This window comes from Tsukamurella sp. PLM1 (assembly GCF_023168325.1).
In the GTDB taxonomy this organism is placed as follows: Bacteria; Actinomycetota; Actinomycetes; order Mycobacteriales; family Mycobacteriaceae; genus Tsukamurella.
This window is the reverse complement of sequence record NZ_AP025688.1, coordinates 1,990,770-2,046,531: the sequence shown is the minus strand read 5'-3', so window position 1 is coordinate 2,046,531 and position 55,762 is coordinate 1,990,770. Positions and strand designations below refer to the sequence as shown.

Annotated in this window: 50 protein-coding genes and 11 pseudogenes (2 of these 61 only partly in view); 32 read left to right on the top strand and 29 right to left on the bottom strand. The window is 71.3% G+C overall.

Annotated features, from left to right (window positions below):
• The 3 genes in view from priA to hisH are tightly spaced (at most 9 nt apart) and all read right to left on the bottom strand, a layout consistent with a single transcriptional unit that may run on beyond the window.
• Positions 1-506, bottom strand: the 5' portion of a protein-coding gene (priA, locus tag MTP03_RS10625) for a bifunctional 1-(5-phosphoribosyl)-5-((5-phosphoribosylamino)methylideneamino)imidazole-4-carboxamide isomerase/phosphoribosylanthranilate isomerase PriA (protein ID WP_248491873.1). Its footprint begins 229 nt before the window's first position; only the first 506 of its 735 coding nucleotides appear in the window; it begins with the start codon at positions 504-506; the stop codon falls past the left edge of the window.
• Between the two features lie 9 nt (positions 507-515).
• Positions 516-761, bottom strand: coding sequence for a hypothetical protein (locus tag MTP03_RS10620; protein WP_248491872.1), 246 nt, complete (start codon positions 759-761; stop codon positions 516-518).
• Positions 758-1,387 carry an imidazole glycerol phosphate synthase subunit HisH gene (hisH, locus tag MTP03_RS10615; RefSeq protein WP_248491871.1) on the bottom strand — a complete coding sequence of 210 codons (630 nt, stop codon included), beginning with the start codon at positions 1,385-1,387 and terminating at the stop codon, positions 758-760. The genes MTP03_RS10620 and hisH overlap by 4 nt, the downstream gene beginning before the upstream one ends.
• On the opposite strand from hisH, the pseudogene MTP03_RS10610 reads away from it, so the two are divergent.
• Both MTP03_RS10610 and MTP03_RS10605 read left to right on the top strand, forming a co-directional pair.
• Positions 1,386-1,763: pseudogene (locus MTP03_RS10610) on the top strand (enterochelin esterase domain-containing protein); the annotation flags it as partial. The gene hisH and the pseudogene MTP03_RS10610 sit on opposite strands and share 2 nt — an antisense overlap.
• Positions 1,764-1,948: 185 nt before the next feature.
• A complete protein-coding gene (locus MTP03_RS10605; RefSeq protein ID WP_248492123.1) occupies positions 1,949-2,503 on the top strand; it encodes an alpha/beta hydrolase-fold protein in 555 nt (184 codons plus the stop codon).
• Positions 2,504-2,513: 10 nt separating this feature from the next.
• Here MTP03_RS10605 and MTP03_RS10600 read toward each other — a convergent pair whose 3' ends face one another.
• Entirely contained in the window at positions 2,514-3,278 is a 765-nt protein-coding gene (locus MTP03_RS10600; protein ID WP_248491870.1) for an IclR family transcriptional regulator, read from the bottom strand.
• Between the two features lie 365 nt (positions 3,279-3,643).
• Between MTP03_RS10600 and MTP03_RS10595 the strand changes: the two genes are divergently transcribed.
• The 7 genes and pseudogenes from MTP03_RS10595 (at position 3,644) to MTP03_RS10565 (ending at position 13,551) form a co-directional block, all read left to right on the top strand.
• Positions 3,644-5,128 (top strand): NCS2 family permease, encoded by a 1,485-nt coding sequence (locus tag MTP03_RS10595; protein ID WP_248491869.1) that lies wholly within the window; start codon positions 3,644-3,646, stop codon positions 5,126-5,128.
• A 210-nt stretch (positions 5,129-5,338) separates the two neighbouring features.
• Positions 5,339-6,847, top strand: coding sequence for a xanthine dehydrogenase small subunit (locus MTP03_RS10590; RefSeq protein WP_248491868.1), 1,509 nt, complete (start codon positions 5,339-5,341; stop codon positions 6,845-6,847).
• Entirely contained in the window at positions 6,844-9,258 is a 2,415-nt protein-coding gene (gene xdhB / locus MTP03_RS10585; RefSeq protein WP_248491867.1) for a xanthine dehydrogenase molybdopterin binding subunit, read from the top strand. Before MTP03_RS10590 ends, xdhB begins: the two co-directional genes overlap by 4 nt.
• Before the next feature lie 5 nt (positions 9,259-9,263).
• A complete protein-coding gene (gene xdhC / locus MTP03_RS10580; protein WP_248491866.1) occupies positions 9,264-10,070 on the top strand; it encodes a xanthine dehydrogenase accessory protein XdhC in 807 nt (268 codons plus the stop codon).
• Complete coding sequence (gene guaD, locus MTP03_RS10575; protein ID WP_248491865.1) at positions 10,067-11,350, top strand: guanine deaminase; 1,284 nt, start codon at positions 10,067-10,069, stop codon at positions 11,348-11,350. Before xdhC ends, guaD begins: the two co-directional genes overlap by 4 nt.
• Before the next feature lie 100 nt (positions 11,351-11,450).
• Positions 11,451-12,722, top strand: a complete 1,272-nt coding sequence (locus MTP03_RS10570) for an aldolase/citrate lyase family protein (RefSeq protein WP_248491864.1) — start codon at positions 11,451-11,453, stop codon at positions 12,720-12,722.
• Positions 12,719-13,551 (top strand): annotated as a pseudogene (locus MTP03_RS10565) (bifunctional allantoicase/(S)-ureidoglycine aminohydrolase). The gene MTP03_RS10570 and the pseudogene MTP03_RS10565 overlap by 4 nt, the downstream one beginning before the upstream one ends.
• Positions 13,552-13,608: 57 nt before the next feature.
• Here the strand turns inward: MTP03_RS10565 and MTP03_RS10560 are convergent.
• Genes MTP03_RS10560 through MTP03_RS10545 form a run of 4 tightly spaced genes read right to left on the bottom strand, consistent with a single transcriptional unit; the run spans position 13,609 to position 18,077 of the window.
• The gene (locus tag MTP03_RS10560; protein WP_248491863.1) at positions 13,609-14,349 is read right to left on the bottom strand and encodes an MTAP family purine nucleoside phosphorylase; all 741 of its coding nucleotides are present in this window, start codon (positions 14,347-14,349) and stop codon (positions 13,609-13,611) included.
• Positions 14,342-15,760 (bottom strand): C4-dicarboxylate transporter DctA, encoded by a 1,419-nt coding sequence (gene dctA / locus MTP03_RS10555; protein ID WP_248491862.1) that lies wholly within the window; start codon positions 15,758-15,760, stop codon positions 14,342-14,344. The genes MTP03_RS10560 and dctA overlap by 8 nt, the downstream gene beginning before the upstream one ends.
• A 45-nt stretch (positions 15,761-15,805) precedes the next feature.
• A complete protein-coding gene (locus tag MTP03_RS10550) occupies positions 15,806-16,528 on the bottom strand; it encodes an aspartate/glutamate racemase family protein (protein ID WP_248491861.1) in 723 nt (240 codons plus the stop codon).
• 10 nt (positions 16,529-16,538) lie between these two features.
• On the bottom strand, positions 16,539-18,077 hold the full coding sequence (locus MTP03_RS10545; protein ID WP_248491860.1) for an NCS1 family nucleobase:cation symporter-1: 1,539 nt from the start codon (positions 18,075-18,077) through the stop codon (positions 16,539-16,541).
• Positions 18,078-18,319: 242 nt separating this feature from the next.
• On the opposite strand from MTP03_RS10545, the gene allB reads away from it, so the two are divergent.
• On the top strand, positions 18,320-19,669 hold the full coding sequence (allB, locus tag MTP03_RS10540; protein WP_248491859.1) for an allantoinase AllB: 1,350 nt from the start codon (positions 18,320-18,322) through the stop codon (positions 19,667-19,669).
• A gap of 42 nt (positions 19,670-19,711) precedes the next feature.
• On the opposite strand, the pseudogene hisB reads toward allB, so the two are convergent.
• From hisB to hisD, 3 pseudogenes are all read right to left on the bottom strand, one after another.
• Positions 19,712-20,314 (bottom strand): annotated as a pseudogene (gene hisB, locus MTP03_RS10535) (imidazoleglycerol-phosphate dehydratase HisB); the annotation flags it as partial.
• Positions 20,311-21,428: pseudogene (locus tag MTP03_RS10530) on the bottom strand (histidinol-phosphate transaminase). The pseudogenes hisB and MTP03_RS10530, both read right to left, overlap by 4 nt.
• Positions 21,425-22,770 (bottom strand): annotated as a pseudogene (gene hisD, locus MTP03_RS10525) (histidinol dehydrogenase). Before hisD ends, MTP03_RS10530 begins: the two co-directional pseudogenes overlap by 4 nt.
• Before the next feature lie 120 nt (positions 22,771-22,890).
• On the opposite strand from hisD, the gene MTP03_RS10520 reads away from it, so the two are divergent.
• Genes MTP03_RS10520 through MTP03_RS10500 form a run of 5 tightly spaced genes read left to right on the top strand, consistent with a single transcriptional unit; the run spans position 22,891 to position 25,544 of the window.
• Positions 22,891-23,604, top strand: coding sequence for a 1-acyl-sn-glycerol-3-phosphate acyltransferase (locus MTP03_RS10520; RefSeq protein WP_248491858.1), 714 nt, complete (start codon positions 22,891-22,893; stop codon positions 23,602-23,604).
• On the top strand, positions 23,570-24,031 hold the full coding sequence (locus MTP03_RS10515) for a helix-turn-helix transcriptional regulator (protein ID WP_248491857.1): 462 nt from the start codon (positions 23,570-23,572) through the stop codon (positions 24,029-24,031). The genes MTP03_RS10520 and MTP03_RS10515 overlap by 35 nt, the downstream gene beginning before the upstream one ends.
• 10 nt (positions 24,032-24,041) lie before the next feature.
• Positions 24,042-24,467 (top strand): VOC family protein, encoded by a 426-nt coding sequence (locus tag MTP03_RS10510; RefSeq protein ID WP_248491856.1) that lies wholly within the window; start codon positions 24,042-24,044, stop codon positions 24,465-24,467.
• 37 nt (positions 24,468-24,504) lie between these two features.
• Entirely contained in the window at positions 24,505-25,188 is a 684-nt protein-coding gene (locus tag MTP03_RS10505; RefSeq protein WP_248491855.1) for a hypothetical protein, read from the top strand.
• An 8-nt stretch (positions 25,189-25,196) separates the two neighbouring features.
• The gene (locus MTP03_RS10500) at positions 25,197-25,544 is read left to right on the top strand and encodes a hypothetical protein (RefSeq protein ID WP_248491854.1); all 348 of its coding nucleotides are present in this window, start codon (positions 25,197-25,199) and stop codon (positions 25,542-25,544) included.
• 8 nt (positions 25,545-25,552) lie between these two features.
• On the opposite strand, the pseudogene MTP03_RS10495 reads toward MTP03_RS10500, so the two are convergent.
• From MTP03_RS10495 to nadA, 4 genes and pseudogenes are all read right to left on the bottom strand, one after another.
• Positions 25,553-26,589, bottom strand: a pseudogene (locus MTP03_RS10495) (NAD(P)-dependent alcohol dehydrogenase).
• Between the two features lie 58 nt (positions 26,590-26,647).
• Positions 26,648-27,511 (bottom strand): carboxylating nicotinate-nucleotide diphosphorylase, encoded by an 864-nt coding sequence (nadC, locus tag MTP03_RS10490; protein WP_248491853.1) that lies wholly within the window; start codon positions 27,509-27,511, stop codon positions 26,648-26,650.
• Positions 27,508-29,054: pseudogene (gene nadB, locus MTP03_RS23115) on the bottom strand (L-aspartate oxidase). The gene nadC and the pseudogene nadB overlap by 4 nt, the downstream one beginning before the upstream one ends.
• Positions 29,023-30,030 carry a quinolinate synthase NadA gene (gene nadA / locus MTP03_RS10475; RefSeq protein ID WP_248491852.1) on the bottom strand — a complete coding sequence of 336 codons (1,008 nt, stop codon included), beginning with the start codon at positions 30,028-30,030 and terminating at the stop codon, positions 29,023-29,025. Before nadA ends, nadB begins: the two are co-directional and overlap by 32 nt.
• Before the next feature lie 116 nt (positions 30,031-30,146).
• Here nadA and MTP03_RS10470 point away from each other — a divergent pair, with 116 nt between their 5' ends.
• A complete protein-coding gene (locus MTP03_RS10470) occupies positions 30,147-30,872 on the top strand; it encodes an NUDIX domain-containing protein (RefSeq protein WP_248491851.1) in 726 nt (241 codons plus the stop codon).
• A gap of 30 nt (positions 30,873-30,902) precedes the next feature.
• Here MTP03_RS10470 and MTP03_RS10465 read toward each other — a convergent pair whose 3' ends face one another.
• Entirely contained in the window at positions 30,903-31,856 is a 954-nt protein-coding gene (locus MTP03_RS10465; protein WP_248492122.1) for an acyl-ACP desaturase, read from the bottom strand.
• 190 nt (positions 31,857-32,046) lie between these two features.
• Between MTP03_RS10465 and MTP03_RS10460 the strand changes: the two genes are divergently transcribed.
• Both MTP03_RS10460 and MTP03_RS10455 read left to right on the top strand, forming a co-directional pair.
• Entirely contained in the window at positions 32,047-33,180 is a 1,134-nt protein-coding gene (locus MTP03_RS10460) for an LLM class flavin-dependent oxidoreductase (RefSeq protein WP_248491850.1), read from the top strand.
• A gap of 1 nt (position 33,181) precedes the next feature.
• Entirely contained in the window at positions 33,182-33,838 is a 657-nt protein-coding gene (locus MTP03_RS10455; protein WP_248491849.1) for an FMN reductase, read from the top strand.
• On the opposite strand, the gene MTP03_RS10450 is transcribed toward MTP03_RS10455, so the two are convergent.
• The 3 genes from MTP03_RS10450 to bioB are packed head-to-tail and all read right to left on the bottom strand — an operon-like array spanning position 33,795 to position 35,644.
• Entirely contained in the window at positions 33,795-34,385 is a 591-nt protein-coding gene (locus tag MTP03_RS10450; protein WP_248491848.1) for a hypothetical protein, read from the bottom strand. The genes MTP03_RS10455 and MTP03_RS10450 overlap by 44 nt on opposite strands.
• 36 nt (positions 34,386-34,421) lie before the next feature.
• Entirely contained in the window at positions 34,422-34,631 is a 210-nt protein-coding gene (locus tag MTP03_RS10445) for a hypothetical protein (protein WP_248491847.1), read from the bottom strand.
• A 5-nt stretch (positions 34,632-34,636) separates the two neighbouring features.
• Positions 34,637-35,644 (bottom strand): biotin synthase BioB, encoded by a 1,008-nt coding sequence (gene bioB, locus MTP03_RS10440; protein WP_248491846.1) that lies wholly within the window; start codon positions 35,642-35,644, stop codon positions 34,637-34,639.
• A gap of 177 nt (positions 35,645-35,821) precedes the next feature.
• On the opposite strand from bioB, the gene MTP03_RS10435 reads away from it, so the two are divergent.
• Together MTP03_RS10435 and MTP03_RS10430 are read left to right on the top strand one after the other, a co-directional pair.
• Positions 35,822-36,277, top strand: a complete 456-nt coding sequence (locus tag MTP03_RS10435) for a hypothetical protein (protein ID WP_248491845.1) — start codon at positions 35,822-35,824, stop codon at positions 36,275-36,277.
• Complete coding sequence (locus MTP03_RS10430) at positions 36,274-36,954, top strand: phosphatase PAP2 family protein (RefSeq protein WP_248491844.1); 681 nt, start codon at positions 36,274-36,276, stop codon at positions 36,952-36,954. Before MTP03_RS10435 ends, MTP03_RS10430 begins: the two co-directional genes overlap by 4 nt.
• On the opposite strand, the pseudogene bioD reads toward MTP03_RS10430, so the two are convergent.
• From bioD to MTP03_RS10410, 4 genes and pseudogenes are all read right to left on the bottom strand, one after another.
• Positions 36,932-37,641, bottom strand: a pseudogene (bioD, locus tag MTP03_RS10425) (dethiobiotin synthase). The gene MTP03_RS10430 and the pseudogene bioD sit on opposite strands and share 23 nt — an antisense overlap.
• On the bottom strand, positions 37,638-38,819 hold the full coding sequence (locus MTP03_RS10420) for an 8-amino-7-oxononanoate synthase (protein ID WP_248491843.1): 1,182 nt from the start codon (positions 38,817-38,819) through the stop codon (positions 37,638-37,640). Before MTP03_RS10420 ends, bioD begins: the two are co-directional and overlap by 4 nt.
• A 4-nt stretch (positions 38,820-38,823) precedes the next feature.
• Positions 38,824-40,095 (bottom strand): adenosylmethionine--8-amino-7-oxononanoate transaminase, encoded by a 1,272-nt coding sequence (locus MTP03_RS10415; RefSeq protein WP_248491842.1) that lies wholly within the window; start codon positions 40,093-40,095, stop codon positions 38,824-38,826.
• 35 nt (positions 40,096-40,130) lie between these two features.
• Positions 40,131-40,514: a hypothetical protein gene (locus MTP03_RS10410; protein ID WP_248491841.1), complete on the bottom strand. Its 384-nt coding sequence runs from the start codon at positions 40,512-40,514 to the stop codon at positions 40,131-40,133.
• 60 nt (positions 40,515-40,574) lie between these two features.
• On the opposite strand from MTP03_RS10410, the pseudogene treY reads away from it, so the two are divergent.
• From treY to MTP03_RS10385, 5 genes and pseudogenes are all read left to right on the top strand, one after another.
• A pseudogene (treY, locus tag MTP03_RS10405) lies at positions 40,575-42,928 on the top strand (malto-oligosyltrehalose synthase).
• A gap of 34 nt (positions 42,929-42,962) precedes the next feature.
• Complete coding sequence (locus MTP03_RS10400; RefSeq protein WP_248491840.1) at positions 42,963-43,640, top strand: hypothetical protein; 678 nt, start codon at positions 42,963-42,965, stop codon at positions 43,638-43,640.
• 31 nt (positions 43,641-43,671) lie between these two features.
• Positions 43,672-45,436: pseudogene (gene treZ / locus MTP03_RS10395) on the top strand (malto-oligosyltrehalose trehalohydrolase).
• A gap of 28 nt (positions 45,437-45,464) precedes the next feature.
• Positions 45,465-46,505, top strand: coding sequence for an LLM class F420-dependent oxidoreductase (locus MTP03_RS10390; protein WP_248491839.1), 1,041 nt, complete (start codon positions 45,465-45,467; stop codon positions 46,503-46,505).
• Between the two features lie 67 nt (positions 46,506-46,572).
• Complete coding sequence (locus tag MTP03_RS10385; RefSeq protein WP_248491838.1) at positions 46,573-47,598, top strand: LLM class flavin-dependent oxidoreductase; 1,026 nt, start codon at positions 46,573-46,575, stop codon at positions 47,596-47,598.
• 784 nt (positions 47,599-48,382) lie between these two features.
• Here MTP03_RS10385 and MTP03_RS10380 read toward each other — a convergent pair.
• A pseudogene (locus tag MTP03_RS10380) lies at positions 48,383-48,688 on the bottom strand (pyridoxamine 5'-phosphate oxidase family protein); the annotation flags it as partial.
• 80 nt (positions 48,689-48,768) lie between these two features.
• Here MTP03_RS10380 and MTP03_RS10375 point away from each other — a divergent pair.
• Positions 48,769-49,269, top strand: coding sequence for a hypothetical protein (locus tag MTP03_RS10375; RefSeq protein ID WP_248491837.1), 501 nt, complete (start codon positions 48,769-48,771; stop codon positions 49,267-49,269).
• A 49-nt stretch (positions 49,270-49,318) separates the two neighbouring features.
• On the opposite strand, the gene MTP03_RS10370 is transcribed toward MTP03_RS10375, so the two are convergent.
• The 5 genes from MTP03_RS10370 to MTP03_RS10350 all read right to left on the bottom strand — a co-directional run bounded on the left by MTP03_RS10370 (position 49,319) and on the right by MTP03_RS10350 (position 51,768).
• Positions 49,319-49,456 carry a hypothetical protein gene (locus MTP03_RS10370; protein ID WP_248491836.1) on the bottom strand — a complete coding sequence of 46 codons (138 nt, stop codon included), beginning with the start codon at positions 49,454-49,456 and terminating at the stop codon, positions 49,319-49,321.
• 114 nt (positions 49,457-49,570) lie between these two features.
• Positions 49,571-49,831 carry a Txe/YoeB family addiction module toxin gene (locus tag MTP03_RS10365; RefSeq protein ID WP_248491835.1) on the bottom strand — a complete coding sequence of 87 codons (261 nt, stop codon included), beginning with the start codon at positions 49,829-49,831 and terminating at the stop codon, positions 49,571-49,573.
• Positions 49,828-49,986: a hypothetical protein gene (locus MTP03_RS10360; protein WP_248491834.1), complete on the bottom strand. Its 159-nt coding sequence runs from the start codon at positions 49,984-49,986 to the stop codon at positions 49,828-49,830. The genes MTP03_RS10365 and MTP03_RS10360 overlap by 4 nt, the downstream gene beginning before the upstream one ends.
• Positions 49,983-51,314: a threonine ammonia-lyase IlvA gene (gene ilvA / locus MTP03_RS10355; protein ID WP_248491833.1), complete on the bottom strand. Its 1,332-nt coding sequence runs from the start codon at positions 51,312-51,314 to the stop codon at positions 49,983-49,985. The genes MTP03_RS10360 and ilvA overlap by 4 nt, the downstream gene beginning before the upstream one ends.
• A 34-nt stretch (positions 51,315-51,348) precedes the next feature.
• A complete protein-coding gene (locus tag MTP03_RS10350; protein WP_248491832.1) occupies positions 51,349-51,768 on the bottom strand; it encodes a hypothetical protein in 420 nt (139 codons plus the stop codon).
• Between the two features lie 6 nt (positions 51,769-51,774).
• Here MTP03_RS10350 and MTP03_RS10345 point away from each other — a divergent pair, with 6 nt between their 5' ends.
• From MTP03_RS10345 to MTP03_RS10320, 6 genes are all read left to right on the top strand, one after another.
• Positions 51,775-52,551 carry a sensor histidine kinase gene (locus tag MTP03_RS10345; RefSeq protein ID WP_248491831.1) on the top strand — a complete coding sequence of 259 codons (777 nt, stop codon included), beginning with the start codon at positions 51,775-51,777 and terminating at the stop codon, positions 52,549-52,551.
• Positions 52,548-52,859 (top strand): ATP-binding protein, encoded by a 312-nt coding sequence (locus MTP03_RS10340; protein ID WP_248491830.1) that lies wholly within the window; start codon positions 52,548-52,550, stop codon positions 52,857-52,859. Before MTP03_RS10345 ends, MTP03_RS10340 begins: the two co-directional genes overlap by 4 nt.
• A 63-nt stretch (positions 52,860-52,922) precedes the next feature.
• Positions 52,923-53,534, top strand: a complete 612-nt coding sequence (locus MTP03_RS10335) for a response regulator transcription factor (RefSeq protein WP_248492121.1) — start codon at positions 52,923-52,925, stop codon at positions 53,532-53,534.
• Between the two features lie 116 nt (positions 53,535-53,650).
• Positions 53,651-54,550 (top strand): amino acid ABC transporter permease, encoded by a 900-nt coding sequence (locus MTP03_RS10330; RefSeq protein ID WP_248492120.1) that lies wholly within the window; start codon positions 53,651-53,653, stop codon positions 54,548-54,550.
• Entirely contained in the window at positions 54,547-55,317 is a 771-nt protein-coding gene (locus MTP03_RS10325) for an amino acid ABC transporter ATP-binding protein (protein WP_248491829.1), read from the top strand. The genes MTP03_RS10330 and MTP03_RS10325 overlap by 4 nt, the downstream gene beginning before the upstream one ends.
• A 150-nt stretch (positions 55,318-55,467) precedes the next feature.
• Positions 55,468-55,762, top strand: the 5' portion of a protein-coding gene (locus MTP03_RS10320; RefSeq protein WP_248491828.1) for an ABC transporter substrate-binding protein. The gene runs 503 nt beyond the window's last position; 295 of the gene's 798 nt are visible here — the first part of the coding sequence; its start codon is at positions 55,468-55,470; its stop codon lies beyond the right edge, outside the window.

Genomic DNA, 55,762 nt, shown 5'->3' with positions numbered 1-55,762 from the left:
GTCACCACATACCGGCTGCAGCCGTCGTCGTTCAGCCGCTCGAGCACCTCCCACAGGTCACCGCCGTCGGTGACCCAGCCGCGGCCCCGCAGGCGCCACTGCCCGTCGATCCGCTTCACGTCGAGGCCGACGGCGATCCTGTCGCCGTACCGCGCGAGCGCACTCGCGCACCACTGCGGATCCTCGATCGCCGCCGTGCCGAGGTTCACGCGCGCGCATCCCGTCGCGAGAGCGGCCTCGAGCGACGCGTCGTCGCGGATGCCGCCCGACAGCTCGACCTTGACGTCCAACTCGCCGATGACCTCTGCCAGGAGCTCGCGGTTGCTGCCCTTGCCGAACGCCGCGTCGAGGTCGACGAGGTGGACCCACTCGGCGCCGTCGTTCTGCCAGGCGAGGGCGGCATCGCGCGGCGACCCGTAGGACGTTTCGCTGCCCGCCTCCCCCTGGACCAGGCGCACGGCCCGGCCATCGGCGACGTCGACTGCGGGAAGAAGTACCAGACTCACGGGACCAGCTTAGTGCCCGGCGTCATCCGGGTTTCCCCGCTCCTGCTCGCGCGCGGCGCGCCCCACGATCCGGGTGGAGACGAACCCCATGGCCGCGACCGCCCCGATCAGCCCGATCGCCACGATCAGCAGCCCGACGGCGGGTCCGGGGCGCAGGACGTTGAGCAGCAGTACCGTGACCGCGAGCACCGCGACGGCCGCCCCGAGCGAGAACAGCGCCAGCCTCCCGAGCGACAGCCCGCGCCGGCCGGTCACAGGCGGCCCACCCAGTTCTTCAGGAGGACCGCGCCCGCGTCGCCGCTCTTCTCGGGGTGGAACTGGGTCGCCCACAGGGGGCCGTTCTCGACCGCGGCCACGAACCGACCTCCGTGATCGGCCCACGTGACTTTCGGGGCGCGGATGTGATCGGCGATGTCGAGCTCCCAGCGCTGCACGGCGTAGGAGTGCACGAAGTAGAAGCGGGTGTCGGAGTCGGTGCCGGCGAACAGCGCCGACCCCTCGGGGACCTCGACGGTGTTCCATCCCATGTGCGGAACCACCTGCGCCTGCAGCCGTTCGACGGTGCCGGGCCACTCCCCGCAGCCGTCTGTCTCGACACCGAACTCGATGCCGCGCTCGAACAGGATCTGCATGCCCACGCAGATGCCGAGGACCGGGCGGCCGCCCGCGAGCCGCTCGCCGATGATCCGATCCCCCTGGACCGCCTTCAGTCCGGCCATGCACGCCTCGTAGGCGCCGACGCCGGGTACCAGCAGCCCGTCCGCCGCGAGCGCGATCTTCGGGTCCGCGGTGACGGTGACCTCCGCCCCGGCCCGTTCCATCGCACGATGCGCGGACCGGATGTTGCCGGAACCGTAATCGAGGATCGCCACCGTCTTCATGCCGTCCAGCCTAATCGGCCATGCTGGTGCGGTGACGAACCACCACGGAGGCTCACCGCCACCTGCGGCGCATCCCACGGATCCGGACCCGGTGCGCGCCCGGTTCTCCTGGACTCCGCCGGCGGGCGCCGATCTCGGCGGCGTCTACCTGTGGGCCAATCGACTGACCGACAAGCGGCACGCCGCCCGGGGCATGATGCACCGCCGGCCCGACGGGTCGTGGTCACTCTCCCTCGACGTCCCGCGGGACGTCATGGCCACCTACCGGATCCTGCCGCTCCCCCACGGCCACCCGGCCCTGCACGACGGTCCGCTGCCGCCGCCGCGGGAACTGTTGCGGCGCGCGTTGATCGACGGGACGAACCCCGCGGCCGCCGCAGGATCACCGTTCGGCTCCGTCCTCGTCGGCCCCGGCGCGCCGGGCGTCGACGCCTGGACCGCGCGCGACCGCGCACCGTCGGAGCACGTGGACCTGACCGGCGACAGGCCGGTGCGCTGCCGTCTCGCCGCGCCTCGTGGAGAGGGTCCTGCGGACCTGCTGGTCGTCTTCGACGCCGATTCGTGGTTCGACCGGTTGCGCCTACCCGACGTCCTCGCCGCCGCGGGCCGACGGTGCGCGGTGCTCGGAATCGACTCCCCGCCGAACCCGGTGCGCGGCTGCGACTCCTGGGAGACCATGACGCCCTGTTCGCGGCGATCCGGGACGCGCTCGTGCGGGCTCGACGCGGGCGCGGCGACACGGGGAGGACGATCGTGGCGGGCCAGAGCCTGGGCGGCGTGGCAGCACTCGCGTTCGCGGCCGCGCATCCAGACGTCGTCGACCAGGTTCTCGCGTACTCGCCGTCGGTGTGGTGGCGCCCCGGCCGCACCGCGCGGCCCTCCGACGTGACCGCCCGCGAGGACTGGATCCACGCCCTCGTGGCCGGCTGCCCCTCCGGCGCGTTCGGGATCCGCCTGGCGTCGGGGCGGTTCGAGGAGGAGCTCACACCGGGGGTGGCGGCGCTCGCCGACACGGCGCGCACCGCGGGCCACGACGTCTCACACACCGTCTACGCCGGGGGCCATGACGAGGTGTGGTGGGCGGCACTGCTTCTCGACCACCTCACCTCGGCGTGATGTCCCGGCGCTACAGCTCGCGCGCGCCGATCAGGGCGTCGGAGATGATTCCGGTGGCGCGCTCCAGCGCGGGGATCGCGCGCTCGACGAAGTCGTCGCCGAGCCGCGAGACCGGGCCGGAGATCCCGACGGCCATCGGCGTCGGGGCGCCGGGGACGGCCATCGCGTAGCCCCGCACGCCCACTTCCTGCTCCTCGTCGTCGATCGAGTAGCCGCGGGCGCGCACCTTCTCCACCTCCGCGAACACCCCCGAGAGGGTGCTGACGCTGTGCGGCGTGGGCGCGGGGATGCCGGCCTGGCCGACGAGCTTGACGATGCGGGCGTCGTCGAGTTCCGCGAGGACCGCCTTGCCGACCCCGCTGTTGTGCAGGTTGACCCGGCGGCCGGCCTCGTTGTTCGTCCGCATGCTGTGTTGCGACGGCACCTGGCCGGTGTAGATCACCATGTCGCCGTCGAGCACCGCGAGGCTCGCGGTCTCCTCGAGCTCGTCGACCAGGGCCTGCAGGACGGGGACGGCGACGGCGCCGAGCTGACGGTTCGCGACCTCGCCGAGCCGGATGAGCCTGGGGCCGAGGGCGTAGCGGCGGTTCGGCAACTGCCGGACGTAGCCGATGCCGACGAGGGTGCGCAGCAGCCGATGAATCGTCGGCGGCGGCAGGGGCGTACCCGCCGACAGTTCGCTCAGCGAACACTCACCGCCGGCGCGCCCCATGAGTTCGAGCAGTTCGAACGCGCGCTCCACCGACTGCACACCAGTGGTCGATTTCCCCGCCATCGTCGCCCCTATCGCCGGATCGATTGTTCGTTCCATACGAGATTACGCACATCGATTCCACACTGTGTTCCGTATTGCGGGAACTGTCGCAAGCACAACTGACGAGGCGACGTGCGCGGCAAGCGTTGCCGCGCGGGCGAAATCGGCGGCGATGCGGTTCAGCGGTCTGCTTGACACCTCTCCGAAGGCGTGTTTCACTCGACGTGACCGGAATCACATTTCCGGAGGGCGGAACGCAATCTGCGCCGCCCGAAGCGATCGCCCTCCGCTTCGTCATCGATCACCCCGGCTTCGCCGCCGCTCCACCCGGGATATCTGACCGGATGCGACTCGCACCTCACGAATCGGACCCGAGAGGACCACTCATGACCAGATCCGCCGCCGACGCCGCCGAGGAGCGCGTCGACCCACCCGAGCCCGCGCAGCGCGGCACGCAGCTGCTGGATCGCTTCTTCGAGATCACCCGGCGCGGCTCCACCGTCCCGCGCGAGATCCGCGGCGGTCTCGTCACGTTCGTGGCGATGGCGTACATCGTCGTGCTGAACCCGCTGATCCTGAGCAGCTCCTCGGACGCGGCGCAGGGCACCCTCGGGTTCATGCAGGTCACAGCCGTGACCGGCCTGACCGCGGGCGTGATCACCATCCTGTTCGGCGTGGTCGCCCGACTGCCGTTCGCGCTGGCCGCGGGGCTCGGCATGAACTCGTTCCTCGCGGTCGCGGTGGTCAAGGACGTCACCTGGCCCGAAGCGATGGGGCTCGTGATCATCAACGGCGTGATCATCGTGGTGCTCGGCGCCACGGGCATCCGCACCGCGATCTTCCGCGCCGTCCCCGCCGAGCTGAAGACCGCGATCACCGTGGGAATCGGCCTGTTCATCGCCTTCATCGGGTTCGTCAACTCGGGCTTCGTCACGCGCACCCCCGCCGGCCCACCGGTCCAGCTGGGCCACGACGGCTCGATCGACGCCCTCCCCACGGCCGTCTTCATCTTCGCCCTCCTGCTCATCGCGGTCCTGGTGTCGCGCCGCGTCCCCGGCGCGATCCTCATCGGCATGATCGTCGCCACGGTGGCCGCGATCGTGGTGCAGCACTTCGCGAAGCTCGGCACCGTCGGCGACCCCACGCACCCCGACCCGAAGGGGTGGAACCTCAGCGCACCCGAGCTCCCCGGGCAGATCGTGGCCCTGCCCGACTTCAGCCTCATCGGCCAGTTCGACCTCTTCGGCGCCTTCGAGCGGGTGGGCGCCCTCGCCGCGACGATGCTGGTGTTCACGCTGGTCTTCACCAATTTCTTCGACGCCATGGGCTCGATGACCGGGCTCGCGCGGCAGGCGGGGCTGGGCCGGCCCGACGGGACGTTCCCCCGCATCCGTTCGGCGTTCGTCATCGAGGGCACGGGCGCGGTCGCCGGCGGCGCGGCGTCGGGCTCATCGAACACGGTGTTCGTCGACTCCGCGTCGGGCATCGCCGAGGGCGCGCGCACCGGCCTCGCCGCCTGCGTGACCGGAGCGTTGTTCCTGGTCTCGATGTTCTTCGCACCGCTGATCGGCGTGATCCCGATGGAGGTCGGCGCGGCCGCGCTGGTCGTGGTCGGCTCGATGATGGTCGCCCAGATCCGCGAGATCGACTTCACGCACTTCTCCGTCGCCCTCCCCGCCTTCCTCACGATCGTGACGATGCCGCTGACCTACTCGATCGCCAACGGCATCGGCGTCGGCTTCATCACGTGGGCGCTGCTGAGCCTGTTGAGCGGCCGCGACGAGAAGGCGCACTGGCTCCTCTGGGCGGTGTCCGCCGGATTCATCCTCTACTTCGTCCGCGGGCCCATCACAGCGCTCCTGGGCGGTTGACCTGCACCGATACGGATCGGACGGCGAGGCGTTCACGCCCTTCGAATCCGTGATGCGGAAACCCGATTCCGAAACGGGCTTCCCAATGTGAGCCCCGTCACGTAATATGAACGCACTGGATCGTGTTCGCATGGAAAACCAGCGATCCAGCTCAGCCTCGCAAACCATGCCTGTCCGAGCCGTGTTCAACGGTTCAGTAGGGATGCAGCGGTGATCGAAACGCTGACCGGATGTCATGTGACAGTCAACGGCGACTCCCGCCCGTTCTCGGGCCCCGCGTGGACGAGCGCACTGGATTGGCTCCGAGACCAAGGATTGACCGGCGCCAAGGAGGGTTGCGCCGAAGGCGAGTGCGGAGCGTGCTCGATCCTCGTCGCCCGCCCCGGCGACCCGGACGATCCGAACGATAAGACCAGGTGGACGGCCATCAACGCCTGCCTCACCCCCGCCGCCGCACTGGCCGGCCAGGAGGTGATCACCTCCGAGGGGCTCGGCGAGCCGGACCGGTTGCACCCCGTGCAGCAGGCCATGGCCCTGCGGGGAGGTTCCCAGTGCGGTTACTGCACACCGGGCTTCATCTGCAGCATGGCCGCCGAGTACTACCGGCCGGACCGCTGCCCCGACTCCACCGTCGCGCCCACGGACTCCACGGCCCCCGACGCCGAAAACGGCGACGACGAGCACGGGCCGAACGGCTTCGACCTGCACTCCCTGTCCGGGAACCTGTGCCGCTGCACCGGCTATCGGCCGATCCGGGACGCGGCGTACGGCCTGCCGTGCGCACCCGCTGCCGACGACCCCCTCGCCGCCCGGCGCGCCGAACCCGCCGCCACCGCGGACGACACCGTCGTCGAGATCAACGGCACCGGAGGTCGATTCGTCCGACCGACGGCCCTGGCCGGCGCCCTGGACATCCTGGCCGACGCCCCTTCCGCGGTCCTCGTCGCCGGTTCCACCGACTTCGGGGTCGACGTCAACCTCAAAGGCCGCCGGGAACCGCTGGTGGTCGCTATCGACCGGCTCCCGGAGCTACGGGAGCTGCGCGTCGACGACGGCGCGGTGGAGATCGGCGCCGCCCTCGCCCTGTCCGAGATCGAACGCCGCCTGGCCGGCCGGATCCCGTTGTTGGCGCAGGTCTTCCCGCAGTTCGCCTCCCGGCTCATCCGCAACGCCGCCACCCTCGGCGGCAACCTGGGCACGGGCTCGCCGATCGGCGACACCCCGCCGGCCCTGCTCGCGCTCGAGGCGCAGCTCGTCCTCGCCTCCAGGGAGGGCGAGCGCACCGTCGAGCTGGCGGACTACTTCACCGGATACCGCCGGACGGTGCGCCGGCCGGACGAGCTCATCAAGGCCGTCCGGATCCCGCTCCCGCTCAGTCCTGTGACCGCGTTCCACAAGATCGCCAAACGACGCTTCGACGACATCTCGAGTGTCGCAGTGGCGTTCGCCCTGACGATCGACGACGAGGGCCTCGTCACCCGCGCCGCGATCGGGCTCGGCGGCGTGGCGGCGACCCCGCTGCGCGCCGTCGCGACCGAGCAGGCGATCCTCGGCCGCCCGTGGTCCGCCGCCACGGTGCGCGCCGCGGCGGAGGTCCTGCGCGCGGAGGGAACGCCGATGGGCGATCACCGCGCCTCGGAGCGGTACCGCACCGCCATGCTGGGACGTTCCCTCGAGAAGCTGTTCGCCAACACCACGACCGGAGCGGAGCCGTCATGAGCCACCTGTCCGAGCGCCCGGCGAATGCCGTAGTCGGGCAGGAGATCCCCCACGAGAGCGCCGTACTGCACGTCACGGGTGCGGCCCTCTACACGGACGACCTGGTCGGGCGCACGCGCGACGCGCTGCACGCGTACCCGGTGCAGTCCGACCGGGCCCACGCGCGCATCGTCGCGCTGGACACCGCTGCGGCGCTCCGCGTCCCGGGCGTCGTCCGCGTGCTGACCGCCGCCGACGTCCCGGGCGTGAACGACGCCGGCGTCAAACACGACGAGCCGCTCTTCCCCGAGGACGAGGTCATGTTCCACGGCCACGCCGTCTGCTGGGTACTCGGCGAGACCCTCGAGGCCGCCCGGCTCGGCGCGGCCGCCGTCCGCGTCGAGCTGGAGCCGCTCCCCTCGCTGATCACGCTGCGCGACGCCATCGCCGCCGAGAGCTTCCACGGAGCCCGCCCGACGGTGCGCCGCGGCGATCCCGACGCGGGCTTCGCGGCGGCCGAGCACGTCTACTCCGGCGAATTCGAATTCGCCGGCCAGGAGCACTTCTACCTCGAGACCCACGCGGCCCTTGCCCAGGTGGACGAGGCCGGGCAGATCTTCGTGCAGTCGAGCACCCAGCACCCGTCGGAGACGCAGGACATCGTGGCCCACGTGCTCGGGCTGCCCAGCAACGCCGTCACCGTCCAGTGCCTCCGTATGGGCGGCGCGTTCGGCGGCAAGGAGATGCAGCCGCACGGCTTCGCGGCCATCGCCGCGCTCGGCGCCGTGCTGACGGGACGGCCCGTCCGCCTGCGGCTGGACCGCACGCAGGACATGACGATGACCGGCAAGCGACACGGTTTCCATGCCACGTGGCGGATCGGGTTCGACGGTGCCGGCCTCATCACCGCGCTCGAGGCCACGCTCACCGCCGACGGTGGCTGGAGCCTCGACCTGTCCGAACCCGTCCAGGCGCGCGCGCTGTGCCACATCGACAACGCGTACTGGATCCCCAACATCGCCGTCCACGGACGGATCGCGAAGTGCCACAAGACCTCGCAGACCGCGTTCCGCGGCTTCGGCGGTCCACAGGGCATGCTGGTGATCGAGGACATCCTCGGCGTCTGCGCCCCGCGACTCGGGCTCTCCGCCCGGGAACTGCGGCGCCGCAACTTCTACGGCGACGGCCAGACCACGCCGTACGGCCAGCCGGTCCGCCACGCCGACCGCGTCCGGACCGCGTGGCAGCAGGTCATCGAGACGGGCGGGATCGAAGCACGCGAGGCGGAGATCGCGGCGTACAACGCCGCTCATCCGCACACCAAGCGCGCGCTGGCGATCACGCCGGTCAAGTTCGGCATCTCGTTCAACCTCACGGCCTTCAACCAGGCCGGCGCCCTCGTCCTGGTCTACAAGGACGGATCGGTGCTCATCAACCACGGCGGCACCGAGATGGGCCAGGGGCTGCACACCAAGATGCTCCAGGTCGCCGCGACCACGCTCGGCGTTCCGCTGCAACGGGTCCGGCTCGCGCCGACGCGGACCGACAAGGTGCCGAACACCTCCGCGACGGCCGCCAGCTCCGGCGCCGACCTCAACGGCGGCGCGGTGAAGAACGCCTGCGAACAGATCCGCGGTCGCCTCGCCGCCGTGTCCGCGACGATGCTCGGCACCAACCCCGCCGACGTCCGGTTCTCCGACGGCCTGGTCAGGGGCCTCGGCGTCGCGTCCGAGGAACTCACCTGGGAGGAGGTCGTGCACGCCGCCTACTTCCAGCGGGTCCAGCTGTCGGCCTCCGGCTACTACCGGACCGAGGGCCTGCACTGGGACGCGAAGTCCATGCAGGGCGAACCCTTCAAGTACTTCGCCTACGGGGTGGCCGCCAGCGAGGTCGAGGTCGACGGGTTCACCGGCGCGTACCGGCTGCGCCGTGTCGACATCGTGCACGACGTGGGTGATTCGTTGTCCCCGCTCATCGACCTCGGCCAGATCGAGGGCGGGTTCGTCCAGGGCGCCGGCTGGCTCACCCTGGAGGACCTGCGCTGGGACGAGAGCGACGGCCCCACGCGCGGACGCCTGCTCACCCAGTCGGCCAGCACCTACAAGCTCCCGAGCTTCTCGGAGATGCCACCCGACTTCCGAGTCGCGCTGCTGGACAAGGCGCACGAGGACGGTGCCGTGTACGGCTCGAAGGCCGTGGGCGAGCCGCCGCTGATGCTCGCGTTCTCCGTGCGCGAGGCCCTGCGCCAGGCTGCGGCTGCGTTCGGGCCGCCCGCTACGAGCGTCGAGCTGGCATCGCCCGCGACGCCGGAGGCGGTGTACTGGGCCATCGAGTCCGCTCGCGCGGGCGGGCCGGAGCGGAACGGGCACCGTCGGGACGCGGAAACGGTCGGGACCGCCCGGACCGCACCGGCTCCCGCGCCCATCGGCTGATCGCCATGACCTGGCTGGCCGATGCCACCCGCCTCCGCGCACAGCGCGTCCCCGCCGTGCTGATCACCCAGATCGGCGTCCGGGGGCACGCACCGCGCGAGGCGGGCGTGAAGATGATCGCCACTGCGGAGGGCGAATTCGGCACGATCGGGGGCGGCAACCTCGAGATGACCGCCGTCGACCGGGCGCGCGAAATGCTTCACGACGGGGTCTCCGTCCCGGAGACCCTGACACTACGACTCAACGACAAGGCCCGGACGCAGCACGGGCGGCAATGCTGCGGAGGTGAGGTGGTGGTGGTGTTCGAGCCGCTTCCGGTGGTGCCCGCGGTCGCGATCTTCGGGATGGGACACGTGGGCCTCGAGCTCGCGCGGATCCTGTCCCGGCAGGACGTCGAGCTGTACCTCACCGATTCCCGGCCGGAGCAGGTCGCCGCCGCCGGGCGGCTGGAGCCGGGCGAGGCCACCGTCCACGTGCATCACTCGATGCTGCCGGAGGACCTGCTGGCCGAGCTACCCCCCGGCAGCCACGTCCTCATCATGACCCACGACCACGCGGAGGACTTCAGCCTCTGCGATCAGGCACTGCGCACGCCCGGGCTGGGCAGCGTCGGACTGATCGGCTCGTCGGCCAAATGGACCCGGTTCCGCGCGATGCTCGCCGAATCCGGGCACGCCGCCGACGCCATCGACAGCATCCAATCCCCCATCGGGATCAGCACCCTCGCCGGCAAGCACCCCGCCACCATCGCGGTGAGCGTCGCCGCCGACCTGCTCGCCCGGTTCCTCGCCGTTCAAGGAGAACGACCATGATCATCTACCGCAGCCGCGTGCTGGACACCCCGGACGACCCGTTCACCGGCGGGTGCCTCCGATCCGACGACGACGCCGGCATCGTGGTGCAGGACGGCGTGATCGTCGACCGCGGCGACTTCCGCGCCGTCGCCGGCCGCCACCCGGCGGCCGAGATCCACGACCTCCGCGACGGCGTCCTGCTCCCCGGCATGGTCGACACCCATGTGCACTACCCGCAGGTCCGGGCGATCGGCGGGCTCGGCATGCCGCTGCTCGACTGGCTGCAGAAGTGCGCGCTGCCCGAGGAGTGCGAACTCGCCGACCCCGAGTACGCCCGGGTCGTGGCGCGGGAGTTCCTCACGGGCCTCACCTCCGCCGGCACCACGAGCGCGTTGGTGTTCGGCTCCCACTTCGCGGACGCCGTCGACATCCTGTTCAGCGAGTCCGACCGGGTGGGCGCCCGGGTGACCGCGGGTCTCGTCACGAGCGACCGCAACCTTCCCGAACCACTGCTGAGCACACCCGAACGCTCGTACGACGAGGGTCGCAAGCTGGCCGAGCGATGGCACGGCCACCGCCGCCTCCGATACGCCGTCACCCCGCGGTTCTCCTACTCGACCACCCCGGAGATGCTCGCCAGCGGAGCCGCGCTCATGCAGGACGTCCCGGGACTGTGGTTCACCTCCCACATCAACGAGAATCCCGCGGAGATCGCCGCGGTGATCGACCAGTTCCCCGGCGCGAGGACGTATCTCGACACCTACCACCGGCACGGCCTCGTGCACGAGCGGTCCGTCCTGGCGCACAACGCCCACCCGACGGATACGGAGCTCGCCCTGCTGGCGAGCACCGGCGCCGCGGTGGCCCACTGCCCCACCTCGAACTCCGCGCTCGCCAGCGGATCGTTCCCGTTGCGCCGGCACCTGGCGCACGGCGTCCGAGTCGCCCTGGGCTCGGACGTGGGTGCGGGCAGCGGCTTCTCGCTGTTCAAGGAGGGCCTGCAGGCGTACTTCATGCAGCAACTGCTCATGTCCGACGGAGTGCCGCTCACCGCGGCACACCTGCTGCACCTGGCCACCCGCGCGGGCGCGCTCGCCCTGGGGCTCGACGAGGTCGGCGATCTGTCCGTCGGGCGGCAGTTCGACGCGATCCTCGTGCGGCCGAGCGCAGGACAGCCGCTCGACGTCTGCCTCCGTCGCGCCGAGTCGGCCGACAACGCCCTCGCCAAGATCTTCTCGCTGGCCACCCCGAGCGATGTCGCGCGGGTCTGGATCGGCGGCGACGAGATCGCCGCCTGACCTCGCGGCGCAGCGGATCGCCGAACCCTTGTGGGCACCGCCGCAGCGGCGTAGACTCCACCATACGGAATTACTCTTCCATTTACCTGCCGGAGGTCCCATGCCCAGCCGCTCGCTCACCGATGCCGCCCTGGCCGCGATCGACAACCGCCTGGCCGAGACCGACCAGCTCCTCGCCCGCGCCTATCCGGGCGACGACGGGCGACGGCAGCCGGTGCACACCGTCTACCTGCCGGCCGATCGGTTCACTCCCGACACCACGCAGGAATGGGGCGAGCGGGCGCTCGCCGCGGCGGACGCCGCCGGCGGCCTGGACGTGGTCGCGCGCACCGTCGGGCTCGACGACCCGAGCCTGCCGGACCTGGTGCGGCGCAAACTGACCGACGAGCCCATCGAGGACCTGCGTCTCGACTTCGAGGACGGGTACGGCGACCGCGGCGACGATGCGGAGGACGCCGATGTCGCCACCGCCGTGGACGCCGTAGCGAAGGCCGTCGCCGGCGGCACCGCGCCGTTCATCGGCATCCGGTTCAAGTGCCTCGAGGCCGCGACTCGGACCCGCGGTCTGCGCACGTACGACCTGTTCGTGAGCGGCCTCGCCGCGGTCGGCCCGCTGCCGGACGGCCTGACGATCACACTGCCGAAGGTCACGACGGTCGGCCAGGTGGCCGCCATGGTCGAGGTGGCCCGCGGCGTGGAATCCGCACTGGGACTGCCGGAACGGCAGCTGACGTTCGAAGTGCAGGTCGAGACGCCGCAGGTGATCCTGGGCGCCGGCGGCACCGCCCCGGTCGCCGCACTGCTCCACGCCGGAGACCGCCGCGTGACGTCGCTGCACTACGGCACCTACGATTACTCGGCGAGCCTCGGCATCGCGGCCCAGTACCAGTCGATGGAGCACCCGGCGGCCGACCACGCGAAGAACGTCATGCAGCTCGCGGTCGCCGGCACCGGCGTGCACCTGTCCGACGGCTCGACCAACATCCTGCCGATCGGCGAGCCCGATCACGTCGCCGACGCGTGGCGCCTGCACGCGCGCCTGGTGCGCCGCCACCTCGAGCGCGGGATCTACCAGGGGTGGGACCTGCATCCCGCCCAGCTCGTCACCCGGTTCCTCGCGACCTACGCCTTCTATCGCGACGGCTTCCCGGCCGCCGCTACGCGACTGCGGAACTACGTGCACCGCATCGATTCCGCGATCCTGGACGAGCCGGCGACGGCCCGGGCACTCGCCTCCTTCATCCACCGCGGCGTGACCTGCGGGGCCGTCACCCCCGCCGAAGTCGCCTCGGCCGCCGAGGTCACCGTCGAGACGGTCCGCGACCTCGCCCTGAACCGACCCACCACCACCCAGCCCGAGGAGAACCGATGAGCACCGTAGCGACGACGACCGCCCCCTTCTACTACTCGCCGCAGGGCGGCCACCCGCCGCAGACGGACCTGCTCACCGATCGTGCCATCGTCACCGAGGCGTACACGGTGATCCCGCGCGGCGTCATGCGCGACATCGTGACCTCGGTGTTCCCCGGCTGGACGAACACCCGCGCATGGGTTCTCAACCGCCCCGTCGCAGGCGGGTCGACGACCTTCGCACAGTCCATCGTCGAGGTCGCGCCCGGCGGCGGGTCGGAGGCCCGGAGCCCCAGGCCGAGGTCCAGAGCTTCCTGCTGCTGACGCAGGGCGCATTGCAGGTGACCATCGCCGGTGAGGCGCACGACCTCACCGAGGGCGGCTACGCCTACATCCCCGCCGGCACCGAGTGGTCGGTCGCGAACACCGCCGACGGAGCCGCCGTCTTCCAGTGGATCCGCAAGCGCTACGAGCCGCTCGCCGGGTACACGCCGAAGCCCGCCGTCGGCAACGAACGCGACATCGAGCCCTCGCCGATGCCGGGCACCGACAACAAGTGGCGCACCACCCGGATCCTCGACCCGCAGGACCTCGCGTACGACATGCATTGCAACATCGTCACGTTCGAGCCCGGTGCGTCCATCCCCTTCGCCGAGACCCACGTGATGGAGCACGGCCTGTACGTACTCGAGGGCAAGGCCGTGTACCGCCTCAACGGCGACTGGGTCGAGGTGCAGGAGGGCGATTACATGTCCCTGCGCGCCTTCTGCCCCCAGGCCTGCTACGCAGGTGGACCGTCGAACTTCCGGTACCTGCTGTACAAGGACGTCAACCGCCAGATCACCCTGTAGCCCACTGAAGACGACGGTGCCCCTCCCGATTCGGGAGGGGCACCGTCGTCTTCGCGTTCAGGAGAGCGCGGCGGCGGCACGGACCAGCGCCTCGCGCAGGCGCAGCGTGTTGGCGTCGAGCGCCGACCGCACCTGCTCCTGGCTCACCGGCCACGGTGTCTCGGCGATCACGTCGTGATCGGTCACGAGCGCGACGCACGCGTACCCCATGCCGAGCTCGCGAGCGAGGACGGACTCCGGGTAGGGCGTGGTGGACACGAGGTCCCAGCCCTGAGCCGCGTACCAGCGCGATTCCGCGGTGGTCGAGAATCGGGGGCCACGGATGGCGACGACGACGCCGCCGTCGCCGACCACCCACCGCTGCTCCCGGAGCGCCGCGACGGCCGCGGCCCGGGTGGCCGCGGAGAACGGCTCGGCGAACGAGACGCGGACGTCCTCGTCGTCGTGGAACGTGTCGTCCACGCGGCCCGTGCGATCGACGAGCTGATCGGGCACCATCACCGTCCCCACCCCGACGGCCGGGTCGAACGCACCGGCCGGGGTGGCTGCGAGCACGTGCCGCACGCCCAGGCTGTGCAACGCCCAGATGTTCGCGCGGTGATTGATCCGGTGCGGCGGGATGGTCCGCTCACGCCCCGAGCGGGTCAGGTACGCCACCCGCTCGCCGTGCGCGGTACCGATCACGATGTCGTCCGACGGTGCGCCGTACGGCGTTTCGACCGGATACGAACGCGCGTCCTCGAGCAGCCCGTAGTAGCCCCAGCTGCCGAGGATCGCCACGGTTGCGGTGTCAGCCATTCTTCGCTCCCTCAGTATCGGTGGAGGTGGTGGAGGAACTGTCGGCGGCCGCGAGCGCCTCGGTGGCGCGCGGCGGGAACTCCGCCGCGCCGTGCCCGGGGTGGGTGCGCACGTCGTCGGGATCGTCGGGAACGAGGGTGCCCTCGAGGACGGCCTTCATCTTCTCCGTGTCGAGCAGGCCCTCCCAGCGGGCGATCACGAAGGTCGCGAGGCAGTTGCCGAGCAGGTTGGTGGCGACGCGCATCGAGTCCATCAAGCGGTCGGCGCCCAGTAGCAGGGCCACCGCGGCCACCGGGAACGCCCCGACCGCGGCAGCGGTAGCGGACAGTGCGACGAAGGCGGAGCCCGGGACGCCGGCCATGCCCTTGGAGCTGAGAATCAGGATTCCCATGATCGCGATCTGCTGGCCCACACTGAGATCCACGCCGACGGCCTGCGCAAGGAACATCATCGACAGGGACAGGTAGATGGCTGCGCCGTCGAGGTTGAACGAGTAGCCGGTCGGGATCACCAGGCCCACCACCGACCGGTCGCAGCCGGCGGCGTCGAGCTTCTTGATCACCGACGGCATGACGGCCTCCGACGACCCTGTGCCGAGCGCGAGCATGAACTCCTCGCGGCAGTACCTGAGGAACTTCCACGTACTCACGCCGGTGATCATGCGGACCGCGACGGCCAGGATGAGGATGAACACCACGGCTGCGCCGTAGCAGGCGAGGACCAGCATGCCGAACGACTTGAGCGAATCCGCCCCGTAGTTGCCCACGGTGAACGCCATCGCGCCGAACGCGCCGATCGGAGCGAGGTACATGATGTAGCTGACGATGCGGAAGATCACGTGCATCGCCTGGTCGATCACTTCGAGCAGGACCGGCTGGACCTTCTCGCTCACCGCGGCGAGCGCCACGCCGAACAGCACCGCGAACAGCAGCACCTGCAGCAGGTTGTTCTTCGCGAACGCGTCGACCACCGACGTCGGAATGATGTTCATGACGAAATCGACGCCGCCGGGCAGGGTCTCGCCGTGGGTCTTCTCATCGAGCGCGCTCGCGTCGAGGGTCGACGGGTCGATGTTCAGGCCCACGCCGGGGCGGACCACGTTGCCCACGACCAGGCCCAGCGCGAGGGCGAAGGTGGTGCACACCGTGAACCACAGCAGTGCCTTCGCTCCGATCTTGCCCAGCGCCGCCATGCTGCCGACCTTGGCGATGCCGGTGACCACCACCAGGAAGATCAGCGGGGAGACCAGCATCTTGATCAGCTTGATGAAACCCTGGCCGAGTGGCGCCAGGTGATCGGAGAATCCCGGGAAGAAGATGCCCGTGGCGATGCCCGCCGCGATGCCGATCAGCACCTGCACGAACAGGGATCTGTACCAGGGCTTCTTCTTCGGCGCTTCAGTCGTGCTCATGATCTGTTCCCTTTCGCCGCGGGGTACTTCGGTGGGTGATGACGATCAGATTGCGAACGGCCAGCCGATGACGACCTTCTGCCGCGGAGTGGCGTAGGTGCGGACCTTCGAGGTCGTCAGTCCCATGCGCACGAGGCCCTCGGCGATCGTCACGGCGGAACGCACCCCGTCGACGATCGGGACACCCGTCGCGGCGGAAACCTTCTCCTCGAGCTCGGCCATACCGCCGCAGCCGAGGCAGATCACCTCGGCGTGATCGCGCTCGACGGCCTCGAGAGCCTGCGCAACGATCGCCTCGACGGCCCGCTGGGGCTCGGATTCCAGTTCGAGCACGCCGAGGCCGGAGGCGCGCACGGAGGCGCACCTGGCGTCGAGCCCCGCCAGCTTGAGCCGGTCCTCGATCAGCGGCACCGTGCGGTCGAGTGTGGTGACCACGGAGTACTTGTGACCGAGATACATCGCCGTGGACGCCGCGGCCTCGGTGATGTCGACGACCGGGACGTCCAGCAACTCCTGCAGCCCCTCCCGGCCGTGCTCGCCGTAGCCGGCCTGGATCACGGCGTCGTACGGTTCCTCGTACCGCGTGATTGCGTCCATGACCGCGATCGCGGCCAGGTACGACTCGAAGTTGCCCTCGCAGGAGTCCGCACCGAATCGCGGTGTGATGCCCACGATCTCCGTCCCGGCCGACGCGGCCGACCGCGCCGACTCCGCGATCGCTTCGGTCATGGAGGCCGTCGTGTTGACGTTGGCGACAAGAATGCGCATGGGGGTTCTCCTAGTGCTTGCTGGGGACGGCGATCGGCTCGCCGGAGACGTCGACGAAAGGGCCCTTGCGGTCGGCGACCGCCAGGTACACGAGCGCGCCGAGGCCGGCGCCGATGAACCACGAGTAGTTCGACACGACATGGAAGGCGGGAACGAACGCCATGAGCAGCGCGGCTCCGGCGGTCGGAACGAGCGCGATGACGGCGCGCGGGTTCACTCCGCTGCGGTAGTAGTACGGCGCGTCGGCCAGATCGCAATACAGATCGGGGACGTTGACGCGCGACCTGCGGATGAGCCAGTAGTCGGCCATGACGATGCCGAACAGCGGGCCGAGGAGCGCGCCCAGGCCGCCGAGGAAGTACGTGATCACGACCGGTGAGTCGTACAGGTTCCACGGCAGGATGATCAGGCCGATGACGCCCGAGATGATGCCCGCGCGCCGGAAGTTCAGATGCTTCGGGAACAGGTTGTTCAAGGCGTAGATCGGTGCCACGAAGTTGGCCATGAGGTTCACAGCGACGGTGAGCACGAGCAGGGCAAGGCACGCGAGCACCAGGAGCAGCGTGTTCGGGACGGTCTTGACGATGTCCGCGGGCGACTCGATGACCTGGCCGTTGATGCGGAACTGCGCGCCGGCCAGCGTGATCACGATGGCACCGAACAGCAGCATGTTCAGCGGGATGCCGAAGAAGTTGCCGCGCACGATCGACCTCTTGGAGGTGGCGTTGCGGGTGAAGTCGCAGAAGTTGAGCACGAACGTGCCGTAGATCGCGACCCACAGGCTGGCGCCGCCGACGATCTGCAGCCACATGTCGATCCCGGTCTTCGAGTCCGGCGTCGTCCACGCGATCGACCAGTCGGCGCGGCCGAGCATCCAGATCGCGAGCGCGGCCATCGTGATCAGAATGACCGGCCCCGCGAACGCCTCGTACTTGCGGATCATCTCCATGCCGTAGCTGACGATCACGAGCTGGATCGCCCAGAGCACCACGAACGAGATCCAGCCCAGAGTCGACAGGCCGAGGAACCGGTTCTCGTCGAGCGTCGCCGCCCCCGGCGCCACGGCGACGATCATGATCCGCAGTACCACCGACGCGAGGTAGGTCTGGATGCCGAACCATGCGATCGCGACCACGCCGCGGATGAGCGCGGGGATCTGCGCCCCGCGAATGCCGAACGAGATGCGGCTCATGACGGGGAACGGCACGCCCGTCTTCTCCCCCATGAACCCGGAGAGATTGAGCAGGAGGAACAGGAACACGCCGCCGAGGCCGAGCGCGAGCAGGATCTGCCATCCGCCGAGGCCCAGCGCGAACAGCCCGATCGCGAAGGCGTAGTTGCCGAGGCTGTGGACGTCGTTCGCCCACAGGGTGAAGATGTTGTATCCACCCCACGTGCGGCCGGTCCGCTTGGTGGGCGCGAGATCCTTGTTGTAGAGGCCCGCGCTGAGCCGGTTCAACGCATCCACGTCCGGGACGTGGGCGAGGGAGTCGGAGTCCCCGAGCCGAATGGGATTCGCGTCGGCGGAGGGAGCAATTTCGTCTGTCATGCTGGCCTTCGTTCATGCAGGCTGACCGCGTCGGAAGTTCCGGTGTGCGGAAAAGCAGTTCCACTTGTAGCGATAAGTAAGACCTATGCAGCGCCCCGTGTCAAGGGTCATGCCGCATGTCGGAATACCATAGTCGTACGGCGGAATCGCAAATCTTGACTAGTGGCGCAGGTCACACCTACTGTGGCCCCAGGATCGAGACGAAATTCCGTCCCTCGGAATTTCAGCGAAGGAGAAGCTGCATGAGCACGGACACCGCCGAGTACGACCTCGTCGTTCGGGGACGCCGCATCGTCACGACCGCCGGCACGGTGGCCCGCGAGGTGGGGATCCGCGACGGCCGCGTGGTCGCCATCGAGCCGCTCGGCAACGGGCTCGCGGGACATGAGGTCATCGAACTCACCGACGACCAGGTGCTGATCCCCGGCCTCGTGGACACCCACGTCCACGTCAACGAGCCGGGCCGTACCGAGTGGGAGGGCTTCGAATCCGCCACCCGCGCGGCGGCCGCCGGCGCTGTCACCACGCTCGTGGACATGCCGCTCAACTCGATCCCGCCCACCGTCGACCGCGAGGCCCTGCGCGTCAAGCGGGAGGTGGCCGGGCCCAAGGCCCACATCGACGTCGGATTCTGGGGCGGCGCCGTCCCCGGCAACAAGGACCAGCTGCGCGGCCTGCACGACGACGGCGTGTTCGGCTTCAAGTGCTTCCTGCTGCACTCGGGCGTCGACGAGTTCCCCGCGCTCTCCGTGGACGAGATGCAGGCGGACATGGCGGAGCTCGCGACGTTCGACTCGCTGATGATCGTCCACGCCGAGGACGCCTGCTCCATCGACCACGCGCCCGAGCCGACCGGCGCCGACTACTCGGGATTCCTCGCCTCGCGTCCCCGCGGCGCGGAGAACAAGGCCATCGCCGATGTGATCGAGCGGGCACGATGGACCGGCGCCCGTGCCCACGTGCTCCACTTGTCGTCGTCGGACGCGTTGCCGATGATCGCGTCGGCGCGGCGCGACGGCGTCAAGCTCACCGTCGAGACCTGCCCGCACTACCTGACCCTGCTGGCCGAGGAGATCCCCGCCGGCGGGACCGCGTACAAGTGCTGCCCGCCGATCCGCGAGGCGTCGAACCGGGAACTGCTGTGGCAGGGCCTGCTGGACGGAACGATCGACTGCATCGTCTCCGATCACTCCCCCTCGACGATCGACCTCAAGGACGTGGAGAACGGCGACTTCGGGGTCGCTTGGGGCGGCGTCGCCTCCCTCCAGCTGGGGCTGCAGCTGATCTGGACCGAAGCCCGCAAGCGTGGGATCTCGCTCGAGCAGGTCCTCGAATGGATGTCGGCGAACCCCGCGAAGTTGGCGGGCATGACCCGCAAGGGGCGGATCGCGTTGGGTTTCGACGCCGACTTCGCGATCTTCGAGCCCGAGGCCGCCCAGGTGGTCGACGTGCACCGCCTGCACCACAAGAACGCCATCTCGCCCTACGACGGCCGCGCTCTCGCGGGCGTCGTCCGCGGCACCTGGCTGCGCGGCGAGAAGGTCGACTTCGAGACGCCCCACGGCCGCCTGCTGCGGCGCGGCGAGGCCTGAGCCGGCCGCCCCGTCGGCCCGGGACGAACGCTTAGAGAGTTCCTTGGTCGACGGGACGCCGGTGACCCGCGGGTCAGGCTCCACCGCGGCGCGCAGGGCGCGGGCGACGGCCTTGAACTCGGCCTCGGTGATGTGGTGCGGGTCGCGGCCGTAGAGCACGCGCACGTGCAGCGCGATCCGGGCGTTCATCGCCAGCGACTCGAAGACGTGCCGGTTGATCACCGTCGAGTACGGGACGCCCGGGTAACCGCCGATGATCGAGTGCACGAGGTGATCGGGCTCGCCGGTGTGCACCGCGTACGGACGGCCGGAGACGTCCACCGCGGCGTGCGCCAGCGTCTCGTCCATCGGGATGAAACTGTCGCCGAACCGGCGGATGCCCTTCTTGTCGCCCAACGCCTGAGCGAACGCCTGGCCGAGCACGATCGCCGTGTCCTCGACCGTGTGATGGGCGTCGATCTCGATGTCGCCCTTGGCGTGCACCGTGAGGTCGAAGCTGCCGTGCTGACCGAACGCCGTCAGCATGTGGTCGAAGAACGGAACGCCCGTCTCGATGTCGGTGCGCCCGGTGCCGTCGAGGTTCAGCTCGACGACGATGGACGACTCCCGGGTGGTGCGCTCGATGCGCGCGATGCGGTCGGTCACTGGGACTCCTTCGGGGCGAGTTGCTCGCTGATCGCGAGGAACGCGTCGTTCTCGTGGTCCAGGCCCACCGTCACACGGAGGAACCCGGGGATATGCATATCGCGCACGAGGACCCCGCCGTCGAGGTACGTGCGCCAGGCGGCCGCCTCGTCGGGGAAGCCGCCGTAGAGGATGAAGTTGGCGTGCGACTCGATCACGTCGTAGCCGAGTTCGCGCAGCCGCACGGAGATCCGGTCGCGCTCGGCCGACAGGTGCGCGACCGAGGCCAGGGTCTCCGCCCGATGGTCGATCGCGGCGATCGCCGCCGCCTGAGTGAACACCGAGAGGTGGTACGGCAGGCGCACCAGCTGGATCGCCCCCACGATCGCCGGCGCGGCGACCAGGTATCCGACGCGCCCACCCGCGAAGGCGAAGGCCTTGCTCATCGTGCGGCTCACGATGAGCTTCTCGCCGAACCGGTCCAGCAGCCGCACCGCCGACGGCCCGGCGCTGAACTCGCCGTACGCCTCGTCGACGATGACGATGCCCGGCGCGGCCCCGATCAGCCGGATCAGGTCGTCCTCGGCGATGAGGTGCCCGGTCGGGTTGTTCGGGTTGGTGAGGAACAGGACGTCGGGGCGCAGCTCGTCGATCGCCCCGACCGCGTAGTCCACGTCGAGGCCGAAGTCGGCCGTCCGCTTCCCCGGATCCAGTGCGTATCCGTGCCGTCCGAGATGATCGGGTGCATCGAGTAGCTGGGCACGAAGCCCATCGCGGTACGCCCCGGCCCGCCGAAGACCTGCAGCACCTGCTGCAGGATCTCGTTGGAGCCGTTGGCCGCCCACACGTTCTGCGGCCCGACGACGGTGCCGGTCCGCTCGGTCACGTACTCCGCCAGCCGGTTCCGCAGCGCGGCGAGGTCGCGATCCGGGTACCGGTTCATCGCGGCCGCCGCCTCACCGACCGCCTTGGCGATGTCGGCGACCAGCGCCGGGCTCGGCGGGTGCGGGTTCTCGTTCGTGTTCATCGCGGCGGCGACGGGGAGCTGCGGCGCGCCGTAGGGCTCCTTGCCGCGCAGGGTGTCCCGGATGGGCAGCTGGTCGAGGCTCACGGCCTCACCGGGCAGCGGGTTCACGCGCGGCCGCCCTTCAGCGACTCGAACCGCAGCCGCACCGCCTCGCCGTGTGCGGGGAGGTCCTCCGAGTTGGCCAGGGTGATCACCGTGCCGGCGATGTCCTTGAGTGCGGCCTCGTCGTACTCGACGACGTGCACGCCGCGCAGGAAGGTCTGCACCGACAGGCCCGAGCTGTGCCGCGCGCAGCCGGCGGTCGGCAGCACGTGGTTGCTCCCGGCGGCGTAGTCGCCGAGGCTCACTGGCGAGTGCGGGCCGACGAAGATCGCGCCGGCGGCGCGGACACGGCCGGCGACCGTGCGGGCGTCGGCGGTCTGGATCTCCAGGTGCTCCGCGGCGTAGGCGTTGACCACCTCGAGGCCCTCGTCGATCCCGTCCACGAGGACGGTGCCGGACTGCGGGCCGCGCAGCGCGGTGTCCACGCGCTCGCGGTGGCGGGTGACCTCGAGCTGGGCCGTGAGCGCCTCGTCGACGCGGTCCGCGAGCTCGGGCGAGGTGGTGACCAGCACCGACGCCGCCATGACGTCGTGCTCGGCCTGGCTGATGAGATCGGCGGCCACGTGCACCGGATCGGCCGTGTGGTCGGCCAGGATCGCGATCTCCGTGGGCCCCGCTTCCGCGTCGATACCGACCAGCCCGCGGCACAGCCGCTTCGCCGCGGTGACGTAGATGTTGCCGGGACCGGTGATGAGGTCGACGGGGGCCAGTTCGGCACCGTCGAGGTCGGTACCGCCGTGCGCGGCCGGGCGATGCCCTGCGCGCCGCCGGTGGCCCAGACCTCATCGACGCCGAGCAGCGCGCACGCGGCGAGGATGGTCGGATGGGGCAGGCCGCCGAATTCCTTCTGCGCGGGCGAGAGCACCACGAGCGAGCCGACGCCGGCGATCTGCGCCGGGACGACGTTCATCACGACGGACGACGGATAGACCGCGTTCCCGCCGGGCACGTACAGGCCGACGCGGTCGACGGGGATCCAGCGCTCGGTGACGGTGCCGCCGGGCACGACCTCGGTCACGGTGTCCACGCGCTTCTGGTCGGCGTGCACCTTCCGGACCCGCTCGATCGCCGTCTCGAGAGCCTCGCGGATCGCGGGATCGAGCTCGGCGAGCGAACGCGCCAGCGCCGCTGCGGGAACCCGGACGGTGGCGGGACGGACACCGTCGAACCGCTCACCGGACTCGAGGGCCGCCTCGGCGCCGCGCTCGGCGACCGCATCGACGATGGGGCGCACCTGCGGCACCACCGCGTCGACGTCGACGCCGCCGCGCGGGAGGGCGGCGCGCAGCTCGGCGAGCGACGGGCGGCGACCTCGCAGGTCGAGACGGCTCAGCTGCAGATCAGACATGACCCCATTCTATGGGGCGGGCGCCAGGCGGTTTCCGCCCAGGGCGGACGCCGACGGGTGGCTATCGCAACCCCGGGCTCGGCCCGCGCCCGCAACTTACGTTCCGGTAAGTTGTCGACCATGGCGCAGACCGACCACGGGGACCAGGGGCTCCTGTACTGGCTGATCAAGCACGTTTCGGTGGGACCGACGATCCGGCTGGTGAACCGGCCGACCGTCGAGGGGCTGGAGAACATCCCCACCGACGGACCCGCCCTCATCGCGGGCAACCACCTGTCCATCGCCGATTGGCTGTTCGTGCCCCTCGTGGTGCCGCGCCGGATCTCGTACCTGGCGAAGAGCGACTACTTCACCGCGCCGGGCGTGTCCGGCAAGCTGCAGAAGTTCTTCTACACGCAGACCGGCCAGGTGCCGATCGACCGCACGGGCGGCGACGCGGCGACCGCCGCGCTGAACACCGCGAAGAAGCTGCTCGCCGACGGCCGCCTGGTCGGCATGTACCCGGAGGGGACGCGCTCGCCCGACGGCCGGCTGTACCGCGGGCGCACGGGCCTGGTGCGGATCGCGTTCGAGGCGAACGTGCCGATCGTCCCCGTCGGCGTCATCGGCACCGACAAGGTCTCGCCGCCCGGCCCCTTCAGCTGGCACGCCGAGCGGGTCCAGGTGAAGTTCGCCAAGCCCATCGAGCCGATCGAGTACGACATCCCGTCGGACCCCGACGAGCGGCACGCACTGGAGCGCTCGGTGACCGACCGACTGATGCAGGAGATACAAGCGCTCACCGGGCAGGAGTACGTCGATGAGTACGCCAAGAAGTGGCGCCCGGAATCCTGACCCGGCGCAGCGGGCGCGCGACCTGGCCGTTCTGCGCCGGGTGCGCGACCGCATCGACCGCGAGTTCGCGCAGCCGCTGAACGTCGAAGAGCTGGCCCGGGGTGCCCACATGTCGGCCGGGCACCTGAGCCGCGAGTTCAAGCGCGTCTACGGAGAGGCGCCCTACTCGTACCTCATGACGCGCCGCGTCGAGCGGGCGATGATGCTGCTGCGCCGCGGCGACATGTCGGTGACCGACGTCTGCTTCGCGGTGGGCAGCTCCTCGCTGGGGACGTTCAGCACCCGCTTCGCCGAGCTCGTCGGGGTGCCGCCGAGCGTCTACCAACGCGACCACAGCGCCGCCGCGGAGGGCATTCCCGCGTGCCTCGCCCGGCAGGTGATGAGACCGGTCAGGAATCGAGAAGCGCCGCCCGCCCCTCCGCAATAACGTGGGCGGCATGAACATTTCGATCACACTCGCCTACCTGCCCCACACCGACGCCGAGGCCGCCCTCGGGTTCTACCGCGACACCCTGGGCTTCGAGGTCCGCAAGGACGTCGGGTACCAGGACATGCGGTGGCTCACCGTCGGGCCCGCCGACCAGCCGGAAACCTCGATCCTGCTGCACCCGCCGGCCATGGACCCCGGCGTCACCGACGACGAGCGGCAGACGGTGCTCGACCTGATCGCCAAGGGCGCCTACACCGCGGTCACCCTCTCGACCGACGACTTGGACGGCCTGTTCGAACGCGTCGCCGGCGCGGGTGCGGACGTGGTGCAGGAGCCGATGGACCAGGATTACGGCATCCGCGACTGCGCGTTCCGCGATCCGTCCGGGAACCTGATCCGGATCAACCAGCGCGACAGCGATTCGCTCGGCTAACGTGTAATTGCGACGAGCCGAAGGAGAACCGCGCCGAATGAACAACAAGTACCGGAAGATCTACGCCGCCATCGTGGGGTCGCCCGCCCCGCGCCAGCTCGAATGGGTGAAGTTCGAGCGGTTCTGGGAGGGCGTCGCGGACCGGGTCGAGAACGAGTCGGGCGACCGGCTCGCGGTCGACTTCCACGGCCACCGCGAAGTCTTCCGGCGCCCGCAGAGCGGGCAGGTCGGCATCGAGGACATCGAACGCGCCCGGCACCTGCTCAAGGCCGCCCCCGACCGCAAGGGGCACGGCGAGATCGCCGCCGTCGTGATCGACGCGGAGCAGGCGCGCATCCTCGTCTTCGACCTGGACTCCGCGAAGGTGGACGACACCGAGCACACCGTGCGCGACGGCGACCCCCGCGCGCGGCGGCTGCGCACCGTCGAGAAGAAGACCGGACGCGACGACGAGCACGACCTGACGCACTACTTCGACGACCTCGCGGCGGCGATCGCCGAGGACGCTCCCGGCCTGCCGTTCGTGATCTGCGGCCACGGCGCCGGGAAGTCCGATGTGGCAGCGGGATTCGCGCAGCGACTCGCGACCCGTCACGCCGAGCTGGCGGAGCACGCCGCGGGCACGGCCCGCATCGACATCAGCGCCGCCGACGACGCCGCCATCGAGGCCGCGGCGATCGCCGCACTCCACGAGCACGTGAACGCGCCCGAGACCACCTAGGAGCAACCATGGGACAACCGGTCACCGAACTCGCGGGGGTCACCGCGATCCTCGACACGATCCCCGGCCTGACGCGCGAGCAGCTCTCGACGGCGAGCGGCACGGAGGTCGCGGACACGGTCACCCGGCGGACGGCCGTCGAGCTCATCTCCGCGCTGTACAGCGCGCGCGACGCGATCGACGTGAAGAAGGCCATCGAGGACGCCGTCGCCCCGCTCGACCTGGGCGGGCACGACGCGCAGCACCTGGAGGTGCTCGCCGGCGACGCGGCCTTCGCCGCGCTCCTGCTGGCGCAGAACGCGGGTCAGGACGTCGCCGGCGCGCTCACCGCGCCGTGGAAGGCGATCCAGACCTAGAGCGTGGCCTAGAGCGTGGCGGTGTCGATCACGAAGCGGTACCGCACGTCCGAGGCGATCACACGCTCGTACGCCTCGTTGATCTGATCGGCCGAGATCAGCTCGATCTCCGAGCCGATGCCGTGCTCGGCGCAGAAGTCGAGCATCTCCTGGGTCTGCGCGATGCCGCCGATCATCGACCCCGCGAACGAGCGCCGGTTGCGGGTCAGGTCGAAGACGTTGACCGGCACCGGGTGCTCCGGCAGGCCCACCTCGACGAGCGTGCCGTCGACGGCCAGCATCCCGAAGTACGGGTGCATGTCGAGGTTCGCGGAGACGGTGTTGATGATGACGTCGAAGCGGTTGCGGAGCGCCTTGAAGGTGTCGGGATCGGAGGTAGCGTAGTAGTGCTGCGCGCCCAGCCGCAGGCCGTCCTCCATCTTCTTCAGCGACTGGCTGAGCACGGTGACCTCGGCCCCCATCGCCGCGGCCAGCTTCACGCCCATGTGGCCGAGGCCGCCGAGACCGATGATCGCGACCCGGGTGCCGGGGCCCACGTTCCAGTGGCGCAGCGGGCTGAACAGGGTGATGCCGGCGCACAGCAGCGGCGCCGCGGCCGCGTAGTCGATGCTCTCGGGGACCCGGAGCACGTAGTTCTCGTCGACGACGATGCCGGTGGAGTAGCCGCCCTGCGTGGGCTGCCCGTCGCGGCCCTTGGCGTTGTAGGTACCGACCATGCCGCGCTCGCAGTACTGCTCCTCGCCGCGCAAGCAGGCGGCGCACTCGCGGCAGGAGTCCACGAAGCAGCCGACGCCGACCCGGTCGCCGACCTTGAACTTCGTCACGTCGGAGCCGACCGCCGTGACCTCGCCCGCGATCTCGTGGCCGGGGACCACGGGGTACCGAGCGGGCCCCACTCGCTGCGGACGGTGTGGATGTCGCTGTGGCAGATTCCCGCATAGCGCACCGCGATCTGCACGTCGTGCGGCCCGGGATCGCGGCGCTCGATGGTCATGGGCCCGAGCGGATCGGTGGCGGACACGGCTCCATATGCGTTGACGATCATGGATCCCATTGTGCGCCCCCGGGCCCGGCCGCGGTGAGGCCGGGCCTCGCGGCCGTCGTCACATGTCGAGGCCCAGATCGAGGGCCCGCACCGAGTGGGTGAGGGCGCCGACGGCGAGGAAGTCGACGCCGGTGCGCGCGTAGTCCGCCGCGACGTCGAGCGTGAGCCCGCCCGACGACTCCAGCTTCGTACGCGGCGCGAGCTTCTTCCGGCGCTGAACCGCGGACTGCGTCATCCACAGCGGCATGTTGTCGAGCAGCACGAGGTCGACGCCGAGCGCGAAGGCCTCCTCGAGCTGCTCGAGCGAGTCCACCTCCACCTCGAGCGGGACGCCGGGCGCGCGCCGACGCACGGCCTCGATCGCGGCCGTCACGGAGCCCGCGGCGACGACGTGATTGTCCTTGATGAGCGCCTCGTCGCCGAGCCCCATCCGGTGGTTGACTCCCCCACCGGCGCGGACGGCGTACTTCTGCAGCGCGCGCATGCCGGGGAGCGTCTTGCGGCTGTCCCGGATCTTCGCGCCGGTGCCCTCGACCTCGGCGACCCAGGCGGCCGTCGCCGAGGCGATGCCGGAGAGGTGGGTGACGACGTTGAGCAGAGTGCGTTCCGCGGTGAGCAGGGCGAGCGTCGGGCCTTCGATGGCCATCGCCACGTCGCCGGGCGCGATGACGGTGCCGTCGGCGATCTTCGCGGGCACCCGGTAGTTGCCGGGGCCCACCACCTCATCGAGCACCCATTCCGCGACGGGAATACCCGCCAGCACCCCGTGCTCACGGCTGATGACCCTCGCGAGCGTGGTCGCGCCGGCGGGCACCGTGGCCTCGCTGGTCACGTCCGGGCCGTAGCGGAGGTCCTCGTCGAGCGCGGCACGGATGAGCTGCACCACCTCGGCGCGGTCGGGCTCCAGCGTCAACTCGGTCACGGACGTACCTCCAGTACTGCATCACTGTGCCCACGCGCGGGCCCGGTCACGGATTCCAGCCTGGTCAGGGCCTGCCCCGCCATGCGGCGGGCCACCGCGGTCAGCATGGCGTCCTCCCGGTCCCGGGACGATACCGCGGGCGCGTAGGCGACGAAGCCTGGATCGGCCAGCAGCGCGGTCAGCCCGGCCAGGCCGTCGACGGTGCGCCGCACGCCGCAGGACCGGGTCATGGTGTCCTGCAGGGATTCCCGCTCGGCGCGGGCCTGCCGGGGCGCGATCTCCCGGACCGTCCCGCCCGGCAGCGCGGCCGCGGACTGCGCGGCGGCCGCCACCCTCAGCCCCATCACGAGCGCCTCGAGCAGGCTGTTGGAGGCGAGCCGGTTCGCACCGTGCAGACCGGTGCGGGCCACCTCGCCCGCGGCGTAGAGGCCCGGGACTCCGGTCGCGCCGTGAAGATCGGTGACCACGCCGCCGCACAGGTAGTGCGCTCCGGGTACGACGGGGATGAGGTCCGTCTGCGGGTCGAGGCCGGCGGCGCGGACGGCCTCGGTCACCGTCGGGAAGCGATGCGCGACGTCGGGGATCATCGTCGCGTCGAGGTAGACGCACGGCGCCGCCGTGCGCTCCATCGCGTCGGTAACGGCGCGGGCCACGACGTCGCGCGGCGCCAGGTCGCCCATGGGATGCACGCCGTCCATGACGGCGTGGTCGTTCGCGTCGACGAGGTGCGCGCCCTCACCACGGACGGCCTCGGAGATCAGCGGCCGCCGGCCCCGCGCGCCAGGGTGAAGAGCATCGTCGGGTGGAACTGGACGAACTCCAGCTCGCGGACGTCGGCACCCGCCGCCTCCGCCAGGGCGATGCCGTCGCCGGTCGCGCCCAGCGGGTTGGTCGTGCTGGAGAACAGGTGCCCCGCACCGCCGGTGGCGAGCAGAACAGTGCGCCCGAAGGCGTCGCCCTCGGCCGTGCGGACCCCGACGATGCGGTCACCGTCGGCGAGGAGCGCGTACGCCTGCGCCGGGCGCGCGGTGAGCGTGAACCGCGACTTCGCAGCTGCGGTGAGGGCGCGCTGCACCTCGGCGCCGGTGGCGTCGCCGCCCGCGTGGATGATCCGCGAGACGGTGTGGCCGCCCTCGCGCGTTCGCTTGAGCCGACCGTCGGGGCGCCTGTCGAACTCGGCGCCCCAACTGATCAGCCGGTCCACGGCGGCGGGACCGTCGGCGAGGATCGAGCGCGTCGCCACCACGTCGACCAGCGGGCCGCCGGCCGCCACGGTATCGGCGACGTGCCGGTCGATCGAGTCCTCCGGGTCCGACGGATCGACGACGGCGATCCCGCCCTGCGCGTACGCCGTCGAGGTCGACGGAGCGCCCCCGGTCGACGGCTTGAACAGCACCGTCACCGCCAGGCCCGCGTCCGCCGCGGCGACCGCGGCGGTCAGGCCCGCGACGCCCGCGCCGACGACGAGCAGATCGGCGACAGCGGTGCCGTCCAGCGGGAAACCCTGCGGGTCAGTCGATCCGCTCCCGGCGGTGGTGGTCATTCCCGCCGCCGGGCTGCCCGATCCCGATCATCCGCGTCACGGCCTTCCGCCCGGCGGCAGCCATCTCGGCGTCCACGAAGACCTCGTCCTTGCCCTCGACCAGGCAGCGCAGCAGGGCGGCAGGGGTGATCATCTTCATGTACTTGCAGGACGCGCGGTCGTTGACCGCGCGGAAGTCGACGCCGGGTGCGGCCATGCGCAGCTGGTGCAGCATGCCGACCTCGGTGGCCACGAGGACCTCCTTGGCTCCGGTCTCGCGTGCGGCGTCGAGCATGCCGCCGGTGGAGAGGATCTTCACGCGGTCGTCCGGGACCGCGCCCTCGCCGGCCAGGTACAGCGCGGAAGTGGCGCAGCCGCATTCGGGGTGCACGTACAGGTCGGCGTCGGGGTGGGCCTCGGCCTGCGCGGCCAACTCGTCACCGTTGATGCCGGCGTGTACGTGGCACTCGCCGGCCCAGATGTGCATGTTCTGCCGGCCGGTGACGCGCTTGACGTGCGCGCCGAGGAATTGGTCGGGCAGGAAGAGGATCTCGGTGTCCTCGGGGATCGATTGCACCACCTCGACGGCGTTCGACGACGTGCAGCAGATGTCGGTCAGCGCCTTCACCTCGGCGGTGGTGTTGACGTAGGAGACGACGACGGCGCCGGGGTGCTCGTCCTTCCACTCCTGCAGTTCGACGGCCTTGATGGAGTCGGCCAGCGAGCAGCCCGCCCGCTGGTCCGGGATCAGGACCGCCTTCTCCGGGCTGAGGATCTTCGCGGTCTCCGCCATGAAGTGGACGCCGCAGAAGACGATGGTCGACGTGGAGACGTCGGCGGCGATCCGCGAGAGGGCCAGCGAGTCACCGACGAAGTCGGCGACGTCCTGGATCGCGGGCAGCTCGTAGTTGTGCGCGAGGATCGTGGCATCGCGCAGCGCAGCGAGACGCTTGACCTCGGCCGCCCATTCGCGGTCTCCGTCGACGCCGGTGTACATGCCACCGCCCTCGACGATGCGGTCGTAGAGGGGGAGCTGAAGTCGGCAGCGGGGGTGGCTGTAGTCATCGCGGCCTCCTTTTCGTAGTCGGTGATTTATCGACCTATGATCGATATATGACCGATGCTAGCACCGCTCCCCCGCAGCGGGTCGCGCACGAAGTGCTGTCCGCCGTGTTCCGCGTTTCGCCGGCCGGCGCGACGGCCGCGTGCTCGGGCACCCTTGAGGTGCTGCTGTGGCAGCGCGGGCTGGCGCCCGACCAGGGCGCGTGGTCGCTGCCCGGCGGCCTGCTCGACCCGCGCGAGGACCTGCCGACCAGCGCGCGCCGGCTGCTGGCCGAGAAGGTCGATCTCACCGAGGTCGCCCACCTCGAGCAGTTCGCGGAGTTCTCCGATCCCCACCGCGTCCCCGCGAGCACCGATGCCGACCGCACGCTCGCCTCGGTGTTCCTCGGCCTCGTCCGCTCCGGCACCGATCCCCGCCTACCCGACGACACCACCTGGCACCCCGTCGAAGCACTCCCGACCATGGCCTTCGACCACGCCGCGATGGTGCACCGCGCCCGTGCCCGCCTCGCCGCCCGACTCTCGTACTCGAACATCGGCTTCGCGCTGGCCCCGCGTGAATTCCCCGTCTCGCAGCTGCGGGACGTCTACGTCGCGGTGCTGGGCTATCCCGTGGACGCCACCAACCTGCTCCGCATCCTGTCCCGCCGGTCCGTGATCACCGCGACCGGCGAGACCGGGCAGGCGACTCGCGGGCGACCGCCCGCGCTGTACCGCTTCACCGACTCCTACCTGCGGATCACCGATGAGTTCGCAACCCTGCGTCCGCCCGGCTGACCGGGCCGCGGGGCACCGTCTACGCGGCGGTCAGGCCGACCTGCGCTCGGCGCGGGCACGCTCGCGCTCGACGGCGCGAGCCCGGCTCTCCTCGAACCGCACGACGTCCGCCTCCAGCTTCTCCAGGTAGCGCCCGAGCTCGTCGCGGTACTGCTCGCCCGCGGCGGAGACGTCGTTCCGGTCGAACAGGCCCCAGACCTTGAAGATCGGCCGGAGCACGTCGTCGAGATGCTGCCGCAGGTCGTAGATCCCGTGTTTAACCATCAGCACGCCGTTACGCCGGAAGTCGGGCTTACCCTCGCCCGGCATGACGAAGTTCGTCGTCACCTTGACGATCGACTTCAACACCTGGTCCGGCGCGATATCCAGGGCCGCGGCAGTCAGGTTCCGATAGAAGATCATGTGCAGGTTCTCGTCGGTGGCGATCCGCTTGAGCAGCGCGTCGGCGACCGGCTCGTCGCAGACTCGCGCGGTCTGCCGGTGGCTGATCCGGGTCGCGAGCTCCTGGATGGTCACGTACACGACCTGGTCGAGGACGCCCCCGTACTCGTCCGGCGCCTCCACGCCGAGCTCGAGGTGCGTCATGCGGTCGCGCTCGAGCTTCACCGGGTCGACGGAGCGCGTGACGAGCAGGTAGTCGCGCATCGCGATGCTGTGCCTGTTCTCCTCGGCGGTCCATCGACCCACCCAGGTGCCCCAGGCACCGTCGAGAGAGAAGTTGTCGGCGATGGTGCGGTGGTACGACGGGAGGTTGTCCTCCGTGAGGAGGTTGGTGATCATCGCGACGCGCGCCACCTCGGACAGCGGGGATTGAGCGAGTTCCCAGTCCGTGCCGCCCAGCGCGGCGAAGTTCCGGCCGTCGTTCCACGGCACGTAGTCGTGGGGGTTCCAGTTCTTCGCGACACGCAGGTGGCGGTCGATGTTCTCTCCCACCACGGGTTCGAGTTCGGTCAGCAGTTGCAGGTCGGTCAGTGTCGACATGATCAGCGCCTCGGTCGGGTACAGACGAACCGATGGTAGGACGCCCACCCCGGTTCCCGCAGGACGTATTGCGGAACGAAAGCGACGGGCCCGGCGCCACCCCGCGCCGCCCGACGCCGACGCGGAATACAATCGGACTACGGTCCGTTACAGTCCGCAGAGGGCCATCCGGGCCCGTACAGGAAGGATCGACATGCAGTTCGGACTCTTCAGCGTCGGCGATGTGACCACGGATCCGACCACGGGGACCACCGTCAGTGAACACGAGCGCCTGCAGGCGATGACCACGATCGCACTCAAGGCCGAGGAGGTGGGCCTGGACGTGTTCGCCACGGGCGAGCACCACAATCCGCCGTTCGTGCCCAGTTCGCCCACCACGCTGCTGGGCTGGATCGCCGCGAAGACGACCGATCTGAAGCTGAGCACGGCGACCACCCTCATCACCACCAACGACCCGGTGAAGATCGCCGAGGACTACGCGATGCTCCAACACCTCGCGCAGGGCCGCGTCGACCTCACGCTGGGCCGCGGCAACACCGGCCCCGTGTACCCCTGGTTCGGCAAGGACATCCGGCAGGGCGTGCCGCTGGCCATCGAGAACTACCACCTGCTGCGCCGGCTGTGGCGCGAGCCGGTCGTGGACTGGGAGGGCGAGTTCCGCACTCCGCTGCAGAGCTACACGTCCACCCCCGCCCCGCTCGACGGCACCCCGCCGTTCGTGTGGCACGGCTCGATCCGCTCCCCCGAGATCGCGGAGCAGGCCGCGTTCTACGGCGACGGCTTCTTCCACAACAACATCTTCTGGAACCGCGAGCACACCGAGCAGATGGTGCGCCTGTACCGGCAGCGCTTCGAGCACTACGGCCACGGCTCGGCCGAGCAGGGCGTCGTCGGCCTGGGCGGGCAGGTCTTCATGGCCGAGACCGAGGCCGAGGCCAAGCGCCGGTTCCGGCCGTACTTCGACAACGCCCCGGTCTACGGCCACGGTCCGTCGCTCGAAGACTTCGAGCAGATGACCCCGCTCACCGTGGGCACACCCGAGCAGGTGATCGAGAAGACGCTGAGCTTCGCCGACTACGCCGGCGACTACCAGCGGCAGCTGTTCCTGATCGACCACGCGGGCCTGCCGCTCGACCAGGTGCTCGAGCAGATCGAGATCCTGGGCACGCAGGTGGTGCCCGTGCTGCGCAAGGAGTTCGAGCTGCGTCGGCCCGAGGGCGTACCGTCGGACCCGCCCACGCACGAGAGCCTCGTGGCGGCCGGCCCGGACTCGCCGCATCGTCTCGTGGTCCCCCGCGAGGCCCTCGTCGCCGCGAAGGAGGCCTGACATGGCACGCAGGCTCGTCGTGGTCGCCGGCGGGGTATCGGAGCCCTCGTCCACCCGCCTCCTGGCCGATCAGCTCGCCGACGCCACCGGCGCGGGCGTCTCAGCCCGCGGCGAGGCACTCGACGTGACGGTGATCGAGATCCGCGAGCTCGCGCGCGACCTCGCGACTGTGATGACCACGGGCCTCCCCACCCCGGCGTTGACCGAGGCCAAGGACGCGATCGCAGCGGCCGACGGCGTGATCGCCGTCTCGCCGGTGTTCACCGCCAGCTACAGCGGGCTGTTCAAGATGTTCTTCGACGCGCTCGACCCCGATGCGCTGACCGGCGTTCCGGTGATGATCGCGGCGACCGCCGGGACCCCGCGGCACTCACTCGTGCTCGACTTCGCGCTGCGGCCGCTGTTCAGCTACCTGCGGGCGCAGGTGCTGCCGACCGGCGTGTTCGCCGCCACCGAGGACTTCGGCTCGGCCGAGTTGGCGTCCCGGATCTCCCGGGCCGGGGCGGAGCTCGCCGGCGCGCTCGTCCAGTCCGACGGTGCCGTGGCCGGCTTCGGCGGACCGTCCGACCTGGGCGCCCCGCAGCGCTCCGGCAAGGCCACCGACCTGGGTCCCGTCAGCGACTTCGCCGACCTGCTGCGCGGTCACACCGGGAACTGAGTCCTCGGGAAGCCGTCCGAGGGCGGCGAGAACGGCGCACCCGAACGCCGCCGCGCCCGGCCACCAGGACCAGGACCCACGACGCCAATGCGCCGATCACCCCTCCGGGGTGATCGGCGGGGCCGTAGAAGTTGCTGCCGTACAGCCGGATCGACGGTGCCGCGGTGAAGTCGAGCCCCTTCGCGCCGGGTCCGGCGAAACGGGCGTCGACGACGGCCTGGCCGAGCAGCACCGCGATCAGCACCCCGAGCGAGGCGGCGCCCAGCGTGATCGCCACGCCGCGCGGCGTGCGCCGGCCCCCGCGGAAGACCAGGAGCGCCGTCAGCAACCCGCCGACCACGGATACCGCCGTGAACGAGGCGGTCGCGAGGAAGACGTTGTCGAGTTGGCCCTGCCGCAGCAGTGCGTCACCCGAGTCGGTCACGAACCCGCGCACGCCGGGCACCGTCAGGCCCCAGACGAGGGCCGCGGACGCGCCCAGCACCGCGCCGATGACGGCCGGGACCACGGCGAACGACGTCGAGCGGGCGGGCGGGTTCGTGTTCATCGCCAGCAGCCTAACGGCCGGTCCTGTGAACGCCCCTCAGCGCTCGCGGCTCTTCGAATCGAGCTCTCCGTGCCGGGAACACCGCGCCGTCCATCCGTGCGGGCTGACCTGGACGATCATCCTGCGGGCGCAGTAGGCGCAGTACCGGGGAGGCTCCAGGCCCAGAAGGGCGGCCTCGAACACGGGGACGCCGTCGGCGAGCGGCTTGCCGGTGAACTCGTTGTACACCGGCTCCGGAGTGGCCACGGGGATCACAGGGTCTCGTTCAGTGCCTTGATCGGCATCTTCAGCGAATCCAGCAGGTCGAGGTCGGTCTCGGCCGGACGGCCCAGCGTCGTCAGGTAGTTGCCCACGATGACCGCGTTGATGCCACCGAGGATGCCCTTCTCGGCGCCCAGGTCGCCGAGCGTGATCTCTCGCCCGCCGGCGAAGCGCAGGATGGTGCGCGGCAGGGCCAGGCGGAACGCGGCGACGGACTTGAGCGCCTCGCTCGGCTCGAGCACGTCGAGGTCGCCGAACGGGGTGCCCGGGCGCGGGTTGAGGAAGTTGAGCGGCACCTCGTCGGGATCCAGCTCAGCGAGGTTCGCCGCGAACTCGGCGCGCTGCTCCAGCGTTTCGCCCATGCCGAGGATGCCGCCGCAGCAGACCTCCATGCCGGCCTCGCGCACCATCTGAAGGGTGCCCCACCGCTCCTCCCACGAGTGGGTGGTGACCACGTTCGGGAAGTGCGACTTCGAGGTCTCCAGGTTGTGGTTGTAGCGGTGGACGCCCATCGCCTTGAGCTCGTCGACCTGCTCCTGGGTGAGCATGCCGAGGCTGCAGGCGATCTGGATGTCGACCTCGTTGCGGATGGCCTCGATGCCGGCGGCGACCTGGCTCATCAGACGCTTGTCCGGGCCGCGGACGGCGGCCACGATGCAGAACTCCGTGGCGCCGGTCTTCGCGGTCTGCTTCGCCGCCTCGACCAGCGACGGGATGTCGATCCACGCCGAGCGCACCGGAGACTCGAACAGGCCCGACTGGCTGCAGAAGTGGCAGTCCTCGGGACAGCCGCCGGTCTTGAGGCTGATGATGCCCTCGACCTCGACCTCGGGCCCGCACCATTTCATGCGCACCTCGTGGGCGAGCTGCAGGACGTCGTCGAGCCGGTCATCGGGCAACTGCAGGACGGCGAGTACTTGATCCTCGTTCAATCCCTCGCCGCGCTCGAGCACCTGCTCGCGCGCGATGTCCACGATATCGGCCAGCACTCCGGTCATGCGATCTCCCTCGTCGGCTGAGTTGTCGCGGCGTTGTTCACCGCGCGGCTATCGAGCACTGTACAGCGTTCAATTCGTGAACGGCGTTCAGGCACGAGTGGTAGCGATGGAAACGTTCATCGAATCGTCCGGGATCGTTTCCTTCTCTTTTCTAGGTATCGCCGTGAGAGTGACAGCATGATGATGCGTCCGAAGAAGATCCTGGTCGCGGCCGTGACCGCAGCCGCCCTCGCAACCCCGCTCGGCACCACAGCCGGTCCGGTCTCGGCGACCCCCGCCGCACCGTGTTCGTTCACCCCTAGGGCCGCACCCACGGCGAGCCCCTTCGCACCGGACGACCTCACGCGCACGGCGACCCCGAAGCCCTACATCGATGAGCTGTCGGCCTTCCCCTCGCTGCCGAAGACCGTACTCGCCGCGAACCTGGACACCGCCGTCGCGACGAACAACGCCGCCACCGCCGCTGAACGACGGTACGCCGTCAATGACAACTACGGCATCGGCGACGAGTCGATCGTCAACGCACTCGGCAGCCGCCTCTCCCCCGCCTTCCGCGCCGCCGAGAAGGCAGGGGAACTCCCCGGACCAGCGCGCTTCTCTTCGGTGAGAAGGCACTGCTCGACGCGTATGTGAGCACCTCTGCGGCCAAGAAGCACTTCCAGTACCCGCGCCCGTTCGAGGTGGCGCCGGATCGGATCGAGAAGTACGGCGACGAGCGTCCCGACCTGTACGAATCGGTCCGCGGGTCGGGGGCCTTCCCGTCCGGTCATACCGCGTGGGGCTACTCCGAAGCGCTGGTGCTGGCCACCCTGCTGCCGGAGCTGGGGCCGCAGTTGCTCGCGCGCGCCGCCGACTACGGCCATCACCGCGTGGTGCTGGGCGTGCACTACCCCCTCGACGTGATCGGCGGGCGCATCCTCGCCCAGGCGGCGGTCGCCGACGCGCTCTCCGACCCCGCGTTCGCGCGGCTCGTCGGGCAGGCCCGCACCGAGGTGCGGGCGGCGCTGTCCGCCCGCGTGGGCGGCACCATCGCGAACGCCGTGGCCTGCCAGCAGAACTACGTGGACACCGGCGCCGGCGCCGCCGCGTACCGTCGGGACCTCACCTGGGGCCTGCCGCGCATCGGCGGCGACGCGCCGGCCCAGGTGCCCGACGGTGCCGTCGTCCTGCTCCGCGCGGCCCACCCGGGCCTGAGCGACGGTCAGCTGCGCGAGCGCATCGCCCGCACCGCGGGACCCGCCGGCTACCCGCTCGACGTCGCGGGCGGATGGCAGCGGATCGACCTGCTCAGCGCCTGGCTCGCTCGCTGAGCCAGGCGGGGTCGAACCAGGACGCCGCAGCGCGCGCGAACCGGTCCGGCGCGAGCCCCGCGGCACCGTCGGGAATCCGCCCGACGACCGGCACCCCGGTCACGTCCGGCAGGTCCGCGAGGTTGCACCGCTCGGCGAGACCGGGATCGTCGGGCCAGCGCGACAGCACGATGCCGGCGCACGCGACCCCGCGCGACTCCAGCGCGCGAACTGTGAGCTCGGTGTGATTGAGCGTGCCGAGCGCGGGGGCGGCGACCACGAGCACATCGGCTGCGAGGTCGGCCGCGAGGTCGATCATCGTGAACGGTGTTCGAGTGGCGTCCAGGCCCAGCCGCACGAGGACCCCGCCCGCACCCTCGACCAGAACGGCACCGTCGTGCCCGCAGACGGCGGACGCGGCCTCGGCGCGCCCTGGGGCTCGCGCCCCGCCCGACGGGCCGCGGTGAGCGGCGCGAGCGGGTCGGGGAACCGCAGGTGTTCGACGGTGCGCGTCCCCGGCGCGAGGCGCTCGACCTCGGCGGCGTCGGCGAGCTGGCCGTCCGCGTCGCGCTCGGCACCGTCGGCGAGACCGGTCTGGGCGGGCTTGACGACGGTGACCGGCCCGGACGGCAGCAGCGCGGCGGCGAGCGCCGCCGTCGCGACGGTCTTGCCGACGCCGGTGGACGTGCCGGTGACGCAGAGGATCACGCGACCGCCCGGCGGATGACCTCGACCGCGCGCGCAACTTCGCCGTCGGTGAGGTCCGCGCGCACGGTGATGCGCAGACGCGACGTGCCCTCCGGGACCGACGGTGGCCGGAAGCATCCCACGTGGACGCCCTCGGCGGCGCAGGCGTCGCGGGCCGCGACCGCCCGATCCGGGTCGCCGAGGACCAGCGACACGACGGCGGAGGTGGGCCTGGGCGCGCCGACGCCGGCCGCGACGGCCCGGGCCCGATCCAGGACGGCGGCGGCCAGGCCGGGGCGGTCGCGGAGCTCGGCGAGCGCGGCGCCGGCGGCGGCCACCGCGGCGGGGGCGAGGCCGGTGTCGAAGATGAACGGGCGCGCGGCGTCGATCAGGTGGGCGCGCACGCGCTCGGGGCCGAGCACGACTCCGCCCTGCGCGCCGAGCGCCTTGGACATCGTGGCGGTGACCACCAGGTCGGGAGCGCCGGCCAGCCCGAGCTCGTGGACCAGGCCCCGGCCGCCGGCGCCGCGAACGCCGAGGCCGTGGGCCTCGTCGACCACGAGGACCGCGCCCGCCTCCCGGGCCGCGGCGTGCAGCGCGGCGACGGGGGCGAGCGCACCGTCGGCGCTGTAGACGGAGTCGGTGAGCACGAGCGCGCGGGCCTCGGTCCGGTCGGCGAGCGCGGCGCGGACCGCGCCCACGTCGCCGCGCGGCACGACGACGATCCGGGCGCGCGAGAGTCGGCACGCGTCGACGAGCGAAGCGTGCGAGCCGCCGTCGGAGACGACCAGCGCGCCCCGCCCGGCGAGCGCGGTGACCACCCCGAGGTTGGCGAGGTAGCCGGAGGAGAAGCACAGCGCCGCCTCGGCGCCGAGGAAGCCGGCGAGGTCGCGCTCGAACGCCTCGTGCAGTTCGGTGGTCCCGGTGACCAGCCGCGATCCGGTCGCGCCCGCACCCCATACCCGCACCGCTTCGGCGGCCTCCTCGACCACGCGGGGATGGCGGCTGAGGCCGAGGTAGTCGTTCGAGGCGAGGTCGATGCCGGGTGCGTCCGCACGCCGCGCGGCGAGCGTGCGCCGCAGCCCCGCCGCCTCCCGGTCGGCGGCGTACCCGTCGAGCCATCCCAGCGCGTCGTTCTCAACGCGCGGGCGGGCAGGCACGTGAACACTCCGGCCGGCCGGCACTTGAACGCTGTTCATGCCCTCACTGTAACGCCGCGTGCACAGCGGCCGAGACCCCCCGCGTGATCCGGGCGATCTGATCGGGCGTGCAGACGAGCGGCGGCATCGTGTAGACGAGGTCGCGGAACGGCCGCAGCCACACGCCCTCGGCGATGCAGGCGTCGGTCGAGGCGGCCACGTCGACGGGCCGGTCGAGCTGAACGACACCGATCGCGCCGAGCACGCGCACGTCCACCACCCCGGGCACCTCCCGCAGGGGCGCCAGGCCCGCCTCGAGGCCCGCGCCGATCCCGGCGACCCGGCCGGTCCAGTCCTGCGACAGGAGCAGCTCCGTGCTGGCCACCGCGATGGCGCAGGCGAGCGGGTTCCCCATGAACGTGGGCCCGTGCATCAGGGCCCCCTGGTCCGAATCGGAGATGGTGCGGGCCACCTCATCGGTGCAGAGCGTGGCCGCCAGCGTGAGGTATCCGCCGGTCAGGGCCTTGCCCACGCACATGATGTCCGGGGTGATGCCGGCGGCGTCGCACGCGAACAGCGTGCCGGTGCGGCCGAAGCCGGTGGCGATCTCGTCGCAGATGAGCAGGACTCCGTGCCGCCGCGTGATCTCGCGCAGCGCCGCGACGTAGGCGGGCGGATGGAACCGCATGCCGCCCGCGCCCTCGACGACGGGCTCGATGATGACGGCGGCCAGCTCGTGGGCGTGCTCGGCGACGAGCCTGTCCAGCTCCGCGACGTAGTCCTCGTCGTACTCGGCGGGCGGCGCGGGCGCGAAGACCTGCGAGGCGAGCACGTCGGTCCACAGCGCGTGCATCCCGCCCTCGGGGTCGCAGACGCTCATGGGGGTGAACGTGTCGCCGTGGTAGCCACCGCGCCAGGTGAGCAGGCGGTTGCGGCCGCGGACGCCGCGGGCGCGCCAGTACTGCAGCGCGGTCTTCACGGCGACCTCGATCGACACGGACCCGCTGTCGGCGAGGAACACCCGGTCCAATCCCGCCGGCGTGATCTCCACGAGCAGCTCGCCCAGCCGGGCGGCGCTCGCGTGGGTGAGGCCGCCGAACATCACGTGCGACATCGTGTCGATCTGCGCCTTCGCCGCGGCGTCGAGGACGGGGTGGCGGTAACCGTGGATCGCGGCCCACCACGAGCTCATCCCGTCGATCACCCGGGCGCCGTCGCCGAGCGTGAGGGTGACCCCGTGCGCGCCGGTCACGACGCGGACGCCCGCGCCGCCGACGGCGCTGTACGGGTGCCAGAGGGTGGCTGCGTCCAGGGCGAGGATCTCATCGGGGGTCATGCCGGGCCACGTTAGCGGTGGCAGGGGCGGCCCCGTCAACGCCCGACGGTGTGCCGGCCCTCCGCGGATGCGCCCGGCCCCGTCGCTTCCCGCAGCTCGACGAGCGCCCGGCCCACCCAGATCCGGCACCGCACCGTCGTGCCCGCGGAACCGGGCGCGGCGGTGCGGATCGACGCCGTGACCTCGGCGCCGTCGGGCACGTCGCGTTCGGTGTGCTTGCGCAGTCCCGACGGTGCCGGGGCGGGCCCGGCGATCGTGTCGCCGATGCGGTAGGCCACGAGCAGCGGCGGGGTGACGGTGCCGTCCGTGGTGCCACCGTCGAGCTGCACGGTCACCTCGGCGCCCGATCGCGGCCGGTCGCCGCATGCGGCGACGACCAGCAGGCACACGGCGAGCAGCAGGACGGGGCGGGGCGTCATGGTGGTTCCTTCGATCCGGTCGCCTCGGAGCGTAGCGGCTCCCGGTGGCATGATCGGCGCATGGCTTCCGGCGTCCCGCGGCCCGTCGGCGCGACCTATCGCCTCCAACTCGGGCCCGACTTCACGTTCGCCGACGCCGCCCGCCGGGTGCCCTACCTGGCGGATCTGGGCGTGACCCACCTGTACCTCTCCCCGTCCTCGAGGCCGTGCGCGGCTCCACCCACGGCTACGACGTGACCGATCCGACCGCGGTGCGCGCCGAGCTCGGCGGACGCCGGGGCCTCGAGCGACTCGCCGATGCCGCACACATCGACGGTCTGGGCCTGGTGATCGACATCGTCCCGAACCATCTCGGCGTCGGCCGGCCGGAACAGAACCCGTGGTGGTGGGACGTGCTCACGCACGGCCGGAAGTCGGCGTTCGCGCGCTACTTCGACATCGACTGGGAATCCCGCAACGGGGCGGGCGGCAAGCTCGCGCTTCCCGTCCTCGCCTCGGAGGACGACGCCGCGTCGATCACCGTCGACCGGACCGGACCCGAGCCGGTGCTCCGGTATCACGATCGGGTCTTCCCGATCGGCCGCGACGTGGGCGGCGGCGATGCGGAGCGGATTCACTACGCACAGCCCTACCGGCTGGTGCCGTGGCGATCGCCCGTCCGCTCGTACCGCCGGTTCTTCACCGTCGATGACCTGGCCGCGGTCCGCGTCGAGGATCCCGAGGTGTTCGCCGCGACGCACGCCGAGATCGGGTCGTGGTTCGCGGACGGCATTGCCGACGGGCTGCGCGTCGACCATCCCGACGGGCTGGCCGATCCGGTCGGCTACCTGCGGCGGCTGCGCGCGCTCACCGGTCCGGACGCGTGGGTCGTGATCGAGAAGATCCTCGAACCGGGCGAACCGCTGGACCCGGGGCTGCCCGTGGACGGGACGACCGGGTACGACGCGCTCCGCGAGCTCGGCCACGCCCTGCTCGATCCGTCGGGCGCGGCGGGCCTCGGCGCGGTGCACGAGCGCTGGGCGGGCGACGCCGGCGGCGCGGAGGCCCTGAGGGCGGCGCGCGCCGGGATCGCGGACGGTTTCGCCCGGGGCGCACTCGGCCCCGAGCTGCGCCGGCTCGCGCGGGCCGCACTGCGGGAGTCGACGCCCACATCGCTCGCCGGACCGCCCCCGCAACCGCTGATCGAGGAGGCGATCGTCCGGTGGGCGCGGGACACGCCCTACTACCGCGACGACTACCCCGTGCTCGCGGCGGCCGCGGCCCGGCTGCGCGCCGAAGCCCGCACCCGCTCGCAGGAGTGCGAGCCCGATGAGCCCGGCAGCACGGACGCCTTCCACCTGCTCGCGCAGGCACGCGAGCGGGGCGCCGAGACCGCGTTCCGCTTCCCCCAGTTCACGGGGGCGCTCACTGCGAAGACCGTCGAGGACACGCTGTTCTACCGCACCGCCCGCCTGATCTCCCTGCAGGAGGTGGGCGGCGCACCGTCCGACTTCGGGCCGAGCGATCCGCACCCGGCGTTCGCCCGCCGCGCCGCGCAGTGGCCCGCGACGATGACAGCGCTCTCGACCCACGACACCAAACGCGGCGAGGACGTGCGGGCACGCATCGGCGTGCTGAGCCAGTGCCCGGCCGACTGGGCGGCGTTCGCCGACCGGTGGATGCCTCGGCGCCCTCCTCGCTGGATCCCGTGACGGGCCTGTTCCTGCTGCAGACCGCGTTCGGGGTGTGGCCGGAAGACGGGGCGATCACCGACGAGTTCCGCGCGCGCCTGCACGCGTACGCCGAGAAGGCGATGCGCGAGGGCCGCATCGGGACCTCCTGGACCGCGCCAGACGGGGCGTTCGAGGCGGCCGGGCACGCCTTCCTCGACGCCGTCATCGACGGTGCCGCCCCCGCGCAACTGGTGGACGCCCTCGCCCCGCACGGCCGCACGGACGCGCTGGCGCAGAAGCTGCTGCAGCTCGCCGGGCCGGGCGTCCCGGACGTCTACCAGGGCACCGAGCGCTGGGACGACTCGCTCGTCGATCCCGACAACCGCAGGCCGGTCGACTGGGACACACTGACGGGCGCTTCGCACCCGAAGCAGCAACTCGTCCGGTCGGCGCTACGACTGCGGCGCGAGCGGCCGGATAGCTTCGTCGGCGGCACGTACGCGCCGCTCGCGGCGGAGGGCCCGGCGGCGGATCACCTGGTCGGCTTTCCTGCGCGGCGCACCGGGCGCGGCCCCCGACGTGGCCGCCCTCGCGACGCGCCGCTCGCTGGCGCTCCAACACAGCGGCGGGTGGCACGACACGGTCGTCGACCTGCCCCCGGGCCTGTGGACCGATCGCCTGTCGCACCACGTCCACGCGGGCCGGACCCTCCTCGCCGCGCTGTTCATCGAACATCCGGTCGCGCTGCTGACCCGGGATTAGAAAACTTGTCAGTGCCTGCGCGCACACTCGCAGCATGAACAGCGAAACCCCGCGGCCGCTCACGACGGCACTCGCCCAATCCGCCACCGCGCGCACCGGCGTCAGCGGCAACCGGATCCGCGCCTCCTCGCTCGCGCGGGTCGCGGAATCGCTGCGCGAGCACGGCCTCCCCGCCGAGCTCCAGCCGAGCGGCCGCCTCGTGCTGGTCGCGGCCACGTCCCGACTCACGGCCCAGTCCCTCCCGGGCGGGGCGATCGAGGTGCGGGCGTTCCGCGAGGGCCGGCATTCCATCCTGGGCCTGTTGGACCAGCCCGACGAGGTGGCGCACCTGCTGATCCGCTGCGCGGGGATGGCGGCCGCGTGGGAGCTCACGGGCGAGATCCACGATCGTTTGGTGCTCGCGGGCGAGCGGTCCGTGCTCAGTGAGATCCCGATGGGCGACGGGGTGTTCGTCCGGCTCGGCGAGCGCACCTACGCGGAGTTCATCGGCGAGCACGCGAACGCGTGCTTCGGCGAACCGGCGTCCGTCGCCCTCGAGACGCACATCTGCGCCCACTCGCTCGACGACCTGTGGCGCTTCCGCACGCTGCGCGCTCAGGACTTCCCCACCGTCGGCAGGATTACGGGCGGGCAGCACGAGACGGCGGAGTCCGCGCTCGCGGCGCTCGCGCTGCACCGCGCCCGGACCCCGGAATGGGAGCGGCTGCACTGAGGCGTCGCACCGGGGATAGGGTTGCTCACCTATGTCTCCCGCGCCCATCGTCGCCGCGCCGCACACCTTCGAGGTCTGGGCACCGCTCCCGGGCCTCGTGCGGCTCTGGCTCGACGGCGCGGTCCACCCGATGGCCGCCGAAGCCGGCGGGTGGTGGCGAATCCGCGTTCCCGCCGCCCTGGGGGCCGGTACGGATTCCTCCCGGACGACGACGAGACGGTACTGCCGGACCCGCGGTCGCCACGGCAGCCCGACGGCGTGCACTCCCCTTCCGCCCTGATCGGTTCGCCGGCGCTCGCCGACCCGTGGGCGGGTCGGGAACTGCGCGGGTCGGTCGTCTACGAACTGCATGTGGGCACGTTCACGGCGGCGGGCACCTTCGACGCCGCCATCGAGCGACTCCCGCACCTGGTGGCGCTGGGCGTCGGGTTCGTCCAGCTGATGCCCGTCAACGCGTTCAACGGGCCGCACGGCTGGGGGTACGACGGTGTGGGCTGGTTCGCGGTGCACGAGCCGTACGGTGGGCCGGCCGGGCTGGAGCGGTTCGTCGCCGCCGCGCACCGGCTTGGGCTGGGCGTGCTGTTGGACGTGGTGCACAACCATCTCGGACCGTCGGGCAACTACCTGGGCCGGTTCGGGCCGTACGAGACCGACGGGTCCACGCCGTGGGGCCGCACGATCAACCTGTCCGGTGCGGACAGCGCCGAGGTCCGCGCCCTGATCCTCGAGAACGTCGAGTGGTGGTTGCGCCGGTACCGCGTGGACGGGCTACGACTCGACGCGGTGCACGCGCTGGTCGACAGTTCGCCCACGCACCTGCTGCAGGAGGCGGCCGCCCGGGCACGCGCGCTCGAGGCCGAGCTCGGCCGCCCGCTGGCGCTCGTCGCGGAATCGGACCTGAACGATCCGCGGCTGGTCAGCCCCGCCGAGCTCGGCGGATACGGCATCACCGCGCAGTGGGACGACGACGTGCACCACGCGATCCACGCCATCGTCTCCGGCGAGCGACAGGGCTACTACGCCGATTTCGGCAGCCCCGAATGTCTGGCGACGGTGCTCACGGAGGGCTTCTTCCACGCGGGCACGTTCAGTTCGTTTCGCGGCCGCGTGCACGGCGCGCGGATCGATCCGGCGCGGGTGGCACCGTCGCAGCTCCTGGCGTTCACCTGCACGCACGATCAGGTGGGCAATCGCGCCCGGGGCGACCGGCCGTCCGAGTACCTGACGCCCGGCATGCTGGCGGTCAAGGCGGCGCTCGTGCTGTTCTCGGCGTTCACCCCGATGCTGTTCATGGGCGAGGAGTGGGGCGCCACGACCCCGTTCCGGTTCTTCTCCAGCCACCCCGAGCCCGAGCTGGCGCGGGCCACCGTCGAGGGACGCAGGGCGGAGTTCGCGCAGCACGGCTGGCCCCGGGCGAGGTCCCGGATCCGCAGGACCCGGCGACGTTCGCCGCGTCGACGCTCGACTGGTCCGAGCTCGACGCGCCCGCGCACGCCCGGCTCCTGCGCACCTACCGCGACCTCATCGCGCTCCGGGCTCGCCTGTCGGGCGACGACTTCCGGGCCGTGCGCTGTGACCATCCCGGGGAGGCCACGTGGTTCGCAGTGCACCGCGGCGAGACGAGCCTGCTGGTGAACTTCGCGGCCGTACCCGTGACCGCGCCGTTCGCCGGGGATCCGCTGCTCACGTGGGAGCCCACCACGACGCGGGACGGTGCGACAGTCGTGCCGGCGCACTCGTTCGTGGTGATCGACCGCTCGGCCGGGGGCGGCACATCGCCGACACCCTGTTGCTAAGCGGTCGCTTTGTGAGAGTCTTGCGCCTATGCGAATCGGATTGGGCATCAACTACACGGACGGGTTCAAGGCCACGGCCGACGAAGTCCAGGACCTCGAGAAGGCCGGGATCGACATCATCTTCGTCCCCGAGGCGTACTCGTTCGACGCGGTGAGCGCGCTCGGCTACCTCGCCGCGAAGACGGAACGGGTGCAGCTCGCCTCCGGGATCCTGCAGATCTACACCCGCACGCCAACGCTCACGGCGATGACCGCGGCCGGCCTGGACAATGTCTCAGACGGCCGGTTCATCCTGGGCCTCGGCGCTTCGGGTCCGCAGGTGATCGAGGGCTTCCACGGCGTGCAGTACGACGCGCCGATCGGTCGCACCCGCGAGATCATCGAGATCTGCCGCAAGGTGTGGCTGCGCGAGCGGCTCGACCACCAGGGCAAGTACTACACGATGCCCCTGACCGCCGAAGGTGGCGGGACCGGCTTGGGCAAGCCGCTCAAGCTGATCAACCACCCGGTCCGCGACCGCATCCCGGTGCTGCTCGCCGCGCTCGGCCAGAAGAACGTTGCCCTCGCCGCGGAGGTGGCGGAGGGCTGGCAGCCGATCTTCTTCCTGCCGGAGAAGGCGAAGGACGTGTGGGGCGACGCCGTCGCCGCGGGCAAGGCCAAGCGCGACCCGAGCCTCGGCGAGCTCGACATCTACGCGGGGCCGGCGCTCGCCATCGGCGACGACGTGGAGGAGCTGCTCGGGTTCGTGAAGCCGCACCTCGCGCTGTACATCGGCGGCATGGGCGCGAAGGGCAAGAACTTCTACCACACCCTGGCCACCAACTACGGCTACGGCGCCGAGGCCGACCGCATCCAGGAGCTGTACCTCGCGGGCGACAAGGCCGCCGCCGCGGCGGCGGTCCCCGACGAGCTGGCGCGCAACGTCTCGCTCATCGGCCCGAAGGGCTTCGTCAAGGAGCGGGTCGCGGCGTTCGCCGAGGCCGGCGCCACGGTGCTCAACGTCGCGCCCATCGCGGCCGACCCGGCGGGCCGGGTCAAGCAGATCGAGCTGTTGCGCGAGCTGGTCTGACGCCGCCGGTTTCGACGATCGGGGGCGGTTCGGGAAGATTCCCGGGCCGCCCTCTGTTGTCCCTTCAGTGACCGAAGCTTCCTTCTCCCGCCCTCGCCTGTCGCTCCTCGAGCTCGCGCCCGTCGTCGACGGTGCCTCCTTCGGCGACGCCCTGCGTGCCACCATCGCCACGGCGCAGGAGGCGGAACGCCTGGGCTACCACCGGGTCTGGGTCGCCGAGCACCACTCGATGCCCGGCATCGCGAGCTCGGCGCCGGCAGTGCTGATCGGGCAGATCGCGGCGGCCACCGAATCGATCCGGGTGGGATCCGGCGGCGTCATGCTGCCCAACCACCAGCCGTTGGTGGTGGCCGAGCAGTTCGGCACGCTGGACGCGCTGTTCCCGGACCGCATCGATCTCGGGATCGGCCGTGCCCCCGGCACCGACCAGCTCACGGCCCACGCGCTGCGCGGCGGCGGGGTGAGCGAGTCGGTCGACGACTTCCCGCAGGCGCTCGCCCACCTGCGGGCCTTCTTCAACGACGGCTTCCCCGCCGACCACCCGTACGCGGCGATCACCGCGACGCCGGGCATCGGCGCGCACCCGCAGGTGTGGCTGCTGGGCTCGTCCACGTTCAGCGCCAAGCTCGCCGGCCTGCTGGGGCTGCCGTTCTCGTTCGCCCGGCACTTCGCGCCGCAGGCCACGATGCCCGCGCTCGCCGAGTACCGCGACAGCTTCCGGCCGGGCGAGATCGCGGCACCGTCGGCCATGCTGACGGTGACGGTGGTGGCGGCCGACACCGACGCGGAGGCCGAGCGCATCGCCGGACCGGCGAAGGCGGCGATGTACCGGGTGCGCACCGGCAACCCCGGGCGGCTGCCGACCTACGATCAGGCGGCCGCGGCCCCGCTGACGGCGGAGCAGGAGGCGTCGATCGCGCCGTCGACATCGGCGTGGATCGTCGGCTCGCAGGCGACGGTGCGCGACGGGCTCGCCGCGCTGCTCGAGCGCACCCGGCCGCAGGAGCTGATGATCTCCGGGATGATTCCCGGGCTCGCCGAGCGTCGGCGCAGCCTCGCGCTGATCAGGGCCGCGGTCGACGAGCTCGGATGAGCGCGGTCAGCGCGTGCCGTAGGTGAACACGAGGTCCCACGGGTCGAGCCCCCACCCGCGGACGGCCTCGGTGATCAGGCTGGGGACCATCGTCAGGGTCTCGGGCGTCGACGGTGCCGCGACCGTGTGCGTCGCGTTCGCGGGGTCGACGTACGGTCCCAGAGCAGCGAATCCTGCGGAGCGGGCGCGGTTTCGACAACGGCGACGTGGTCGGCACCGTCGGGCATGACGGCGAAGAGGCAGAACCTGCGCTCCCCGCTCCGGGCTCGCCGGCGGCCTCGGTGGGCTCGACGACGAGGAACTCCCCCGCGTCCACGCATCGCGCGACGGCGCGTTCGAGGATCTCCCGGAAGTCCTCGAACGTTCCGCGCGAGGCCGTCGTCGCGGCTCGGCCAGGTCCATGGACTGCGGCTCCATCGTGAGCCCGCCGCCCGCGGCGCCGGGGACGGGGAGGCGCGGCCGCACCACGAGGGTGTCGCCGGTCAGGGTGCCGACCTCGCGGAACAGGCCCTTTCCGACCTCGGCGCGCGTGAGTGATCGATCCCTGTGCCGTGCGGAGCCATTCGTCTTGCGGGACGGACCAGAGCCGGCCGGTGCCGTCCCCGGTCCACGTGCGCAGCCGGCCGCCGACGCACGGCCCGAGCTGGACCTCGAAGCCGCTCATGCGGTGACGTCGCCGTTGTAGAGGACGCGGGCCGGGCGCACGCGTACCACGACCTCCTCGGGCACGGCGTTGCGGCGGCCGTACTCCTCGCCGCGCTCGGCGCCCATGTACCGCACGCCGCACGCCGTGCACCTTCAGCAGGTAGTCCGGATCGTCGACGAGTTCGGCGAGGCCCTGTACCTGCGCGAACGCGTACGGGGGCTCCTGCAGGTCCACGCTCACGCTGACCCGCGGATCCTTCGCCAGGAGTTTGCCTTTCGGCGTGTCACGACCGGTGGCGAAGACGACGCAGCCGTCGTCGACCACGAACCAGACCGGCGCGGTGAGCGGTCGCCCGTCGCCGCCGAGGTACGCGAGGTGCCCCGTGCGCGTTCCGGCGGAGAGGAACTCGATCACGGCGGGTTCGAGGCGCTCTGAGCGGTGCATGCTCGCCAGGGTACGTCTCCACCCGGATCTCCACCCGCGGGTCGATCCGCCGCGGCCCGGTTCGGACGAGAGTCATCGGCATGACGAACGCCACCGCCGCCCTCATCGCCGTCCTCGCCCTCGGCTGGATCTTCTACCGCCAGTTGCAGGCCCGCCCGCTCAAGGACAAGACCGCCCGCGTGGCCGCCGCGCTCGCGATCATCGGCCTGGTCCAGACGGTGCAGTACGTGTCGTCGGGCGGCGAGGTGGGCGCCGGCCATGTGGTGGCCGCCGTCCTGGGCCTGATCATCGCCGTCGCGCTCGCCTACCCGCGGGCGCTCAGCACCAGGGTCTTCCCCGGCCCCGACGGCCGCTATCTGCGCCAGGGCACGGCCGCGACCATCGGCCTGTGGCTCGTGGCGATCGGCCTGCACGTGGCCGTGGACTTCCTCGTCCCCGCCGCGCTCGGCGACCACTCCGGCCGCGGCTTCGCCGGCGTCACGACGATGCTGTTCATCGGCGTCACCCTGTTCGCGCAGAGCTGGTTCATCCAGCAGCGCGTGGCCGCGCACCGCGCGCAGCAGGTGGTCCCGGCCGGCTGACCGGCTGAGCCGCGCATGCCCGACGGTGCGCTGCACCGTCGGGCCGTTGTCACAGTTCGGGTGTACGCGCGATGAGGCCCAGACGCGCCGGATCGAACTCGATCTCGGAGCCATCTCCGGAACCGAGTATCTCCACCAGCGTAGTAGCCGCGTTCTCCCGCATTTCGCGCTCGGGTTCCTTCGTCACGTACGAATGATCTCTGATCATGGGCATCCGGCGCCAGCTGTTTCCTCGCATCAAGATTCGTCATGGTCCGTTGCGAATCAGGTTGGCGCGTAGCGAGTTTCCATGAGGGTTCGCCTACTTCGCGTAGTGGTACCGGACCTGCAGGACGATCAGGTCATCGCCGGGCACCTGATACACCAGCCGGTGCTCCTCGTTGATACGACGCGACCAGGCACCGGCGATTCCGTACTTGAGCGGCTCGGGCTTCCCGATCCCTCCGGTCGGGTCGCGCGCAGCATCCGCCAGCAGCCGATTGATCCGCTTGAGCAACGAGCGATCGGCCTGCTGCCAGAAGACGTAGTCCTCCCACCCCTGCGGGGTGAAGACGATCCTCACTCGAGATCCAGCGAATGCTCCGCGAACTCGCCGCGTTCCGCAGCCTCCGCGGCGTCGAGCAGACGCTGCGCATTCGCCGGCGAGCGGAACAGGTACGCGGTCTCCTGCCACGCCGATTCGTCACCCGAGTTCGCCACTCCGTCGTCCTTGGTCACGTCAGGTAGCGGTACGCGGGCGAACCGGGCTCGAGGCGCTCGCAGTGCAGGCGCGAGGAGTCCATGCGCTCGAGCAGGGCACCCAGGTCGCCGGCATGGCCGAGCTCCACGCCCACGAGTGCCTCGCCGGTGTCGCGGTTGTTGCGCTTGACGTACTCGAACAGCGTGATGTCGTCATCGGGGCCGAGCACGTCGTCGAGGAACCGTCGCAGGGCGCCGGGCTCCTGCGGGAACGCGACGAGGAAGTAGTGCTTGAGCCCCTGGTGCACCAGGGAGCGCTCGATCACCTCGTTGTAGCGCGACACGTCGTTGTTGCCGCCCGACAGCAGGCACACCACGGTGGAGCCGGGCTCGAACCGCAGCTGCGCCAGCGCGGCCACCGACAGCGCGCCGGCGGGCTCGGCGATGACGCCCTCGTTCTGGTACAGGTCCAGCATCGCGGTGCAGATGGCGCCCTCATCCACCTCGATGATCCCCAGCTCGCCCGCGGCCACGTCGCGGACCTCGTGTGCGGGCCACACGGCACCGCCCTCGGCGACGGCGACGTCGTAGCCGATCGCCCCGATCCGCTTGACGGCGGCACCGTCGACGAACGGGTCGATGGTCTCCAAATCGACCGGGCCGCCGGACTCGATCGCCCGGGCCAACGACGGCGCGCCGGCGGGCTCGGCCCCGACGATGGTCGCGTCGGGCGACTGCGAACGAAGGTAGCGCGTGACCCCGGCGAAGCAGCCCGCCCCGCCGACGGGCATGACGGTCACGTCGGGGACGACTCCGCCGAGCTGCTCGACCAGCTCCACGCCGATCGTGCCCTGCCCGGCGGTGGTGCGGGCGTCGTCGAAGGCGTGCACCCAGGTGGCGCCGCTCGCCACCACGTCCTCCTTCGCGGCGGCGGCCGCGGCGTCGTAGGTCTCGCCGACGGCGATCAGCTCCACGAACCGGCCGCCGTGGGCGCGGATGCGGTCGCGCTTCTGCTTCGGCGTGGTGGTCGGCACGTAGATCCGGCCGTGCACCTCCATCGCCCGACAGGCGAACGCGACGCCCTGCGCGTGGTTCCCGGCCGATGCGGCCACCACGCCGGCGGCCTTCTCCGCCCCGGTGAGCTGCGCCATCAGGTTGTACGCGCCGCGGATCTTGTAGGACCGCACCACCTGCAGGTCCTCGCGCTTGAGGTACACCTTCGCGCCGGTCAGCGCCGACAGCCGATCGCACAGCTGCAGCGGGCTCTCCGACACCACGCCGGCCAGCCGCGTCTGGGCCTCGATGATCGCGTCCACCGTGAGGTCGGCGGCGGCGCTGGACATCGGTGCGGGCATACGTGCTGACATGCCGGCCATTTTCCCACCCACAGGGAACGCGATCTCACCCCGCCCGCCGAGCGCGCCGGGTTCGCGCGATCTCGGACGCCGCGAACACCAGCGCGAGCCACACCGTCAGGCCCATCATGCCGCCCCCGACCAGCAGGATCAGCCCCACCAGCCACAGCCCCGTCGAGTCCTGGGACGCCCACGCGGCCCACGGCACGGCGAAGCCCAGCACCGCGACGGCGGGGATCACCGCGAGCAGCCAGACGTGCCGCAGATACAGGAACGCCACCGTCGCCGCCCCGACGATCGCCGCGCCGCACGCGATCACCTGCCACGGCCGGTACGGGCCCTGCGTCACCCCGTCGACCTCGTAGTACTCCTGGTCCCACCCGAGGAACGCGAACCACATGGCGCCCGCGAACACCGCGAGCGCCGCCAGCACACCAGTACGCGCATGCCGCCACTCTGCCATCATTGCCAGGTGTTCGACGGTGACCGCATGCGCTTCGGGTTCTGGGCGTCGGTCCTGGGGTTGGTGGTCGGCGCGGCGTCACTGCACTGGGACCGGAACACCCCCTGGCTGGCGATCCTGTACGCGCTCACCTGCCTCGTCGTCGCGGCGCGCACGATTCCGGCGCGACGGCTGCCCGAACCGGCGTGGATCGGCGTCGAGGCCACGGGCGTCGTGATCGCCGGCGGCCTGTTCGCGCTGCAGACCAACCCCGGCACGGGCACGGTCCTGTACGTCTCGGCCGTCTACTTCGGAGTCCGTTTCCCCCAGCGCGTGTCCGTATCGCTCGCGGCGCTGCTCGGTGGCACCGTCGCGCTCGGCCTCGCGGTGCAGCACTCGACCGACTTCTGGATCGGTGGCACGATCTTCGTCGCGGTCTGGGCCGGGATCGCCCGGCGCACGCGCCTCGAACGCACCCGGGCGCTCGAACAACTCGTGGAGCAGACCAGGCTCACCGCGGACTCCGAGGCGCGCGGCAGCGCCCTCGCCGAGCGCGCCCGCATCGCCCGCGACCTGCACGACGTGCTCGCCCACACCCTCTCCGGCGCGGGCATGCAGCTCGAGCTCGCCGACGCACTCCTCGAGGCCGGCCGCACCGACGACGCCCGTCGGGCCGTGCAGCGCGCCCGCGGCGCCCTCGCGGACGGGGTGGTCGGGGCCCGCGACGCGGTCCACACGCTCCGGGGGACACCGTCGACCTGCCCACCGCCCTGGAGGCGCTCGCCGAGGGAACGCACGAGACGGTGACGGCCGCGCCGGTCGAGCTGGACGCCGCGGCCGCCCGGGCGGTGCTGCGCGTCGCGCAGGAGGCGTTCACCAACGCCCGACGGTACGCCGCGGGCGCGCCGGTGGCGGCCCGTCTGGCATCGCTGCCCGACGGTGCCGAACTCATTGTGACCAACGCACCCGGGACCGCCCAGGCAGCCCGCGGATCCGGCATGGGGCTGCTAGGCATGCGGGAGCGCGCCGCCGAAGTGGGCGGCACGCTGCACGCCGGCCCGGCCGGCGATGGAGGATGGACCGTGCGCCTGCACATCCCGACGAAGGAGCCGTGAGTGAACGACGTCCGAGTGGTCGTCGCCGACGACCAGGCGACGATCCGCGAGGCACTCGCCGCGATGCTCGACCTCGCGCCGGGCATCGCGGTCGTGGGCGCCGCCGCCGACGGTGCCGAGGCCGTCACGCTCGTCCGGGAGCAGCGCCCGCACGTCCTGCTGACCGACCTACGGATGCCGAACCTCGACGGTGCCGCCGCCACCGAGCGCGTCCTGTCGGAGCTCCCGGAGACCGCCGTCGTCCTCCTCACCACGTACGACGACGAGGACTCGATCCTGCGCGGGCTGCAGGCCGGGGCGCGGGGCTACCTCACCAAGAACGCCGGCCGCACCGAGATCGCGGCGGCGATCATGGCGGCCGCCGCCGGGCAGTCCGTCCTGGATCCGGCGGTCCAGCAACGGCTGCTGGCGTCGGCGACGGGCGGAGGCGACCGCGCACCGTCGAATCCGCCCGTGGTTCCGCCCACGGACCTCACGCCCCGCGAGACGGAGGTCCTGCGGCTCATCGCCGACGGGCTCACCAACCGGGACATCGCGGCGCGGCTGTTCGTCAGCGAGTCGACGGTGAAGACGCACATCAACAACCTGTTCGCGAAGGCCCATCTGCGCGATCGCGCGCACGCCGTCCGCTACGCGTTCGAGACCGGCGTGGCGGCATCCGGTCACCCCGATTGAAACCCTGTCCGCCTGCACCCCAACGGCTTACCGTCGGTCATCATGGCGACGACGATCCTCTCCGCCCCGCGCGGGCCGACACGACCCGGACGGGAACGCCCGACGGTGGTGTCCGACTGATCCCGCGGCGACGACCCGGACGGTGGGTGAGCGTGGCGGTGGTCGCCGTGCTGGGCGCGATGGTCGTGCACACGCTCATCACCAATGAACGGTTCGAATGGCCAACCGTGGCGCACTACTTCACGCAGGCCGCCGTGCTCAAGGGCCTCTGGCTCACCCTCTGGCTCACGGCCGTCACCTTCGGGGCGGGTTTCGTCCTGGGGATCGGCCTGGCGGCGATGCGGCTGTGGGGCGGGCCGGTGCTCCGAACGGTGTCGTTCGTGTTCGTCTGGCTGGTGCGGTCGGTCCCGCCTCTGGTGCTGCTGCTCTTCTGGTTCCAGCTCGCGTCGCTGTATCCACGACTGTCGCTGGGCATCCCGTTCGGCCCCGAGTTCGTCACGGTCGACACCACGCACCTCATCAGCGGGCTGGTCGCGGCGTTCATCGCGCTGACCATCGACGTTGCCGCGTTCGCCGCGGAGATCGTCCGCGGCGGGCTGGTGTCCGTGGACCCGGGCCAGACGGCGGCCGCGCGGTCGCTGGGCCTGAGCCCGCGACGCATCTTCCGCCGGATCGTCCTCCCGCAGGCGATGCCCGCCATCATCCCCGCCTCCGGCAACCTGCTCATCGGGCTGCTGAAGTCGACGTCGCTGGTCAGCGTCATCGCGGTGACCGACCTGCTGTACTCGGTGCAGCTGGTCTACAACCAGAACTTCAAGGTGATGCCGCTGCTGTTGGTGGCGACCATTTGGTACGTCGTGATCACGTCCGTCCTGGCCGTGGGCCAGTACTTCGTGGAGCGCCGGTTCAACCGGGGCCGACGGGACGCCCGCCCGTTCCGCGAGGTCCTCGCCGACGCGGCCCGCCTGCGTCCGCGGCTCCCCCGCAGCGTCCGCACCGCGGGAGACCGCGAATGAGCGCGATCGAGGTGCGCGGGCTCCGGAAGTCCTTCGGCGGCACCGAGGTGTTACGCGGCGTCGACCTGGACGTCGCGCAGGGCGAGGTCGCCATCGTTCTCGGCCCCTCGGGGTCGGGGAAGTCGACGCTGCTCCGCTGCATCAACCACCTGGAGCGGCCCGACGCCGGCTACGTCCGGGTGAACGACGACCTGATCGGCTACCGCGAGGGCGGCCACCGCGGCGACGCGACCGTGCTGCGCGAGCTGCACCCCCGCGACGTGGCGCGGCAACGCCGCCGCATCGGGATGGTCTTCCAGCAGTTCAACCTTTTCCCGCACTTCACGGTCCTGGAGAACCTCACGGAGGGGCAGCTCGCGACCGGCGTCTCCCCCGGCGAGGCGGCCGAGCGCGGGCGCGAGCTCCTCGCGCGCGTCGGCCTCGCGGGCCGCGAGAAGGCGTACCCGTCGCAGCTCTCGGGCGGCCAGCAGCAGCGGGTCGCGATCGCCCGCACGCTGGCCATGCGACCCGACGTGGTGCTCTTCGACGAGCCCACCTCGGCACTGGACCCGGAGCTGGTCGGCGAGGTGCTGGCCGTGATCCGCGACCTCGCCGAGTCGGGTATGACCCTCGTCGTGGTGACGCACGAGATCGGTTTCGCCCGCGACGTCGCCGACACCGTGATCTTCATGGACGACGGCCGCATCGTCGAGTCCGGCCGGCCCGACGCGATCTTCGCCGACGCCGAGCACCCCCGCACCCGCGAATTCCTCGCGGCCGTGCGCTGATCCCCGCTAGATCCGAATTCAAGGAGACCCCATGCGCAGCCGCGCCTGCTCGCCCTGCCCCTGATCGCCGCCGCCACGCTCCTCTCGGCGTGCGGCGGCTCGTCCGATCCGGCGGCCCAGAGCTCGAGCTACCCGATCCCGACGCAGGACGTGGTGTCGTCCGTCGCCGTCGACCCGGCCGCCCAAGCCCTGCTGCCGGCCGGCACGAAGGAGCTGACGCTGGGGCTCACCCGGCAGGCGGGCGTCAACAACCTGCCGCATGCCGGGGAGGTCCCCGACGGCAATCCGGTGGGCCTGGACGTGGACCTCCGCAACGCCGTGGCCAAGGCCCTCGGCGTGACCTGGAAGCAGGAGATCGGGACCTTCTCAACGATCATCCCAGGCGTGCAGAACGGCCGGTACCAGGTGGGCCAGGGCAACTTCGGCGTCACCAGGCCGCGCCTCG

What these genes read in the sequence shown, in the direction of transcription:
- MTP03_RS10505 (WP_248491855.1), top strand. Translation starts at nt 24,505, where the DNA reads ATGAACAACAAGTACCGGAAGATCTACGCCGCCATCGTGGGGTCGCCC.
- MTP03_RS10510 (WP_248491856.1), top strand. Translation starts at nt 24,042, where the DNA reads ATGAACATTTCGATCACACTCGCCTACCTGCCCCACACCGACGCCGAG.
- MTP03_RS10570 (WP_248491864.1), top strand. Translation starts at nt 11,451, where the DNA reads ATGCCCAGCCGCTCGCTCACCGATGCCGCCCTGGCCGCGATCGACAAC.
- bioB (WP_248491846.1), bottom strand. Translation starts at nt 35,644, where the DNA reads ATGACCGGAGTGCTGGCCGATATCGTGGACATCGCGCGCGAGCAGGTG.
- hisH (WP_248491871.1), bottom strand. Translation starts at nt 1,387, where the DNA reads ATGAAGACGGTGGCGATCCTCGATTACGGTTCCGGCAACATCCGGTCC.
- guaD (WP_248491865.1), top strand. Translation starts at nt 10,067, where the DNA reads ATGATCATCTACCGCAGCCGCGTGCTGGACACCCCGGACGACCCGTTC.
- MTP03_RS10595 (WP_248491869.1), top strand. Translation starts at nt 3,644, where the DNA reads ATGACCAGATCCGCCGCCGACGCCGCCGAGGAGCGCGTCGACCCACCC.
- MTP03_RS10470 (WP_248491851.1), top strand. Translation starts at nt 30,147, where the DNA reads ATGACCGATGCTAGCACCGCTCCCCCGCAGCGGGTCGCGCACGAAGTG.
- MTP03_RS10455 (WP_248491849.1), top strand. Translation starts at nt 33,182, where the DNA reads ATGGCACGCAGGCTCGTCGTGGTCGCCGGCGGGGTATCGGAGCCCTCG.
- xdhC (WP_248491866.1), top strand. Translation starts at nt 9,264, where the DNA reads ATGACCTGGCTGGCCGATGCCACCCGCCTCCGCGCACAGCGCGTCCCC.
- MTP03_RS10515 (WP_248491857.1), top strand. Translation starts at nt 23,570, where the DNA reads ATGAGTACGCCAAGAAGTGGCGCCCGGAATCCTGACCCGGCGCAGCGG.
- ilvA (WP_248491833.1), bottom strand. Translation starts at nt 51,314, where the DNA reads ATGTCAGCACGTATGCCCGCACCGATGTCCAGCGCCGCCGCCGACCTC.
- MTP03_RS10545 (WP_248491860.1), bottom strand. Translation starts at nt 18,077, where the DNA reads ATGACAGACGAAATTGCTCCCTCCGCCGACGCGAATCCCATTCGGCTC.
- MTP03_RS10460 (WP_248491850.1), top strand. Translation starts at nt 32,047, where the DNA reads ATGCAGTTCGGACTCTTCAGCGTCGGCGATGTGACCACGGATCCGACC.
- dctA (WP_248491862.1), bottom strand. Translation starts at nt 15,760, where the DNA reads ATGAGCACGACTGAAGCGCCGAAGAAGAAGCCCTGGTACAGATCCCTG.
- MTP03_RS10435 (WP_248491845.1), top strand. Translation starts at nt 35,822, where the DNA reads ATGATGATGCGTCCGAAGAAGATCCTGGTCGCGGCCGTGACCGCAGCC.
- MTP03_RS10350 (WP_248491832.1), bottom strand. Translation starts at nt 51,768, where the DNA reads ATGATGGCAGAGTGGCGGCATGCGCGTACTGGTGTGCTGGCGGCGCTC.
- MTP03_RS10400 (WP_248491840.1), top strand. Translation starts at nt 42,963, where the DNA reads ATGAACAGCGAAACCCCGCGGCCGCTCACGACGGCACTCGCCCAATCC.
- MTP03_RS10450 (WP_248491848.1), bottom strand. Translation starts at nt 34,385, where the DNA reads ATGAACACGAACCCGCCCGCCCGCTCGACGTCGTTCGCCGTGGTCCCG.
- MTP03_RS10520 (WP_248491858.1), top strand. Translation starts at nt 22,891, where the DNA reads ATGGCGCAGACCGACCACGGGGACCAGGGGCTCCTGTACTGGCTGATC.
- nadA (WP_248491852.1), bottom strand. Translation starts at nt 30,030, where the DNA reads ATGTACACCGGCGTCGACGGAGACCGCGAATGGGCGGCCGAGGTCAAG.
- allB (WP_248491859.1), top strand. Translation starts at nt 18,320, where the DNA reads ATGAGCACGGACACCGCCGAGTACGACCTCGTCGTTCGGGGACGCCGC.
- MTP03_RS10415 (WP_248491842.1), bottom strand. Translation starts at nt 40,095, where the DNA reads ATGACCCCCGATGAGATCCTCGCCCTGGACGCAGCCACCCTCTGGCAC.
- MTP03_RS10500 (WP_248491854.1), top strand. Translation starts at nt 25,197, where the DNA reads ATGGGACAACCGGTCACCGAACTCGCGGGGGTCACCGCGATCCTCGAC.
- MTP03_RS10325 (WP_248491829.1), top strand. Translation starts at nt 54,547, where the DNA reads ATGAGCGCGATCGAGGTGCGCGGGCTCCGGAAGTCCTTCGGCGGCACC.
- xdhB (WP_248491867.1), top strand. Translation starts at nt 6,844, where the DNA reads ATGAGCCACCTGTCCGAGCGCCCGGCGAATGCCGTAGTCGGGCAGGAG.
- MTP03_RS10420 (WP_248491843.1), bottom strand. Translation starts at nt 38,819, where the DNA reads ATGAACAGCGTTCAAGTGCCGGCCGGCCGGAGTGTTCACGTGCCTGCC.
- MTP03_RS10390 (WP_248491839.1), top strand. Translation starts at nt 45,465, where the DNA reads ATGCGAATCGGATTGGGCATCAACTACACGGACGGGTTCAAGGCCACG.
- MTP03_RS10600 (WP_248491870.1), bottom strand. Translation starts at nt 3,278, where the DNA reads ATGGCGGGGAAATCGACCACTGGTGTGCAGTCGGTGGAGCGCGCGTTC.
- MTP03_RS10335 (WP_248492121.1), top strand. Translation starts at nt 52,923, where the DNA reads ATGCTCGACCTCGCGCCGGGCATCGCGGTCGTGGGCGCCGCCGCCGAC.
- MTP03_RS10410 (WP_248491841.1), bottom strand. Translation starts at nt 40,514, where the DNA reads ATGACGCCCCGCCCCGTCCTGCTGCTCGCCGTGTGCCTGCTGGTCGTC.
- MTP03_RS10550 (WP_248491861.1), bottom strand. Translation starts at nt 16,528, where the DNA reads ATGCGCATTCTTGTCGCCAACGTCAACACGACGGCCTCCATGACCGAA.
- MTP03_RS10375 (WP_248491837.1), top strand. Translation starts at nt 48,769, where the DNA reads ATGACGAACGCCACCGCCGCCCTCATCGCCGTCCTCGCCCTCGGCTGG.
- MTP03_RS10560 (WP_248491863.1), bottom strand. Translation starts at nt 14,349, where the DNA reads ATGGCTGACACCGCAACCGTGGCGATCCTCGGCAGCTGGGGCTACTAC.